The sequence below is a fragment of the Streptomyces luteogriseus genome, from assembly GCF_014205055.1.
In the GTDB taxonomy this organism is placed as follows: Bacteria; Actinomycetota; Actinomycetes; order Streptomycetales; family Streptomycetaceae; genus Streptomyces; species Streptomyces luteogriseus.
In genome coordinates this window covers 2,108,764-2,166,434 of the sequence record NZ_JACHMS010000001.1, presented here as the reverse complement: position 1 = coordinate 2,166,434, position 57,671 = coordinate 2,108,764, and the positions used below count along the sequence as shown (strand labels likewise).

Sequence of the window (57,671 nt, the reverse complement as noted above, 5' to 3'; positions counted from 1 at the left end):
CGGTCGGATTGGGAGCGCATTCCAGACCCAGTGGATCCGTGCTGAGATAACGGGCCGTCGCGGGATCGTAGTGGCGAAAGACGTTGTAGTGGAGGCCGGTCTCCGGATCGTAGTACTGGCCGGGGAACCGGAGCGGGGAATAGGCAGTGCTGGCGTTCGTCCATGCGGTGGTGCCCCACAGCGTGCTCCGGGTGCGCCAGGCTATGTCACCGTTCTCGTCGACCAGTTCGGTGGGAGCGCCGACGAGGTCGGTGGCGATGGCGAAGAAGCGGCGGTCGATCTCCTTCTGCGGGGTGTCCGAGGAGAGGATACGCTCGGTCTGGGCCACCGGTGCCAAGCCGTGGTGGTCCCATGTGAGGGCCACCGGATGGAGCATGTCCTCAGACACCGTGGTCTCTTCGCACAGAGCCGCACCGTCCCAGCTGAACTGGACTTCCTCGACGACCGTTTCGCCGTCGGAGGCGAGGCGCTGCTTGGCGGTGCGGCGGCCCAGCGGGTCGTATCGGTACCGCCACCGCGTCCCGTCGGGGGTGACGACGGAGGTCAAGCGTCCCTCGATGTCCCACGTGTAGCGCCAGGTGTCCGCCTTGCGGGACAGGCGGGTCCGCCGGCGCAGCGTCACGCGACCGAGAGTGTCGTGTTCATAACGGACGTTGCCGGCGTGGGTGAGGGCAGTGCCCATGTACGTCCGGGAACCGGTGGCCTCGTGACCCGGGTGGGAAGCCGGCCAGAACGCCTCGGTCTGGTTGCCGCTCCTGTCGTAGGCGTACCGCTCGCTCCAGCCGTCAGCGGTCACGGAGATGACGCGGCCGGCCGGGTCGAGGTCGAAGGTGCGCGTGCCCGAGAGTTGATCGGCGAGCTCGAGGAGGTGGCCGTCGGCGCGGTAGGAGTACGCCCGGCTGTTGAGGGTGCGGCCGTGCGTGGTCAGGTGCTGGCCGGCCAGCCGCCCCGCCTCGTCCCAGGTGGAGTGCACCGCGAAGAAGTCACCGAAGGCGCGGGACAATTCACGGCCCGTGGCGTCGTAGACATAGGTGATGTTGTGGCCACCGGTGGTGAGGTGACCGAGGCGGCCGGCCTCGTCGTAGGCGTACGCGGTGACGTGGCCGGTGGGGGTCATGCGTTGTGACCGGCGGCCGAGCGCGTCGTACGCGTACGTGGTGGCGCGGCCGTCGACGAGTTCGGTCTTGAGTCGGCCGCAGCGGTCGTAGCGGCGTATCAGTTCAGTGTCCGGAGCGGATGCGTGAACGAGCCGACCTGCCATGTCGTAGGCGTACTCGGTGACCTGGCCTCCGACGTCCTTGCGGACCAACCGGCCCATGGGGTCGTGAGTGAGGGAGATGACGCCGCCGAGAGCGTCGACACGTGCCGTCAACTGTCCCGCCGGGTCGCGACGGTAGAGGAGAGTACGGCCGTCGAAGTCGGTTTCGGCGGTCAGGCGTCCCGCCGCGTCGTAGGTGTAGCTCCAGTGGAGGCCGTGCGGGGCGGTGACCCTGGTGAGACGCAGGGCGGCGTCGTGCTCGAACTCGTAGCGGGCGCCGTCCGGGTAGGTACGGGCAGCGAGCAGGTCGAAGTGCGTGTATTCGAAGCTTGTCACCCCGCCGACCGAGTCGGTGTGGGTGAGGCAGTTGCCCTCGCCGTCGTACGTCCACGACGTAGTGGCACCGCCCGGCTCGACACGTCGGGTGAGCCTGCCGTCAACGTCCCACACGAAGCGGGTGACTCCGCCGGCCGGGTCGGTGATCCGCACGACTCTGCCCAGGGCGTCGCGTTCCAGGTGGGCGGTGCCGCCGGCCGGATCGATGACCTCAACCGGGCGACCGGCGGCGTCGCAGCGGACCACGGTGGTTGCGCCGAGGACATCGGTGACGGAGGTCGTACGGCCGGCGCCGTCACAGGTGTAGCGGGTGGTATGTCCCACTGGATCGGTGACCGCGATCCGGTTGCCGCGCTCGTCGAACTCCTGCGTACGACGGGCACCGTCCGGCTCGCTGATCTCCACCGGCAGCCCGAGCGGACCGTATGTGACACGGACTTGGCTGCCATCGGGCCGGGTGATCACGGAGAGTCGGTCGTTGTCGTCGTAGGTGTGGGTGGTGGTGCGTCCGAGTGGGTCGGTGCGGGTGAGCAGGTTGCCGTGGGTGTCGTAGGCGTAGCGGGTGGTGTGGCCGAGGGGGTCGGTGGTGGCGATCACCCGGCAGCGCTGGTCGATGAGGTGGCGGGTGCTGTGTCCGTCGGCGGTCGTCAGGACCGTCGTGCGGTGGCCGGTTTCTGGGTCGGGTTCGGTGTAGGTCAGGGTGATCTGGACGTGGCCTGCTTCGCCGCCTTCGGCGATGACGCGGTCGTGGTCGTCGTAGATGTAGTCGTAGCGGCTGTTGTTGGAGTCGATCCAGGCGATGACGCGGCGGCGGTCGTCGTAGACGAAGGTGGTGGTGGCGCCGGAGGGTTTGGTGACGGTGGTGAGGTTGCCGTCCTGATAGCCGTAGTTCATCAGGGGCAGGTCCGCGCCGCCCTCGCCCGCGCCGGCCAGGGACAGGGCGGTGACCAGGCCGTCGGCGAGGGACAGCTTCACCTGGTGGCCGGCCGAGTGGGCCAGGGCCAGCGGCAGGCCGTCCTCGCCGCGGTCGACGGTGATGGTGTGGCCGTTGCGTTCGGTGATGCCCGACAGCCATGCGACGCCGTCGCCCCCCGGTTCGCTGCCGGGCGGGGCGGTGAAGTGGAAGGTCAGGCCACTGTCGGGGTCGGTGACGGTGTAGTCGCCGTCGGCGTCGCGGGCCAGCAGGGTGCGGGCTCTGCCCGTTGACGGAGTGGTGGGGGCGCCGGGGACCGGGTGCGGGTACGGGATCAGGAGGCCGTCGGCGGTGACGTGGACGACGCCGACCGCATCGACCTCCAGTCGTTCGTCGACGGTGGAGGTCCAGGAGGGACCCAGGAAGCGGCCGACCGCGCAGCCGGACTCGGTGCGGCGAGTGAAGACCAGGGGCAGGATGCCGGGCAGTTCGACATCGGTCTGGGGCAGGAACATCCGGCCCGAGGCGAGGTCCACCGGGTCGGTGCCGTCGGTGGTGCGCTCGCCGTCGGGGCGGTTGTGGGTACCGTCGGGGGCGTCGTCGACCAGCTTGCGCGCCCGTGCGGCGTCGGCGGCCTCCTCGGCGATGCGGATGCCCTTCACCGCGGCGCCGCCGCCACCGGTGGCGGCGGTCAGCGCCAGGTCGGGTATCAGCCTGCCGAAGCCCTCGGCCGGGTCCTTCATGAAGTCGCTGACCATCTGCTTGCCGGTGCCGACCGGGTCGTTGGCGGCGACGATCAGCCCGGCGGCCAGGCTGTTGAGGGATGTGGCGTACTCGGCCGGATGCGTGATGTTGTACGGGTCGACGGGGTTGACGCTGCGGACGAAGTTGAGGATGCCCGCCGTGCCCTTGATGATGCCGCCCCCGACATGGTCGCCCATGACCTGGAACTCCTGGAACCCACCGGCCAGTTGCTCGGCATAAGAGGGCTTCTGCGGAGCCATGTCGCGGGCGGCGCGGACCGCGGTGCGAGCCGTCTCCGCCGCCGAGTTCCGCTGCTTGCGGGCCTCGGCGAGGATGTCCTGCGCCTCCTGCATCAGCTTCTTGCCGGGGTCCTCGAACGTCGCCGCGGGCCTGGGCGGGAGCGAGGCCGGATCACGCTTGTCGGCGGGCTGGGCGTTGTAGCGGTCGACGGCGGCGTTGTAACCGTCGACCTTCTTGCGGTGGGCCTCCGCGGCGTCCTCGGAGGCCTTGACACCCTCCTTCCACTTGTCGATCGCCGTCTGCGCCTGTGCCTGCGCCCAGGTGATCGTGCCGGCGAACGCGTCGAGCGCACCGAGCGCCTTCGCACAGGCGTCGGCGGCGGCGTACCACTTCGGCGGCTGGGTGCTCACCGCGGTGCGCAGCGCTTCGGCCGTCTCGCCCTTGAGCCGGGAGGAGTCCAGGCCCTTGAGACCATCACCCGCGTCGTCGAAGGCCGTCTGAAAGGCCCGGAGCTTGTCGGCGGTGGCGGTGACCTTGCTCGGACTGCCGTAGATCAGCTTGGTCTTGTCCTCGGTCTGCCCGAGGTCCAGCTCGTCGACCTCGGCGCCCATGCGGTTGGCGACCGAACGGGACTGCTCGCGCACCCAGTCGGCACCGGACTCCCAGCCGACGTCCTGCAGCCGGTCGGCGGTCCAGTTCCCGGCGTCCTCGACCCGGTTGCCGGCCCATTCGACGCCGTCCTCGATCGCGTTCTCGACCGAGTCGGGCGTGACGTCACTGATGAAGTCGCCTATACCCACCGTCAGTTCCCCCCGGACTCACCCTGCTGCTGGGCCTGCTGGGCCTGCTGGGCGCGTTCCTCCGGCGACGGGCCGAAGGTGTTGTCCAGCGCCTGGTTCCACTGGTCCTCGGAGACCCCCGACGCGTCGATGATCGCCTGCGACCTTCGGCCGCCCTCGCCCTCGGTGAGAACCGTGCGGCCGGTGTCCTTCCACGTCTGCTCGATGTCCTGACCGGCCTTGTCGAACGACTCCGCGCTCCAGTCCGGGTTCAGGGCGTCCGGCGTGAACACATCGCCCCAGTCCTGCCGGGCGATCTCCTCCTCGGTGGCGTGCGGGTTGCCGCCCATCACGGAGTTGACGCCCACCTTCAGCGTGCCCTCGACGTACTGGTCGTGCTCCCACTGGGTGCCCGCCGCCAGCCCGAGGCGGCTCGCGAGCGCACTGGCGTCGCCCACCAAGGCCCGCACACCCCACTCCCACCGCTCGCAGAAGTCCTCGAAGTCGACCGAGAGGCCGTGGTGCCCGGCCTCCATCCCGGTCATCGCCAGCTCCGAAAAGCCCTTGCCCAGCACCGAACCGGTGGCGCCACCCAGATCACCGAGCCCGTCGATGGTCGCGCCCACGCCCTGCGTGAACTTCGCGACAGACGCCTTGTCGAACTGCAGATCGGCCCCGTCAGCGCCCATGGCCGCGCCCCTCCTCCGCCTCGCCGGAGTCGACGGCGATGCCGTCCGCAACGATGCCGACGACCGGCGGGAAGAACATCGACCCGTCCTCGGTGGCGATGTCGACGGCCAGGCCGGCGGGCTCGTCCAAAGACGGCACGACCTCGTCGACGATGCGGGCGCCCAACAGCGCCGCGTAGTCCATGGGCTGATCACCGGATCCGTGCAGCAGAGCGAACCGGGCCAGTGCGGCCTCGTCGGTGAACCCGCAGATCCACCGCACACCGCCCGACCACGCCGACCAGAGGCCCCCACCGGCCGTCGGCACCAGAAGGACCGAGCGCCGCATCTCACCGACCAGCGCACGAGGGTCACCGACTCCCCTTCTCCGCTCGGCAATTCGCTCGGCGAGCGCTGTCCTTGTCTGCTGCACGGCCTCTCCCCGTCCTAGGTCACTGAAGGCACCGTAGATCAAGACGCGCGCGAACATGTCGGCGGTTCTTCTGAAGGCTCGTCATGGCCTTGCAGGTCAACCTCAGTTCGAGACCGCTGTGGAAACAGGGCCAGCCCTCGCGGTGCAGATTCGCGCCAGGAGCCGCCTGTGCAGCTTCGGCATGTCCGTCACGCGGCCGCCCGGGTGCGGGACAGGGTCGGAGTGTGGTATGCCGATCCGTCCGGCCCGGTCACGCCCCTCTCACCGCCCCATTTCGGGTTGTCGATCGACTGTGCCGTGCCCCATTCCGTCTAGCGGATGTCATTCCCCTGACTGTCGAATTCGGGAAGTCTGTAGGCGCCGTTCTTCCCGCTGTCCTCGAATGGCTTGGGGATGGACGGCCCCATGACCTGACCGGCACATGAGGAACTCTCCGTCCTCCCCGTAGAGCGAAGCTTGCGCAGCATGGCGATGCCACGCCTCGTCCAGTCCGTCGGCGGCGTGGGGGGTGGAGGCGAGGATCGCGGCGACCGGCTCCACCTCGAATCCGCTGGCCGCATAGATGGCGGCGTTCACAGGTGGGTACGCGACTCGCGCTCGCCCCTGACACTGAAGCCCCGCTCACCCCCGTTCTCCCTGATGTACGGAGTGAGCGGTAGTCCCGGATGTACGGAGCGAGCGGTGGTCCCGTCCCATCCACCGGCTCGGCTCAACCGGGCTTCTTCCGACGGTCGGGAAGCCTGGCTCCGTTCAGCACGGGCCTTCGTGAGCCGAGTGCGCTGCAGCACTGTCCAATGCGCACAACGCCGGAAACGATCCGCACTCCAGGCCGGAACCGGCGTGCAAGCCGGGGGGAGTTACTCGGACTCCTCCTGCGGAAGAGAGCGGTTGTTGATCGCGTCGGCGATTACGTAGGCGGTGCGGACGAAGGATTCCGCCTGCTGCGCCGACAGGTTCAGCGCGGAGGTCTCCTCCAGGGCCCGCCACATGGCTGCCAGGGGCTCTCGCATGGCACGGCCCTTGTCCGTGAGGTGGACGACCATGACGCGCCGGTCGTGTTCGGCCGGCTCACGGACGAGCAGGCCGGCGTCCTGCATGCGGCGCAGGGACTTCGAGACCGTGGAGTGGTCCAGGCCGACGCTTTCGAGTAGCTCGGACTGGGTCTGGCCGTCCCGGTCCAGCAGTTGCATCAGCAGCAGTTCCTGTCCGGGATGCAGGTCCATCTCGCGGAGCATGGCGGCGGCGCGGGCGCGGTGAGCGCGGGCGAGCTGGAAGATCGCGTAGCTCATCGGCCCCTCGTCGGCCGTGCTGGGGATGCGGGGTGTGGGGACGGACATGCGGTTCCTCAGGCGGTGTAGGTGGGGTAGTCGGTGTAGCCGGCCACTCCGCCGCCGTAGAAGGTCGCCGGGTCGGGGGTGTTCAGCGGCGCGTCAGAGCGTAGCCGCTCGACGAGGTCCGGGTTGGCCAGCGCGAGGGCGCCGACGGAGACGAGGTCGGCCGTGCCGTGGTCGACGTCCCGGGCGCGGGTGGGCAGGTCGGCGCCGGCCCGGTTGAGGATCAGCGTGGTCGGCCACAGCTCACGCAGGGTGCCCAGCAATTCCTCGTCGCCCGCGTGCATCACGTGGAGGTAGGCCAGATCGAGCGGGCTGAGGGCGCGCAGGAGCGCCGGATACAGCTCGGCGGTGTCGGACTCGGCCATGTCGTTGTACGGATTGCCGGGGGAGATGCGCAGGCCGGTGCGTTCGGCGCCGATCTCGTCGGCCACGGCAGCGGCTACCTCGACGGCGAAGCGGATGCGGCCCTCGAGGGAACCGCCGTAGCGGTCGGTGCGCTGGTTGGTGCTGTCGGACAGGAACTGGTGCACCAGATAGCCGTTGGCGCCGTGGATCTCCACGCCGTCGGCGCCTGCGGCGACCGCGGCCGCTGCGGCGCGGCGGAAGTCGTCGACGGTCGCCCCGACCTCCTGCGTCGAGAGAGCCTGGGGCGTCGGCATCTCCTGGGGCCCGGACGCGGTGAACATCGCGCCCTGCGGCCGGATCGCCGAAGGGGCGACCGGCTGGCGCCCGTGGGGGGTGTTGTCGGGGTGCGAGATGCGTCCGGTGTGCATCAGCTGGACGAATATCCGGCCGTCGGCCGCGTGCACGGCGTCCGTGACCTTGCGCCACCCGGCGATCTGCTCGTCATTGTGGATGCCGGGAGTGAGGAGATAGCCCTGGCCATCGGCAGAGGGCTGGGTGCCCTCGGTGATGATGAGCGCGTGCGAGGCCCGCTGGGCGTAGTACTCGGCGTTCAGCTCGGTCGGTACGCCTTCCGGGGTGGAGCGGTCACGGGTCATGGGGGCCATGACCAGGCGGTGCGGGAGGGAGATGTCACCGACGGTGGTCGGTGTCCACAGGGCGTTCAGCATGGGCGGTCCTTCGGTGCGGTGACGAACAGGTGGTCATCGGGATAAGCGGCGGATGTGGTGGGTGCAGCGGCGGGCGTGATCAGTCGACGGTGAGGACGAGCTTGCCCCGGACATGCCCGGCGTCGCTGACCTGCTGGGCTGTGGCGGCCTGGTCGAGCGGGTAGGCGGTGACGGTGGTGACGAGCTTGCCGGTCGCGGCGTCCTGCGCCAGGGTGGCGAGGCGGGCGGCCGAGCGTTCCTGGGGACCGTTGGCGAAGGTGATGCCGAGTTGGTGCGCGCGGAAGTCGGCGATGGTGACGATGCGCTCGGTGCCGCCGCGCAGGGTGACGGAGTCCTCGAGGGCTCCCTTCCCGGCCAGATCGAACACCGCGTCCACGCCGTCGGGGGCGAGCGCCCGGACCCGCTCGACCAGGCCCTCGCCGTAAACGGCCGCGGTGGCGCCGAGCGAGGCGAGGTAGCCCTGGTTGGCGGGGCCGGCAGTGCCGATGACACGCGCTCCGCGGGCCGTGGCCAGCTGGACCGCCAGGGTTCCGACCGCTCCGGCCGCGCCGTGCATCAGCACGGTCTCCCCGGCGGTGACGCCCAGCAGGTTCAGGACCCGCTCGGCCGTCTCGCCCGCCACCGGCAGCGCGACCGCGTGCTGCCAGTCGAGGCCGGCGGGCTTGGGGGCCACGGTGGTGGCCAGCGCGTACTCGGCGTACGAGCCGGTGTCCGACCAGCCCAGCACCTCGTCACCCACCTGCACGTCCTGCACGCCCTCACCCAGGGCGTCCACCACGCCGGCGAGCTCGTGACCGGGGACGGAGGGGAGCGGCGTGGGGAACACGGCCTCCAGTGCCCCGGAGCGGATCTTGCCGTCCAGCGCGTTCAGCCCGGCCGCCTTGACGCGGACGCGGAGCTGCCCGGGGCCGGGCTGCGGGACCTCGATGTCCGCCTTGTGCAGCACTTCCGTGCCTCCGAAACGGTCGAACAGGATGGCTCTCATGACGACTCCTCTCGTGACCCCACCCATTTAGGTGGCTGGACACATAATTACCGTAACAGCAAACATGTGGCTAGCCAAGTATTTGCTGTCGCTTCGGCCGCGCAAGATCGGCCGAGGGGCGGCGGGCATCCGGGCAGGATCGGGCGCACCTCCCGCACAGCGCCGACGGCGCTCGGGCACTGCTGTACACCGAGTGGCCCAGCGGCGAGGCGCACCAGGAGGCCGCGGAGGCCGGCCACCACGACAGGGGGCACGAGATCTTCGCCGGCCCCATCGGGCGCACGGCTGACCCACCGAAGGCGGTACTGCCTTGACCCCTCCCTGTCCGGCCGTCGGCGTCATCGGATCGTCCCGGAAACCCGTTGTGGTGCCCCGACCCTGTCGGGAGGAAGAGATCGCACAGGTAGTGGATCACCCTGTCCGCTCACCGGGTACCGTCAGGGTATGAGTCATCCGCACCCCGAGCTGAAAGCCGCACCGCCCCTTCCCGAAGGAGGGCTGCGGGTCATCGCCCTGGGCGGCCTGGGTGAGATCGGCCGCAACATGACCGTCTTCGAACACGCGGGCAAGCTGCTCATCGTCGACTGCGGTGTGCTGTTCCCCGAGGAGACCCAGCCCGGCGTGGACGTGATCCTGCCGGACTTCACCTCGATCCGGGACCGGCTGGACGACATCGTGGCCGTGGTCCTCACCCACGGCCACGAGGACCACATCGGCGGCGTGCCGTACCTGCTGCGCGAACGGTCCGACATCCCCGTCGTCGGCTCCAAGCTGACGCTGGCGTTCCTGGAGGCCAAGCTCAAGGAGCACGGCATCCGGCCGCGCACGGTGCGGGTGCGGGAGGGCGACCGGCGTGGCTTCGGGCCCTACGACTGCGAGTTCGTGGCGGTCAACCACTCCATCCCCGACAGCCTCGCGGTCGCGATCCGCACCCGGGCCGGGATGGTGCTGCACACCGGCGACTTCAAGATGGACCAGTTCCCTCTGGACGACCGGATCACCGATCTGCGCGCCTTCGCCCGCCTCGGCGAGGAGGGCGTGGACCTGTTCCTCACCGACTCCACCAATGCCGAAGTTCCCGGCTTCACCACCTCCGAGCGCGAGCTGAACCCGGCGATCGAGCAGGTGATGCGCACGGCGCCGCGGCGGGTGATCGTCTCCAGCTTCGCCAGCCATGTGCACCGCATCCAGCAGGTTCTGGACGCCGCTCACGCGCACGGCCGCAAGGTGGCCTTCGTCGGCCGGTCGATGGTCCGCAACATGGGCATCGCACGCGACCTGGGCTATCTGAAGGTCCCATCCGGTCTGGTCGTGAGCACCAAGGAGCTGGAGAAGCTCCCCGACCACAAGATCACCCTGGTGTGCACCGGATCCCAGGGCGAACCGATGGCCGCCCTGTCCCGGATGGCCAACCGCGACCACCAGATCCGCATCGGCAAGGGCGACACCGTCCTGCTCGCCAGCTCCCTCATCCCCGGCAACGAGAACGCCATCTACCGCGTGATCAACGGACTCACCCGGTGGGGCGCCCACGTGGTCCACAAGGGCAACGCCAAGGTGCACGTCTCCGGGCATGCCAGCGCCGGCGAACTCGTCTACTGCTACAACATCGTCAAACCCCGCAACGTCATGCCCGTGCACGGCGAATGGCGCCACCTGCGGGCCAACGCCGACCTCGCCATCCGTACCGGCGTCGACCCCGAGCGGGTCGTCATCGCCGAGGACGGCGTCGTCGTCGACCTGGTCGACGGGCGCGCATCCATCACCGGCAAGGTCCCCGCCGGCAACGTCTACGTGGATGGCATGGAGGTCGGCGGCGCCACCGAAGCGTCCCTCAAGGACCGCCTCGCCCTCGCCGCCGAAGGCGTTGTCACGGTGGTGGCGATCGTCGACGCGGACACCGGCGCCCTCGCCGAGGCCCCCGACTTCCTGGCCCGGGGCTTCGTCCACGACGACGCCACCTTCGAGCCGGTCGTCCCCGTCATCGAGATGACCCTGGCCACCGCCGCCGAGGAAGGCGTCGGGGACGCACACCAACTCGAACAACTCGTCGCCCGCGCCGTGGCGAACTGGGCATTCCGCACCCACCGCCGCAAGCCCCTCATCATCCCCGTCATCATCGACGCCTGAGCCACACCGGGAGGGCGTCCGGGGGCGGACGCCGATGTGCACGAGGTGAAACTCGGCGACGAGTCGGTCCTGATGTCCAGCCTCGTCACCGGCCCACCGTGTCGGCCCGTACGAACCGCGCCCGGGTTTCGCCCGGACCCGTCCGGGGCGGCCCGGTGGCGAGCGCTGCGCCGGGCATCCCGCAGCGCCTCCAGCGGCTGACCAGCCGCCCGAGCAGCGACATGACGGCCACGGGAACCAGAAACGCGGACAGCCACCCGGTGTACCGGGTGGTGTCGCACCTGGCGTGGGCGGATCCCCGCTGCGCAGCCACGTGACGCGGTACTGCCGATACGTCCTTCGCCTGACAGTTCGGGGCTGGGGGGTGATCGGGGAGATCAGCATGAACACACGGACCGTCGGGCGGCAGGCGCTGAACCAACTGGTCGTGCGGCGGACCAGTACGGCGCGGGAACGGTTCCCTTCCTGCTGGAAGGGCTGGACGCTGGTGAGCCCGCAGCCGTCGCCGCTCCGCCTGGAGCCGATCCACGAGGGGCTGGGCGAGCAAGCGGCGAAGTGCGCCTCATTGACATGACCCGGGGCGGACGCAACCTCGGCCGCATCATCCCCAGCGTGCTGCGCCAGTTCGCCGACCCGCAGCCGAGCGAATGCCGGGTCCGCATCATCGGCGAGCCGATCTGGCAGGGCCGTTGCGCCGTCGAGTACCCGGGCGTGCGTTCAGCACGAGGCGCTGATCAACGCCGCTTTCACCGGGCGCGCGGTGACCATCCTGTGCCCCTGCGACGCCGGGCAGATGGAGAAGCAAATCCTCAGCGACGCCCTGGCGACCCACCCGGTCGTCATCGACGCCGATGGCCAGTCCCGTGTGGGCACCCCCGTTGGTGAGGGCGGGGCCTGGAACGTGCTGGGCCTGGAGCTCCGGTCGGACGAGGCCGGCCAGTCCGCATCGGTGAACGCGGCAGGCACCTGACCGTAGGTGCCGATGTGCCGGCCACAGCCGGCGTTGCGGATCTCTTCCGTGCCGCCGGGCACCTCAGCCGCGGCGGACGTCGCGGTGCCCAGGACGCCACTCGGCGTGGCACACACAGCGGACGCTGCGACAGCCGCACGGTGCCACCGCCGGTGGCTCGGGGAGGCCGCAGCCATACCGGCGGTCACCACTCTGTCAGCTCGGAGCGGGCCCTTTGCCGGGGGCGTCGACGGTGCGGGCGTCAAGCTGGGGGATGAATCGGGTCGCCCGCGCCTTCTCGCGGCGGCACGCTTGGGTGATGGCACGCGCCTCGATGCCTGCCTGTCGAAGGACACCCGTGAGGGGATTGGTGTATCCGGCGAAGTAGAGACGCGGGGCTGCGGGGTGGTTCCGTGCCCCTACGGCGAGGGGTTGCCCGTCCTCGTCGAGTACGCCCAGGGACCCGACCAGGTCGTGAAGGTTGGGCCGGTACCCCGTGGCGGCGATGACGGTGTCGGGTCGCAGGCGTGTGCCGTCGGCCAGTACCACGTCGGGGCCGTCGAACGCCTGGACGGCCGGGACCGGCTCGATCTGCCCGGACCGGACGGCGTCCACGAAGCCGTGGTCGAGCACGGGGTTGGCCCCTTCGCGGGCATTGCGCGTGTACAGGCCGGTGCGGGGCCGGGGCAGTCCCCGCGAGGTGAGGTCGGGCACCGCGAGACGTTGCGTGAGCAGGGAGGTGCGGTCGCGCCACGCGAGTGGGAGGGCCTCCGTCAGCCGGCCGGCCGCATGCCATCGGGCGCTGGAGCGGGGCAGGATGTTGGGTGGGGTACGGACCGCGATCCGTACCCGTTCGGCTCCGGCTCCGGCCAGGACGCTCGCGATCTCGGTACCGCTGTTACCGGCGCCGACCACCAGGACGTGCTGCCCGCGGTAGGGGGCCGGGGAGCGGTAGTGGGCCGAGTGCAGCAGCGTGCCGGTGAAAGTCGAACGCCCGGGCCAGTCGGGGACGTTCGGGGTGTGGCAGCGGCCGGTGGCCACCACGACCGCGCCAGTGGCCACCGGGCCGTCCGGGGTATGGACCAGCCACTGTGCATTCGAATCTGGCTCGGCCCGCTCGACGCGCTGCACCGGGGTGGCCACCCGGACGTCGAGTCGGTGATGGACGACGTAACCCTCCAGGTAGCGCACGTAGTCGTCCCGGCTCACCCATCGGCCTGCCTGGCGCGGCACCGACAGGCCGGGGAGTTTCGACGTGCTGGGAGTGGTGTGCAGACGCAGGTGGTCATAGCGCTGCGCCCAGCTCGCTCCCACGCGGTCCGATCTTTCCAGGATCACGGCCGGCTCTCCGGAGCGGTTCAGCAACGCGGCGGCCGCCAGGCCGTAGGGGCCGGCTCCGATCACGATCGTGGGAGCATCGAAGTCTCGTTGTGGCGTCGGGGGCATCGCCTCCTACAACGGCAGACCGCGGCTGACGTCACGCCCAACCGGCGGGTGTGGAAGAGCGGACGGCCGCCGTTACACCGGCGGTACGGAGTCGTTGGACACCGGGCAACAGACCTTGCGGGGGAATCGGTCCGTCCCAGGGTCGGGCCGTCCGGGCAGGGGCTGAGCGGTCATGAGCCTGGCAGGCCGGGCGACATGAGCCTGCGCGGCCCCGGACTCTGGGCGGGCTCTTCCTACGGGTCGGCTCGCTCCCCCTGTCCGATCCTTCGAGGGGCTCAATTGCGGGCAGTGATGACGGGCCACCGGTCACACCGGCCACGGCTGCGGATCAGCGGAGTCTGCAAGGGGTACGGCGGCAGGCAGGTCCTACGCGACGTGGATCTTGATGTGTCTGCCGGGACGCTGGTCGGAGTCGTCGGCGAGAACGGCGCGGGCAAGAGCACGCTGCTGCAGATCGCCGTGGGACAACTGGCACCTGACCGCGGAACGGTGACACGGACCGGGGTGGTGGGCTACTGCCCGCAACGGGCGGTACTGAACGACGCTTTCACGGTCGAACAGCATCTGCGGTTGTTCCAGATGGCCTACCGGCTGCCAACACTGGAGCGCGCCGGCGAGCTGATGGAACTGCTGGCGCTGACCGGCTGCCGGCGACAGCAGGCCGGCGAACTCAGCGGCGGAACGCGACAGAAGCTGAACCTGCTGATCGCTCTCATGCACGATCCGCAGTTGCTGGTCCTGGACGAGCCCTACCAGGGCTTCGACTGGGACACCCATCAGCGATTCTGGACTCTGGCCGCCGACCTGCGTGATCAGGGCCGGTCGATCATCGTGGTCTCTCACCTGCTGCACGACCTGCACCACTTCGACGCGATCGCTCACCTGCGCCAGGGGCGTCTGCACTTCGAGGAGACCGACCGTTGAGGATGTCCTGGACGGCATTCACCGAACTGCTGCGCTGCACTCTGCTGGGCCACCTGCGCAACCGGCTGGCTCTGGTTCTGGCGATCGCGTTCATCCCCGTCTGGATCGCCGTGGCACGCCTGTGCACCTCCGGGCAAGTGGTGCGCATCCGGTTGGACGCCATCAGCACCCCCGTCTCCGCCCCGGCCGGCCAGGTCGGCCAGGTGGCCAGCGCGCTGGGTGCAATCACCATGGTCGCCGGCTTCATCGCCTTCACCGAGACCTTCCAATCGCGGGAGATGGACCGCCGTCTGCTGCTGGCGGGCTACCCCCGGCTGGCGATACTGCTGGCCAAACTTGCTGCCGTCGGCCTCACCGCCGTCCTGCTGGCCTTCTACACCACGATCCTGCTGTGGAGCTCCCTGCCGGTACGCCACACGGCACCCCTGGCGCTGGCCCTGGCGGGCGCCGGCCTCGTCTACGGCGGCATCGGTCTTCTGCTCGGCTCCCTGGTCCGCGGCGAGTTGGAGGGATTCTTCCTCATCATCATGCTCAGCCTGGTCGACACCGGCCTGCAGAACCCCGTCTTCAACACACTCATGGATGTGGCGGGCGTGTCCGCGCTTCCTCTGTACGGCGTGAACCAGCTGGCGCTGAGCTCAGCCCTGACCCCGCACATTCCCTGGTCCCACGGCCTGCTCTCCCTCACCTGGTCCGCAGCGACCGGCGCCCTGGCACTGCTCGTCCTCCACACCCAACGCCCTTCCCGCTCCCCGTGGTCCCGCAGAACGAGAGTCCGGACAGGACGATCACGGTGAGGACGGTCCTCCTCCCCGCCCTCGGTGCCGGCCCAGAGGCTGTCCCATCATCGGTGTGCGTAAGGCTGTTGATCTGCCCCACACGCGGGTCAGGCGGGCCCTACAGAGGGGGTGTGCGCAGCGCGATCATGGCGACGTCGTCATCGTTGTCGCTGGGGCGGACCTGGTCCAGCAGCAAGTCGCAGAAGGAGTCAAGGGGGCGGTGGGCGAGGGAGGCCGCGTGTCGGCGCAGCCGGTCAAGCCCGTGATCGATGGAGTGGTGCGGCGATTCCACCAGCCCGTCGGTGTAGAGCAGGAGCGTGGCCTGGGGTGGAAGGACGGTGACGGCGTCGGGGCGAGGTCTGGTGACTCCGGTTCCGAGGAGTATGCCGTGAGCCTCGTCGAGGTAGCGGGTCTGACCGTCGTGGGTGACGAGCAGGGGCGGCGGGTGGCCGGCGTTCGTCCAGCGTAGGCGCCACAGTGTGTCGTCGCCGAGGGTGAGCCTGGCGAGGATCATGGTGGCCATGGGTACCTCGGCTATGTGCATCACGGCATCGTCGAGCCGTGTGACGACGACGCTGGGTGCGGCCTCGGGCTGGGACCAGGCGAAGGCGCGCAGCATGTTGCGGACCTGCGCCATGCCGGCTGCGGCGTCGAGATCGTGCCCGACGACGTCGCCGATGGCCAGTGCGTGGACGTGTGCGGCCAGAGCGAAGGCGTCGTACCAGTCACCGCCCACGGATGAGGCGTCCGGAGCGGGTACGTAGCGCGCGGTCATCTTCAGGCCGGGCAGGACGGGCAGCTGGGGCAGCAGGTGCCGTTGCATGGTCTCGGCGACTTTGCGCTGGCGCTGGTACAGGCGCGCGTTGTCCAGCGCCAGGCCCGCTCGGCGGGTGAGGTCCTCCAGCAGCGGCAGGTCGGCAGGGGTGAAGGCGTCATGTCGCTGGGCGCGGCCCAGGGTCAGGGCGCCGAGTACGTCGCGCAGCCCGCGAATGGGTGCGATGACGGCGGAGTGCATACCTGTCGCGGTGAACAGGCGCTGCTGCTCGACCGCGATGCCGGAGTCGGGCGGACCCTGGTAGGTGGCGGGGCCGGCGAGGGAAGAGGCGGCGCCGCGCAGGGCCCGTGACAGGGGCATCGGCGACTCCGCCGGCACCGGAGGCATCGGGCCCTGCAGGTCGTTCCGCTCGACCAGAATGCCGTCCTTGTGCTCCATGACGAGAACACGTCGTACTTCGTCACGTTCGGTGAGCAGGTCGAACACTGCCCAGTCCGCGAGCCGGGGCACGGTCAGGGCCGCCAGCCGGTGCAGCGCCTCGTCCACGTCAAGGGTGGATGTGAGCTGCGTGGTCGTCTCGGCCAGCAGGGCCAGCCGGTCCAGTTCCGTCAGCGGCGCTGAGTGCCCACCGTCGCTGTGGCGAACGTCCGGCTGCTCGGCCTCGTACAGCATCGCCAGCGCACCCGTCCCGCCCGGGCCGGGTGCGTAGGGCGTGACCAGCCAGGACAACTGGACGAGAGTGCCGTCCCCGCGGGCGAACCACTCGGCCTCACCATGCCTGGTGTCCCCCGTGAGGAGCGCCTTCCTCATCCGGCAGCGCGTGCGCGGCACCGAGTGCCCGTATCTGTCCCTGTGCAGCAGGTCGTGGAAGTCCTGACCGACGAGTTCTGAGGCTTCCCTGCCCAGCAGGCTTTGGGCCGCGTTGTTGACCGCGACGATGAGGCCATCGTCATCGACCGCGAGGGCGGACGCCCGCAGGTTTTCCAGCGTTCCGTCGGGCAGGGCGCCAGAACGCGCCTGATGCCCGGGCAGGGGAACACTTCCCCGGCCGGGAGCGGCGACGTCGTCCATGTCCCTCCTTTGTTCAAGCCCGAATCGAGCCGAGTACCCCAACGGGACTCCGCCATGCACCGGAGCTCGTCTTCCCTGCTGCGACTGCTCGAGCACATCCTGGTGGCGCAGGAGGAAGCCGCCCTTGAAGTCCCGAGTGCCGGTCGCTGGGCCGCGCGGCGGGCGGTCCCGGCGTTGCCCGGCGACTTGGTGGCGACGCTCACGATGTCGGAGGGCTCGCGGTTCTCGGAGCTGGAGCGGTTGCACCAGCCGCCGACGCGGATGACGGGCACCGCCTCGCCCGCGCGCTGGAGCGCGCGGATGAGATCAGTGCGTATCGGCCCGGCCGGCTGAAGCTGTCTCAGTTCCCACCTGACCGCAACGGCGGTGCCGGCTCGGTACGGCGGAACGACGAGTCGGCCGCTGACCGACGGGGCGCGCCAGGGGCTGTCAGGCGGTCACCCTGCCGAAGAGGTGGTTGGCAGGAGCATCCGGGTCGTTGCCGTAGAAGAACTCGGTGAGGGCCTGGTGGAATTCGGCGCGGTCCAGCCCACCGGAGCCGTCCCTGTCCAGAGCGGCGAAGACCGTGGCGCAGTCCTCGCCGGGCACACCGGCGACCGAGTCGAACATCTGCTGGAACTCGGCCTGGTCGATCTTGCCGTCTGCGTTGAGGTCGACGAGGTCGAAGAAACAGTTGGTGACCGGCGCGATCTGCTGCGGATAGAGGGCGGGGTCGGTCAGGACGCTCCTGAAGCCTTCGGTCATCTCCCGCAGATCGACCTTCCCGTCACCGTCCCGGTCCATCGGGGCGATCACATTCGTCCAGAACCCGTCCATTCCCTCGATGAGCCGGCGGGCGGTCGAGGAGTCCGGCGCGGTGTCTCGGGCGGCGATGTAGCGCTCGCTCATCGCGCGGACGTCTTGCTGGGTGATGAACCCGTCGCCGTCGACGTCGGCGCCCCTGAACCACTGGCCGTACTTGAGGTCTTGAAGTGCAGTCACGACTGCGCACAGTATTCATCTGATTACGCAATTGCAAAACGGGGGCCTCTGACAGCCGGGGCGGCCCGCTGCGCGCTCGACGAGGGCGAACTCGAAGGACCTGCCCGAAGAGCAGGCAGCTTGCGTGTCAGTGTTCGAGGTGTGGTGGTGCGAAGGCGAGCACATCCGGAAGGGGGCCGTCGTATGGCTCGACGTCGACGAGCGCACTGTGGGCGCTCGGTCCCTGGGACAGTCGCGAGCACCCTCGGTCGGCCGTGAGGGTGTTCGGATTGCCGTGGCGGTCCAAGGTGCCGCTCTGGCCTGGCTGGGCCGGGTCCCACCATGCTCCGGTGGACAGTTGGATGACGCCCGGCATGACGTCGTCCGACAGGACTGCGCCCGCCAGGCAGCTGCCGCGGTCGTTGTGGACGCGTACGATCATGCCGTTCTCGATGCCACGGGACGCGGCGTCCAGCGGATTGATCGTCACGGGCTCACGACCACGGATCTTCGACTTGAGGCTGTGGCCGCCGTTGTCGTACTGGCTGTGCAGGCGTGAGGCGGGCTGATTCGAGATCAAGTGCAGCGGGAATCGGTCCGATAGGCCGGCACGGAGCCACTCCACCGGTTCGAACCACGCCGGATGCCCGGTGCAGTCGTCGTAGCCGAACGAGTTGATCTCCTCGGAGAAGATCTCGATGCGGCCCGACGGGGTCGTCAGGGGGAAACGCTGCGGATCTGCGCGGAGCGCCTCGAAGCTACCGGGGAACGGGCCGCTCAGCGCCGGCAGCTCAGCCGTGGAGTTTCGCCAGAAGTCGTCGAAGCTCGGCAAGGCCCCGTCGTCGCCGAGGTCGGCCCTCGTCTGCTCGTAGAGGTGCCGGACCCATTCGATCTCGGAGCGTGACTGCGTGAACTCGCCCTCGTATCCGAGCCGGGAGGCCAGGGTGGTGAAGATGTGGTGGTCGGTGCGTGACTCGCCCGCCGGCTCACGGACTTTCGGCATCGCGACGAGGTGGGGGTCGGAGAATCCGGCGGCGAAGTCGTCGCGCTCCAGGCTGGTGGCGACGGGCAGGACGATGTCGGCGAACTTGGCCGTGGTGTTCCACCAGGCTTCGTGAACCACCACCGTGTCAGGGGTCTGCCAGGCGCGGGTCAAGCGGTGGAGATCTTGGTGGTGGTGGAACGGGTTCCCTCCGCACCAGTAGATCAGGCGGAGGTCGGGCAAGGTCAGGCGCCGGCCGTCATAGTCGATGGTCTTGCCCGGATGCAGCAGGGTGTCGGCGATCCGTGCGACAGGGATGAAATCCGCGACAGGGTTGGGAACCCGGGGAATCGACGCCACGGAGGGCCGGCCGGGGGCGACGCCGGTCGCGTCCATCGTCGCGTAGCCCGCGCCCCAGCCGCAGCCGTGCCGGCCCATCGAGCCCGCCATGGCAGCCAGCACGACCGACATCCAGATCGGCTGTTCGCCGTGGTCCGCCCGCTGTATCGCGTAGTTGACCATGATGAGCGAACGGTGCGTGGACAGGCGGCGAGCCAGTTCGGTGATCGTGTCCCGGCTCATGCCCGTGATCCTCGCTGCCCAGGCAGCATCCTTGGCAACGCCGTCGAATTCGCCGGTCAAGTAGGAGGCGAAGCGGTCGAACCCGACGCAGCAATGGCGAAGGAAGTCCTCGTCGTGCCAGCCGTTGACCAGCATGGTGTGTGCAATGCCGAGCATCGCGGCGGTGTCGGTGTTGGGGATGACGGGTAGCCACTCGGCGTCGAGGAAGCCGGCGGTGTCGCTGCGGATAGGGCTGATGTTCACGAACCGCACCCCGGCCGCACGGCACTTTCGCTGAAGGTCCTGCGTCTGGTGTCTGGCCAGTCCGCCGGGGTTGATCTGGCTGTTCTTGAGGGCCAGCCCTCCGAATGCCACCACAAGCTCACAGTTGTCGGCGATCTCGTCCCACATCGGCATCCGGGACTGGTAGCTCCACGGAGCTCCGCCGATCACATGGGGGAGGATGACCTCCAAAGCTGCGGTGCTGTACGTGTTGCGAGAGTCGGTGTATCCCCCGCCCAACGCCAGGAACCGGTGGAGTTGCCCCTGCGCGTTGTGGAACGCGCCCGCACTCGCCCAGCCGTAGGAGCCGCCGAACACGGCGCTGTCTCCGTGCTGTGAACGCACTCGGCGCAGTTCCTCGCTCACCAGGGTGATCGCGTCGTCCCAGCTCACCTCCATGAAGGCGTCCGTGCCCCTGGCCGTGTCGTGGGCGCGCGGCAGGCCGTTCAGCCAGCCCTTGCGCACCGCGGGGCGCAACACGCGGGCGCTGTCGTCGGCGGCTGTCACCATTCCGGGTCCGATAGGCGACGGCGCGGGGTCATCGCCCCTCGGCTCGATTCGCACCAGCCGACCGGAATCAACCACCGCGACATAGCTGCCCCAGTGCGTCGCAACCGACATGCGTCGTTCCACGATGCAATCAACTCCGTCTCTGAAGTTCCCCGGCTCTCGGCGCAGCGGCCACTCATGTCACAGGGGCTCCACGTCAGTTGACGGGCCGCAGGACACAGGCTCCCCCTGCGGCCCGCTGCCCAACCCTGTAGGTGCACGAGCCTTCCCAACGGCCGCACAGGTGTCCCTTCTCGTTCGATCTTGCCTCCGCGTAACGCGCTGACCTGCAGAGAGACAAGGCGCGGTGAGACGCCGGCGCCCCGTCGTCCCACCTGACGTTGTCGGCCGGCTGCGGTTCCGCGCGCGATGGCCGTCGTTCGGCAGCGCACCGCTGTACACCGTGAGCTGCGGATCGCTGGTCAGGGCCATGCGCCCGCAGGCGGTGCCGCTTGAGCGGCGAGTGGCACGTTACGGGGAACCGGGCTGCCGGTGCCGAGGGCCGTGCCGTCGCGGTCCCGACCCGTGCCGGTCGATGGGGATACCTGAGTCGTCACCGTCCGGACTCTGTCGGTCCGTTCCATCGGTGAGGCTGCGCCACCGGGGGCAGCGGACCGGTTCCTGCCAGTGGCGGACGACGCAGGCTGAGCCAGGTGACCGCTCTGCCGTGACGCTCGTTCCGACGGAGCGTCAGGTGGGTGACACCGGTCTGGCGATGCGTGGGATCGAGGGGTGCGTGTCAGAGCGTCAGCAACGGTACGACGGTGAGGCAGGTCGCCACCGGGCGCCGACCGGCGCCGGCCCGACGCGGCTTTGCGGCCTGCACCCACTTCGGCGCGATCGCTCAACTGCGCCAGGGCGTGTGCTCTTCGAGGAGACCGACCGTTGAGACTGTCCTGGAGGGCATTCACAAAACTGCTGCGCTGCGCCCCGGCCTCGCCCGGGTCGGCAGGTGGCCGGCGCGCTGGGCGCCGTTGACCTGGTCGCCGGCTCCATCGGTGCCGAGCACGTCGAACGCGGTCAGCAGGCTCGGTATCACGTCTTCGTCGGGCAAGCCGGGGGTGACCACCAGTGTGCCGCCGGCCGGCGGGACGCGCAGCCGCTCCGAGCGGTCACCCGTCTCACCGTGGAGCTCTCGCCCGCTGTCCCGGGTCGGAGCAGCCGACCTTCTGCCGTCGGGACGGCCTCCGCCCGCCACAGGGCATGATCCACTGGCTGTCTCCAAGGCGGCGGCCTGTCGCGGTCAGCCGGCCGGAGAGGAGGCCGGAAGATCCTGGTCGGCGGCCCAGGAGGCGAGGATGCGCAGCCGCTCGTGGGTGGGGGAGCCCGGGGCGGCGGTCCAGACGGTCAGGTGCTGGTCGGGATCGGTGTTGGCGGTGAGCGTGTCCCAGTCCAGGACGAGTTCCCCGACGACCGGATGGTCGAGGGTCTTCGTGCCCACGGTGCGGGCGGCGACGTGGTGATCCCCCCACCAGCGGGCGAACTGCTTGTCGCGCAGGGATAGTTCGCCGACCAGTTCGATGAGGCGGGGGTCCTCCGGATACTTCGCGGCTTCCATCCGAAGCTGGGCCACGGAGATCTGCGCGGAGGTCTCCCAGTCGGCGTACAGGGTGCGCATCGCCGGATCCGTGAAGATGATCCGCGGGTAGTTGCGTTGCCTTTCCGGGACGCGGGAGAAGTCGGTGACCAGCGCGGCGGCCAGCGCGTTCCAGGCCAGGATGTCCCCGCCCCGGCCCTGCACGATGGCCGGGGTGGCGGTGAGGTCGTCCAGGACTCGCTGCAGCTGCGGCTGGACCTTCTGGCGACTACGGCGCCGTGTGCGGGTGGTGGTCTTGCCCGCGAGCTGGAAGAGGTAACCACGCTCGTCGTCATCCAGATGAAGTACGCGGGCGAGGACGTCCAACACGGGCGCCGATGCCTGCATGCGGCCCTGTTCGAGGCGGGTGTAGTAGTCGGTGCTGATGCTGGCCAGCTGGGCGACCTCCTCGCGGCGCAGCCCGGCCACCCGGCGGGGCCTGTCGGTCTCGGGCAGTCCGACCGTTCGAGGGCTCAGCTCCGAACGGCGCTTCTTGAGGAATTCTCCCAGCTCATTGAGGGGGATGTTGGCGGTCATGCTTCCCAGCATGACACCGATTCCACCCGGGAAAGGGGGGAGAAATTCCTCCCAGGATGTTCCCCTCCCGGGATGAATTTCTCCGCTTTTCGTGCCTGCTCCCGCGTGTGAGGCTCGATATCGAGCAGCCGATCCCGACTCCGGCTGCGGGCTCACCGATCCTCGCCCAGAAGGAAGCACCCCATGCGCGGAGCAGTCATCTACGCCCCCGGAGACGTGCGCTTCGAGAACCTCGATGACCCGAAAATCATCAATCCGACCGACGCGATCATTCGCACGGTCGCCACCTGTGTGTGCGGCTCGGACCTGTGGCCCTACCGCGGTGCGGAACCCATCGGCGATCCGCACCCGATGGGGCACGAGTACGTCGGCGTCGTCGAGGAGGTGGGCAGCGAGGTCGCCAACGTCAGGCCGGGCCAGTTCGTGGTCGGCTCGTTCGCCACCTCGGACAACAGCTGCGCCAACTGCCTCAACGGCTGGCAGTCCTCCTGCCTGCATCGCGAGTTCATGAGCACCTGTCAGGCCGACTACGTGCGCATCCCCAACGCCCACGGCACCCTGGTCGCCACCGACGAGCACCCCGACGCCGAGCTGGTGCCGAGCCTGCTCGCCGTCTCGGACGTGATGGGCACCGGCTGGTACGCCGCCGTGGCCGCCGAGGTGAAGCCCGGCTCGACCGCAGTGGTCGTCGGTGACGGGGCGGTCGGCCTGTGCGGTGTCATCGCCGCGAAGGAACTCGGCGCGGAGCGGATCATCACCATGAGCCGTCACGAGTCCCGGCAGAAGCTCGCCAGGGAGTTCGGCGCCACCGACATCATCGCCGAGCGCGGCGATGCAGGCGTCGCCCGCGTCAAGGACCTCACCGGCGGAATCGGCGCCGACTCCGTACTGGAGTGCGTCGGCACCTCCGAGGCCATGCGGCAGGCCCTGCACTCCGCCCGGCCCGGCGGCAACGTCGGCTTCGTCGGCGTCCCGCACGAGGTGGCCATCGACGGCGAGGAGCTGTTCTTCTCCCACGTCGGTCTGCGCGGCGGTCCCGCCCCCGTGCGTCGCCACCTGCCCGACCTGATCGATCGCGTGCTGACCGGCCGCATCAACCCGGGCAAGGTCTTCGACCTCACCCTGCCCCTGGACCAGGTCGCCGAGGGTTACCGGGCGATGGACGAGCGCCGCGCCGTCAAGGCCCTGCTCAAGCCATGAGCGCAGACGCGTCCATACCCGGGGCGCACCGGGGCGGTGCGGCCCCGGGCCGGCGACCACCCCCGCTCACACAAGGAACTGACCATGACGACCTTCGCCCTCATCGGCGCCGGCCCCGGTCTCGGGCTGGCCACTGCCCGCCGCTTCGGAGTCGCCGGCCATACCGTCGCCCTCATCGCCCGCGACGCGGAGAAGCTGGACGGCCTGGCAGCCGACCTCGCCCGTGACGGCGTCCAGGCGCGCGGCTACACGGCCGACGTCCTCGACATCGAGTCCCTGACCGCGGCCCTGTACGCCGCCGCGGCCGACCTGGGGCCCGTCGAGATCCTCCAGTACAGTCCCGTGCCCCGCGCCGACTTCATGATGCCGGTCCTCGATACCAGCGCCGACGCCCTCGACGCGCCGCTCGCCTTCTCCGTCAAGGGCCCGGTCACCGCGGTGAACGCAGTCCTGCCCGGCATGCGCGAACTCGGCCGCGGCACCCTGCTGTTCGTCAACGGCTCCAGCGCCGTACGCCCCAACCCGAACGTCGCCGGTACCTCCATCGCCTTCGCCGCCGAGAGCGCCTACGCCCGCATGCTCCACGACGCGCTCGCCCCGGAGAACATCCATGCCGCCCAGCTGATCATCCCCGGAGCCATCCGGCCCGACGCCGAGCACAGCAGCCCCGACGTGCTGGCCCAGCGCCTGTACGACATCCACACCGAGCGGGACGGCTACCGCCAGTACTCCGAGCCTCTGCCCGACTAGCCACAGGACGCCCCCCCCGTGAACCCCGCCCCCTTTCGCGCTCTCGCCCGCGTGGTCCCGGCCACCGCCCTGCTGCTGGTCATGACCGCCTGCACCGACGATTCCCCGCCTGCCTCCGCCTCCTCGTCCTCCTCCGAGCCCGCGTCGCCGCAGACATCGACAGCCCCGGCAGCCACCACACCGACCGGCAGGACAACCGCGATGAACATCCGGCTCACTCTCGACGGCCACCCCGTCGCCGCCACCCTGAACGACGGCCCCACCGCCCGCGACTTCGCCGCCCAGCTCCCCCTGACCCTCTCCCTGCGCGACCTCAACCAGGCCGAGAAGATCGCCGATCTGCCTCGGAAGCTGTCCACCTCCGGCGCCACGGAAGGCGCCGACCCCGAGGTCGGTGACCTGGCGTACTACGCCCCCTGGAACCAGCTCGCCACCTACTACCGCGATGCCCCGTACGCGACCGGCCTGGTCATCCTCGGGCACATGGCCGACGGCGGCGCCGAGCGGCTCGCCACCGCCGACGAGATCACCATTGAAGCCGCGCCCTGACCCGCCCCACCGTTCGCCCCTACGAAGGGGGAGGAGATTCTCCCCTGCTCGTCCGGTTCGCTGCATGGGACCGTCGAAGACGTGACCGTGCCGTCCACTGTCCGCCGCGACGGCCTCGGCCGCCACCCTGATCCCTCGATTTCCACGCAAGGAGAGACCTCGCGTATGCCTTCCGCATCCGGGACCACCCCCGGCAAGCTCCCGTTCGTCGTCTGGGTGCTCGCCGCCGGCACGTTCCTGATGGGGACCACCGAGTTCGTCGTCGCCGGCCTGCTGCCGGAGCTGGCTGGTGACCTCGGAGTCAGCGTCTCCCACGCCGGTCTGCTGATCACCGCGTTCGCCATCGGCATGATCATCGGCGCGCCGGTGATGGCTACGGCGACCCTGCGCCTGCCCCAGCGCCAGACGCTGATCCTGGCCCTGTCCGTGTTCTGCCTCGGGCACCTCGTCGCCGCTCTCAGCACGTCCTTCCCGGTCGTCCTCATCGCCCGCGTCGTCACGGCCCTGGCCACCGGAGCGTTCTGGTCCGTCGGCTTCGTCGTCGCCACCACCGCCGCCGGGCCGCGCAACGCCACCCGCGCCACGGGCGTCATGATCGGCGGGCTGACCCTGGCCAACGTCATCGGCGTGCCGGTCGGCTCCTTCGCCGGTCAGTTCACCGGCTGGCGCGGCCCCTTCTGGGCCCTGGCCGTCCTCTCCGGGCTTGCCGCCGTCTTCATCGACCGCTTCATACCGGCCCATGAGCAGCGCGTCGAGGTGTCCCTCCGGGCCGAGGTCCGTGCGCTGCGGCAGGGCCGGCTGTGGCTGGCGCTCGGCGCCGCGATGCTGATCATGGGCGGTGTCCTGGCGACATACACCTACGTCACGCCGCTGCTGACCGACCGCGCGGGGATCCCCGCAGGCGCCGTACCGCTCGTCCTGATCGCCTTCGGTGTCGGCGCCCTGGGCGGCACGACCACGGGAGGCCGTCTGGGCGACCGGCGTCCGATGGGCACCACCATCACCGCCGCCGCGGCCACCGCCCTGGTCCTGCTCCTGATGATCCCGCTGTCCGGCAATCCGGTGACGGCCACCCTCCTGGTCTTCCTCATGGGCCTGACCGGGTTCACCGTCAACCCGGTCGTCACCGCGCTCGCCATGCGCTTCGCGGGCGACGCCCCCACCCTCACCTCGTCGCTGACCACCTCCGCCTTCAACACCGGCATCGCCGCCGGATCGGCGATCGCCGGTACGGCCCTGGACTCCTCCCTCGGCCTGACCGGCCCGCCCCTGGTCGGCACCGCCATCGCCGCCCTCACGCTGGTGCCCCTGATCGCCCTCGCCGTCCACGGCCCATCCGGCAAGGGCCGGACCGTGGCCAGGAGCGGCACTTCCGCGCAGGTGCGGCGCGACGAGGCCGCGCAGGTGTCGTCGCAGCACTGACTCAGCCTGGATCCGCGTACGGCCGACGACGTACCAGCAAGCGAGAGGACTCCGCACGCCCCGGTCGTCGACGGCGGCCAAACCGTCTGACGGCGTCGCGGCAAGGCGTCATGCCGCCGCAGCTCATCCAGGCACCCCTGACATCAGTCGTGCCGCCACATCTCCTCACCTGAAGGGGCACCACCCCGTGAATCCCACCTACGACTTCACCGGCCAAGTCGCTCTTGTCACCGGGGCCGGCGCCGGTATGGGCCTGGCCACCGCCCGCGCGTTCGCCGCGTCCGGAGCCGCCGTCGCCCTCACCGACATCGATGAAGCGGCCCTGAACGCTGCCGCGAAGGAACTCACCGACGCCGGCCACCAAGCCCTCGCCCTCACCTGCGACGTCAGCGACGAGGACCAGGTAGCCGCCGCCGTCGACCGCACGGTCGAGACCTTCGGCCGCCTCGACATGGCCTACAACAACGCCGGCATCCAGATCCCGCCCAGCGACGCCGCCGACGAGCCTGCCGAACGGTTCGACCGCGTCAACGCCATCAACCTGCGCGGCGTGTGGGCCTGCATGAAGCACGAGCTGCGGCACATGCGTGCACAGGGCAGCGGCGCGATCGTCAACTGCTCCTCCCTGGGCGGCCTGGTCGGCCTTCCCGGCCGTGCCTCCTACCACGCCTCCAAGCACGGCGTCATCGGCCTGACGAGCAGCGCGGCACTCGAATACGCCCCCCGAGGCGTCCGCATCAACGCCGTCTGCCCCGGCACCATCGACACCCCCATGGTCAGCGACATGATCGCCAAGGGAGAACTCGACCGCGCCGAGGCCGAGGCCGACCAGCCCCTCAACCGGCTCGGCACCGCCGAGGAGATCGCCCAGGCGGTCCTGTGGCTGTGCAGCCCCGGAGCGGGTTTCGTAGTCGGCGTCGCCCTCCCCGTGGACGGTGGCTACGTCGCCCGCTGAAGACAGCCCACGCAGGAAGGAGAGCTGAGAGACACCATGGAATTCATCAAGCAGCAGCCCAGCAGCAAGGCCCCGGCGGACTGGTTCACCGGCGACGTCTGGTGGGACGTCATCGTGGCCGGCCAGGAGCCGTCGAGGATGCGCGCCAACCTGGTCCGCTTCTCGCCGGGCGCCCGCACCAACTGGCACGCCCACGCCCTGGGCCAGACCTTGCACGTCGTTTCCGGTATCGCCCTGATCGGCACCCGGGACGGCACCGTCTTCGAGGCTCACCCCGGCGAGACGGTCGCGTGCCCGCCGAACGAGGAACACTGGCACGGCGCCGTCCCCGACCGCTTCATGGAGCACATCGCCCTGTGGGAGGGCACAGGCGATGACACTCCCGAGACCAGGTGGGCCGAGCCGGTCTCCGAACAGCAATACAACGGCCGCCGCACCCGCGAGCAGTAGCCCCGGCCCATCCCACGCGCATCCGGGGCTCGCTCAGGACGTCATGGCGTCCCGGGGACTGCCGCCTGCCGTGCAGCGCGCGCACGTGCCCCCGATGACGTCGGTCAGTCACTCCTGATGGTGCTGAAGGGGGGGAGGAAAGTCTCCCTGCCACGAGCGTTGCCGGTGGTGCAAGACTCCCCAGGTGACCGGTAGCCGCTGCCAGAGCGCGCGGTTGCCGGCTTCCCCGCGGTGACGACGCCCCACTCCCGCGTCCCGCTGATGTGTACGGCCGACCCGTCCGCGATACGAAGGCGTACGTATGTCCACTGAACTCCCCGAACCTGCCGCTCCACCCCCCACCGCAGCCGGCGAGTCCTCCCCGGCGCCCACCCGGCGCACCTTCATCGCCACCGGTACCGCGGTCGTCGCGGGGAGCGTCGTAGGAGGGACCTCCCTCATTGGCGCGGAAGAGGCGACGGCCGCCGAGCGGCCGCCGTCCAGCCGTGTCTCTTTGACGGTCAACGGCACCCGCCGGACGGTGACGGTCGACAACCGCACCTCGCTGCTGGACCTGCTGCGCGAGCATCTCGGTCTGACGGGCTCGAAGAAGGGCTGCAACGCCGGGGCCTGCGGTGCGTGCACGGTGCTGGTCGACGGCCACCGGGTCAACGCCTGCCTGACGCTCGCCGTACGTCTGGAAGGCGCCGAGGTCATCACGATCGAGGGCCTGGCCAAGGGCGGCGAACTCCACCCTTTGCAGCAGGCGTTCATCGACGAGGACGCCTTCCAGTGCGGTTACTGCACCCCGGGTCAGATCGTCTCCGGGGTGGGTTGCATCAAGGAGGGGCACACCGGTTCGCCGGAGGAGATCCGGGAGTGGATGAGCGGCAACATCTGCCGCTGCGGCTGCTACGTCAAGATCGTGCGCGCGGTCGAGCAGACCGCCGGCCGGAAGTGAGGGCCTGGTGTATCCCTTTGCCTTCACCAAGGCGTCCGACACCCGTGAGGCCCTCAACGCCGGTCGCCGCGGCGGCCGTTACATCGCCGGTGGGACCACCCTGGTCGACCTGATGCGCGAGACCGTCGAGCGTCCCGACAGCCTGGTCGACATCAGCGGCCTGCCCTTGCGCGAGGTCACGGTGACCGAGCGCGGGGGCCTGCGGATCGGCACCCTGGTGACCATGTCCGAGGCCGCCGCCCACGCCAAGGTGCGTGCCCTGTATCCCGTCGTCTCCGAGGCGCTGGAACTGAGCGCCTCGGCCCAGTTGCGGAACATGGCGACCATCGGCGGCAACATCATGCAGCGCACCCGCTGCACCTACTTCCGGGACGTGACCGCCGACTGCAACAAACGTGAGCCCGGCTCCGGTTGCGCCGCCCTGCACGGCCACAACCGCACGCACGCCATCCTCGGAACCTCCGACGCCTGCGTGGCCACGCACCCGTCCGATGCCGCCGTGGCCTTCGCCGCCCTGGAGGCCCGGGTGCACCTGCTGGGCCCGGACGGGGCACGTCAGGTTTCCCTCGCCGACTTCCTGTTGCGGCCGGGCAGCACTCCGCAACGCGAACAGGCCCTGAGTGAAGGTGAGTTGATCACCGCGGTGGAGATTCCCGCTCTTCCGCGCCCGCTCAGGTCCGGCTATCTGAAGGTGCGTGACCGGCAGTCCTACGAGTTCGCCCTGACGTCGGCCGCCGTCGCGCTGCACGTACGCGGCGGGGTGATCCGCGAGGCCAGGGTCGCCGCCGGAGGAGTGGGCACGGTGCCCTGGAAGCTGCCCGCTGTCGAACAGCACCTCGTCGGTGAACGCCCCTCGGGGGCCCTCTGGGCGGCCGCTGCCGCGAAGGCGGCGGACGGCGCCCGTCCCCTGCAGCACAACCGCTTCAAGGCCGAGCTGCTCGAGCGCACTGTCGAACGCCAGCTGCGCGTCGTAGGAGGTACCGAGTGAGCCCCCAGCCGCAGGCAGCCGTGGGTGCGCCGCTGTCCCGGGTGGACGGCCGGCTCAAGGTCACCGGACAGGCGCTGTACGCGGCCGAGCACGACGTCGAGGGGTCCGTTCACGCCGTCATCGTCGACGCGGCCATCGGCCGCGGCCGCATCACGTCGATCGACAGCGGCGCCGCCGAGGCCCTTCCGGGCGTACTGAAGGTGATGCACCACCGCAACGCGCCAAAGCTGCCGTACCGCGACAACTCCGGTTCGAACAACCCGCCCGGCCGGCGACTGCGCGTTTTCCAGGACGACCGTGTCCGCTTCCACGGCCAGCCGGTCGCCGTCGTGGTGGCCACCACCCTGGAGGCCGCACAGCACGCCGCGAGTCTGGTCAAGGTCGGCTACGACGCCGAACGGCCCTCGACCGACCTGACCGAGGCCGAGCCCGACGAGCCGACCCGTTACGCGCGTGGCGATGCCGAGGCCGCCCTGCGCTCAGTGACCGTACGACTGGACCTGACGTACCGCACGGCGCGCAACCACCACAACCCGATGGAGCCACACGCCACCATCGCCCGCTGGAACGGCGACGAATTGACCGTGTGGGACAAGACCCAGTGGGTGGTGGGCACGCAGGCCGAACTCGCCGCGGTGTTCGGCCTGGAGACGAACGCGGTGCGCGTGATCTCGCCGTTCGTCGGCGGCGGTTTCGGCACGGTGCTGCGCTGCTGGCCGCACGTGGTCGTCGCCGCGCTGGCCGCCCGCGAGACGAAGCGCCCGGTCAAGCTGGTGCTCAGCCGCAAGCAGATGTACCTGGGCACCGGTTACCGGCCCTCGTACGAGTACCGCCTGCGGCTGGGCAGTGACCGGCGCGGCCGTCTGAGCGCCGCGGTGCACGAGCTGGACGCCGAGACATCGTCGTACGAGACGTTCACCGAGTCCATCCTGGCGGCCGGGCAGATGCTCTACAGCATGCCCAACGTGGCACAGCGGTACCGGACGGTGCCGCTGGATCTGCCCACGCCGCTGTACATGCGGGGGCCCGGCTTCCAGACGGCGTCCTTCGTCATCGAGTCGGCCATGGACGAACTCGCCCACCGACTCGGCGTCGACCCGATCGAGCTGCGCCGACGCAACGAGCCGAACGAGGACGAGTCGTCCGGGCTGCCGTTCTCCACCCGTTGGCTGCGCGAGTGCTACGCCGTCGGCGCCCGCGAGTTCGGCTGGCACCGCCGCGACCCGAAGCCCCGCTCGACGCGTGAGGGGGACTGGCTCATCGGCAGGGGCATGGCCGCCGGCGTCTACGACACCGCCCGCATGCCCGCCCAGGCCCGGGCCCGTCTGGACGCCGACGGCACCGCGCTGGTCGAGGCCGCCGCCACCGACATGGGCCCGGGTACCTACACCTCCCAGACTCAGGTCGCCGCCGACGCACTCGGGTTGACCGTGCGCACGGTGACCTTCCGGCTGGGGGACTCCCTTTACCCGCCGACCCCGCCGCACGGCGGCTCGATGACCATGGCCAGCGTCGGCTCCGCCACCCTCGACGCCTGCAACAAGGTCCGCCGTCGGGCGATCGAACTGGCCGTCCGGGACCGCGAGTCGCCGCTGTACGGGGTGGCGGCAGACGAGGTCGTGGTGCGGGGCGGCCGACTGCACGTGAAGAACGATCCCACGCGCGGGGAGACCTACCGGCGGCTGCTCGCCCGCAACGACCGTACCCACCTGGAAGCGGACGGCTCCTTCGCCCCGCCGTCCGGCCCGGAGCGGCACTCCTTCTACGGCTACAACGCCACCTTCGCCGAAGTGGCCGTGGACGCGACGCTGGGCCTGGTGCGGGTACGGCGCGTACTCGGCGTGTACGACGCGGGCCGCATCATCAGCCCCGAACTCGCCGACAGCCAGGCGCTCGGCGGCATGGTCGGCGGCATCGGCACGGCCCTGCTGGAGCACACGATCACCGACCACCGCGACGGACGCATCGTCAACGCCAACCTCGCCGACTACCTCGTCCCCGTCAACGCCGACATCCCCGACCTCAAGGCGATCTACCTGGACGGAGAGGACCGCGAGGCCGACCCACTCGGCGTCAAGGGACTCGGAGAGCTCGTGATGATCGGCGTCGCGCCCGCCATCGCCAACGCGGTCTTCAACGCCACCGGCCGCCGCATCCGCGAACTGCCCATCACCGCAGAGGCGCTGCTCTGATCCATGTCCTCGGGCCGGCGGAGCAGCGCGCACCGCTCGTCCGGCTGCCTGCCCCATCCCGCTGACGGAGGCTGCCGGACTCATCAGGGCCGCCGCCGCGTGACGTTTCCCCGGCGTCGTGGCGGCGGCCCACTCACTCGCTTCGGCCCTCAGCCAGGCCGGCCGCTTCCTGGGCTACCACGTCACCGTCTGCGACGCCCGCGTCTTCGCCACTCCCGCCCGCTTCCCGCACGCGGACGAAGTGGTGGTCGACTGGCCCCACCGCTGCCTGGAACGCACCGAGGTGGACGAGCGTACCGCCGTATGCGTCCTCACCCACGACGCCAAGTACGGAGCGGCGCGGCACGCGGAGTTGTCGGCCAGAACGGCCGCTCCGTTCCCGAGCGCTTCGAAATCGCCAAATCCGGACCGGAAGTCGTCTGGACCACTTCCGAGTCTTGAACACACCTGTCCGGGTCTGCTTGGGTGGCGGATCAATGGCCGCCACACCGGCGGCGTATCGGGGGGAATGGTTTCTGTGCTGGGCCGGCAGCGGGGCATGAACACGCCGTACGACGGGCGACCTCACCGGCCCCTTCCGTCCGCCTGGGCCCCGTACCGCCACTGAGCGGGCGGGCAGGCGGTTCCGGTCTCACGCCATTCACACCCTTCATGCAGACCAGAGGAAGGTGCATGAGGTACTTCCGTCTGCTCGTCCTGGGCAACGGCATCTCGGCGTACGGCAGCTATCTGAACATGGTGGCGCTGAACGTCTTCGTCTACGACGCCACCGGCAGCGCGCTGGCCGCCGGCCTCTTCATGGCCGTACGCCTGGCGACCAGCGTCGTCTCGGGCTGGGTCAGCGGCCGGCTCGTCTCGGCCTACGACCGCAAGCGCCTGATGGTCGGCGCCGACCTGTGCCAGGCCCTGGCCCTGCTGTCGCTGCTGCTCGCCCCCGACGGGATACGTCCCGGACTGCTGTACGTCCTGGCCGTGGTCACGGGCGGCTGCTCGACGCTCTCCCAGGTCGCCCTGCGCAGCAGCATCCCAGAGATCGTCGGGGCGGAGCACCGGGTCCGGGCCAACGGGCTGCTCGTGACCGGACGTTCGCTCGCCATGATCGCCGGCTTCGCCTCGTCGGGCGTGGTCGTGGCGCAACTCGGCTACTCCGCGGCGTTCGCGCTGGACGCGGCGACCTTCCTGGTCTCCGCGACCATGCTCTTCCTGCTGCCCGTCCGCACCAGGTCGGCCGCCGCCCCCGCGGGAGCCGGCTCCGCGAAGGACTCCGGCGCCGCGCGCTGGACGGCCCGGATGCTGCTCGGCACCGCACCGGTACTCATGGCGATGGTCGCCATCCGGGCGGTCGACGGGCTGGGCTCCTCGTCCCACAACGTGGCCCTCCCCATCTACTCCAGCAGCATGGACCCCGACCATCCGGCCACGTTCATCAGCCAGTTCTGGGCCACCTGGGCCATCGGCAACATCGTCGCCCAGCAGGTGATCGGCCGGGTCACCAAGAAGTCCGGACGGACACCGGGGGAGCGGGCGTTCGCGCTCGGCGCCTGTGTGATGTCGGCCGGGTTCATCGTGGTCTTCAGCGGGCTGCCGACCGCGCCCGCCGTCATCGCCGCGCTCGTCGCCGGAGCCGCCGACGGATTCACCGAGATCGTCTACGTGTCGAGGCTGCAGACCGCCCCCGACGAGCAGCGCGGCCGCCTCTTCGGACTCACCGCCTCGGTGGAGAACTTCGGGTTCGGGCTCGGCATGCTCGTGAGCGGCGCGTTTCTGGAGGCCTTCTCGCCGCTCCAGGTGGTGGGCGCCTTCCACGGCCTTGCGATCGTCCTGTGCCTGATCCTGCTCGGCTGGCTGCTGCGCCGGGGGAGGGCAGCACCCGACCCGCCCGCGGAGGAACCGGCCGACCGGGACCAGCCGACGGTGACGGAGGGACGCGGCTGATGAGCACCAGCGAACCCGACCCCCGGATGGCCGTCATCGGCATGGCCTTCCGGCTGCCCGGCGCCGACACGCCCGAGGACTTCTGGCGGATCATCCGGGACGGCACGGACTGCATCACCCGCTTCACCGACGAGGAGCTCGCCGCCGCCGGTGTGCCTGCCGAGGAGTACGAGGCGGAGGACTTCGTCGGCGCCTCCGGTCTCCTCGACGGCATCGCCGGCTTCGACGCCCAGCACTTCGCGATGAGCCCCCGCGAGGCCCAACTCACCGACCCGCAGCACCGCATGTTCCTGGAATGCGCCCAGCACGCCCTGGAGGACGCCGGCTACCCGGACGAACGGGACGGCACCCGGGTCGGCGTCTACGCCAGCACCGGTTACCACCTGTACACCATGCAGAACTACCTGTTCAACAACGTCCTGCCCAGCGTGCCGGTTCCCGACTGGACGTCGGGCATGCAGATCACGGTCGGCAACTACGCCGACTTCACGGCCACCCGGGTCGCCTACCGGCTGGGCCTCACCGGCCCCGCCGTCAATGTCCAGACGGGCTGCTCCAGTTCCCTGGTCGGCCTCCAGTCGGCCGCGCAGTCGCTGCTCATGGGGGACTGCGACATCGCCCTCGTCGGCGCCACCGCCATCCACGTGCCGCAGGTCCTGGGCTACCGCTACGTCAAGGGCTCGATCCTGTCCCGATCCGGTCGCCTACGGGCCTTCGACGCCGGCGCCGACGGCACCGTGGGAGGCACGGGCGTCCTGGCCGTGGTCCTGAAGCGGCTGGCGCGGGCGGTCGCCGACGGCGACACCATCCACGGCGTCGTCCGCGGCTGGGGCATCAGCAACGACGGCGCGGACAAGAAGGCGTTCACCGCCCCGAGCGCCCGGGGCCAGCGCGCGGCCGTCCGCCAGGCCCTGCGACGCGCAGGCGTGGGCGCCGACACCATCGGCTACCTCGAGACCCACGGCACCGGCACCCTCAAGGGCGATCCGATCGAGTTCGACGGCGCGGCCTGCGCCTACCGCGAGGACACCGACCGCGAGGGCTACTGCGCCCTGGGCTCGACCAAGGCCAACATCGGCCACCTCGACGCCGCCTCCGGACTGGCCGGCCTCGTCAAGGCCCTGCTGGTCCTGCGCCACGGTGTCATCCCGCCGATGGCGAACTTCAGCGAACCCAACCCCCTCATCGACTTCGACCACAGCCCTTTCTACATCCCCCGGACCGCACGGCCCTGGCCGAAGAGCGACGTTCCCCGCCGCGCCGGCCTCACCTCACTCGGCGTAGGCGGCACCAACGTCCATCTGATCCTGGAACAGGCCCCCGAGCCGGCGCCCAGGACGCACGACACCGCGGCCGCGGATGTGCTGCTGGTCTCGGGGAGCAGCCGGGAGGCCCTCGCGGCCAACGCCCGCGCCTTCCGCGACCGGTTACGCCTGCCGCCCGCACCGCACCTGGCGGACCTCGTCACCACCGCCGCCCTGGGCCGCGCCCACAACCGTCACCGCCTCGCGGTCCGCGGCGCCACCCCGGCGGCCCTGGCCGAGGCCCTCGACGCCTGGCTCGCCGGAACCGCCCCCGCGGCGGTCACCACGGGGACGGCAGCCGGGGACGGAACCCCGCGCGTGGCCTTCCAGTTCACCGGGCAGGGCAGCCAGTACCCCGGAATGGCCGACGCGCTCTACGCGCGTTTCCCCGCCGCACGCCAGGTGCTCGACACCTGCGAACGGCACTACCGCGACCTCACCGGCGACTCCCTGCTCGACGCACCGCGCACGGCGGACCCGGCGGCCGCACCGGGGGAGGGGCCGCTCGGGGACACGGACACCGCGCAGCCCGCGCTCTTCGCCCTGCAGTGCGCCCTGGTCCGGCTGTGGCGTGACGCCGGCGTCGAACCGTACGCCGTGACCGGGCACAGCGTCGGGGAGTACGCCGCGCTGTACGCGGCCGGAGCCCTGTCCCTGGAGGACGGTCTCCGCCTCACCACCGAACGAGGCCGGCTGATGCGGGCGCGCTGCGCACCGGGCGCGATGGTCGCGGCGCCGATCGACCGGACCGCCGCCCTCGCCCTGGCCGACGCGGTTCCCGGACTGGAGCCGGCCGTGACCAACGGCGACCGGAACCAGGTGCTCGCCGGGCCCGTCGCCGCCATCGACCGAGTGTGCGCGCTGCTGGACGAACGCGGCACACCGGGGCACCGGCTGCCGGTGACCCGCGCCTTTCACACCGCCCTGATGGAACCGATGCTGGCCGAGTTCGAGAAGGTCCTCGGTGACGTGGACCTCCGGCCGGTGCGCATCCCCTTCGTAAGCGCCCTGGACGGTGCGACCCGGCCGCCCGGCTGGATCCCCGACCCCGACTACTTCGTACGGCACACCCGCGAACCCGTCCGCTACGACGAGGCGTTGCGTGGCATCGGCACCCACTCGCCCGGCGCGCTGCTCGAGATCGGGCCGCACACCACCCTCAGCGGACTGGCCCGCCGGGCCCTGCCCGGCGTACCGGCGCTGCCGTCCCTGCGGCGCGGCACCGGACTCGGCGCCCTCTGGGGTGCGGCGGCGGGACTGCACTGCGCCGGAGCGGACGTCGGTTGGGACGTGCTCCTGGCGGGCGGCGGCGGCAGACGCATCCCGCTGCCCGGATACCGGTTCCAGCACAAGGACCACTGGACGGGGCACCGGTCGACGCCCCTGAGTACGAGAACAGCAGCGAGAAAGGGAACCGAAGTGGTGCAGCAAGAGGCAGCGGTCGCACGGGTACTCCAGAGCGTCGTAGAGGCGACCGCCCGGCACCTCGGCGGGGATCCGTCGGCGATCGTCGGCGACGCCAACTTCTTCGACCTCGGCGCCGACTCGCTGCAGATGATCAGTGTGCTGCGGGAGCTGGAGCAAGCGCATCACGTCAAGGTGACGATGAGACAGCTGCTCGAGGAGACGGGCACGCCGCGCCGGCTGGCGGAGTTCATCGTCGCCCACATGCCGGACGACGCCGGTACAGCGCCGACCGGATCCCCGGTGCAGAGGGCCGAGCCGACGCGGCCCGTCGCACCGGCACCCATTCCGGAGCCTGTCGCACCGGCACCCGCTCCGGAGCCTGTCACGCCGGCACCGGCCCCAGAGCCCGTTCCACCGGCGCCGACTCCGGAACCCGCCCCCGCCGGCACCCCCTCCGCTCCCGAGTACGCGACCCGCGAGGAACTGGAGGACCTCGCCGACAAGATCCAGCAGATGTCCCGGATACAGCTGCAGATGATGTCCCAGCTCTCCCAGCTCCTCGCCCTCCAGACCGCCTCGGTGACGGACCGGCTCAACGGCAAGGTGGCCAAGTGACCGGGCTGAACGGCGTATCCGCGGCGCTGGACCAGGACCTGGCGGCGATGACCGAACTGTCGCAGCGCATCGCCGAGCAGATGGCCGGGACCGCCGCTCCGGCGCCGCGGCCGCCGCAGACGCACGGGCCCCGGGTGACGGTCGCGAAGACCTCCGGCATGGTCCAGGACGTTTCGCCGCACACCCAGCAGGAGCACCTGACCGACCTCGTGCGCCGCTACACCGCCAGAACGCCGACCTCCAAGCGGGTCGCCCAGCGCTACCGCCGTGTCCTGGCGGACAGCCGCGCGGTCGTCGGCTTCCGCAGTGGCACGAAGGAGATGCTGTACCCCATCGTCGGCCGCCGGGCGAGCGGCGCACGCCTCGAGGACGTCGACGGCAACGAGTACGTCGACATCACCATGGGCTTCGGCGTCCTGCTCTTCGGCCACGAGCCCGACTTCGTCACCGAGGCCGTGCGCGAGCACCTGTCCCGGGGCATCCAGCTCGGCCCCCGCACCATCGAGACCGGCGAGGCGGCGGAGCTCCTTGCCGACCTCACCGGCCTGGAGCGGGTGGCCTTCGCCAACTCCGGCACGGAGGCGAACTCGGCGGCCATCCGCCTCGCCCGCGCCGCCACCGGCCGCGACAAGATCGTCTCGTTCCTGGGCGCGTACCACGGCCACGCCGACAACGTTCTGGGCCGGGCCTCGAACAGCGGCGGCGACCAGATCACCGTGCCCGTCTCCCGGGGCATCCCGCAGGCCGCCGTCTCCGATCTCCTGGTCCTCGACTACGGCAGCGACGCCGCCCTGGAGACGATCGCCCGGAACGCCGGCGACATCGCCGCGGTCGTCGTGGAGCCGGTGCAGAGCAGACATCCCCAGCTCCAGCCGGTGGAGTTCGTGCGCAGGCTGCGGGAGCTGACCCGACGCCACGGCATCGTGCTGCTCTTCGACGAGATGCTGACCGGCTTCCGCCCCGCCCCGCGCGGCGCGCAGGAACTGTACGGCGTGACCCCGGACCTCGCCACCTACGGCAAGCTCCTCGGCGGCGGCTTCCCGATCGGCGCCATCGCCGGCCGCGCCGACATCATGGACGGCGTCGACGGCGGCCACTGGTCCTACGGCGACGACAGCTACCCACCCGCCGACACCACCTTCTTCGGCGGTACCTACATCCAGCACCCGGTGTCGATGGTCGCCGCCCGCGCCGTGCTGACCCACCTCAAGGAGCACAGCCCGCGCCTCCAGGAGCGCCTCAACGCGCGTACCGCCGAACTGGCTGCGACGCTGAACGGCTTCTTCGAGGCCGAGGAGTACCCGCTGCGGATGAGCCACTTCGGCTCCCAGTTCCGCTTCGAGCACCGTGCCGACATGGAGCTGCTCTACCACCACCTGATGCTGCGCGGCGTGCACGTGTGGGAGTGGCGCAACTTCTTCCTGTCCACCGCCCACTCGGACGGCGACATCGAGTTCGTCGCCGACGCCGTACGGGACTCCCTGCGTGAACTGCGGTCGGCGGGCTTCTTCCCGGGCGCGCGGCCCCCGGTACCGGTGACAGCACCGCCGAAGCCGGCGCAGGCCGTGCCCGCCCCACCACAGACGGCGCAGGCCGTGCCCGCCCCACCACAGACGGCGCCGCCCGCCCCCGTGGCATCCATGGCCTGGAACGCCGCGGCCGCCACCGCACCCCGCAACGAACCCGCCGAGGAAGCCGTACCCCGCACACCCGACTTCAGCGTCTACTTCTTCGGCGACTACCCGCAGGACACCTCGGCGCCCCGCCAAGGCCAGTACGAACTCCTCATGGACGTCGCCCGGTTCGCCGACCGGCACGGCTTCCACTCGCTGTGGATGCCCGAGCGGCACTTCCACTCCTTCGGCGGCCTCTTCCCCAACCCGGCGGTGCTCGCCGCCGCGCTGTCCCGCGAGACCGAACGCATCCGGCTCAACGCGGGCTCCGTCGTCCTGCCCCTCCACGACCCCATCCGGGTCGCCGAGGAGTGGTCCATGGTCGACAACCTCTCCGGAGGACGCGTCGGCATCGGTGTCGCCAGCGGCTGGAGCGCCAACGACTTCGTCTTCTTCCCCGACCGATTCGGCCGGCACAAGGAGCTGATGTACGAACAGCTCGAAGAGGTACGGACGTTCTGGCGAGGCGACGCCATGCACCGGACCAGTGGGGACGGCGAGGCCGAGGTGCGGCTCTTCCCCCGGCCGGTGCAGGACGCCCCGCCCATGTACACCGCGGTGGTGGGCAACCCCGCGTCGTACGAACTCGCCGCCCGCCACGACCTGGGCATCGTCACCAACCTGATGACCCAGACCGTCGAACAGCTCCGGGACAACATCGCCCTCTACCGGCGTACCCGGGCCTCGCACGGCCTGGACCCGGACGCCGGGCGCGTGGCCGTCCTGTTGCACACCTACCTCGCCGATGACCACGACACCGCGCGGACCGAGGCCTACGAACCGCTGTCCCGCTACATGCGCGCGTCCCTGTCCGTGTTCAGCGGCGTCACCAACAGCCTCGGGCACAGCATCGACCTGGCCGACCTGAGCGAGGACGACCTGGACGCCGTGTTCCGCCGCGCCTACGGCCGCTACTGCGACCAGCGCGCCCTGATCGGCACGGCGGACAGTGTGCGGCCGGTGGTGGACGCGGTGACCGCGGCCGGCGCCGACGAGATCGTCGCCCTCGTCGACTTCGGCGTCGCGGAGGACGCGTTGCGCGGGGGACTGCCCCGCCTGGACACCCTGCGCCGACGGCACAGCCGGCCGGCTCCCGCCCGCATCACCTCTTCAGCCACCGGACCCACCCACGCCGACGCCCCCTTGTCGCCCGGCCAGGAACGGATCTGGTTCCTGGAGCGCCTGCTCCCGGGACGCACCGCCTACAACGAGATCAAGGCGATCCGCCTCGACGGTCCCCTCGACGTACCCGCCCTGCGTGCGGCGCTGCGCGGTCTCATCGCCCGGCACGAGGGGCTGCGCACCGTCTTCGGCGAAACCGGAGGGGAGCCCCGGCAGATCGTACGGGCGTCCGCCGAGCCCGACTTCGAGATCGTGCACGGCGGGCTCCAGGACGTCCTCGCGGCCGAGAGCGCACGCCGCTTCGACCTGGCGAACGGCCCGCTGTTCGTCACCCGGCTGGTCAGGCTCGCCGAGGCGGAGCACGTCCTCGTGCTGTCCCTGCACCACATCGTGGTCGACGCGGCCTCCGCCACCGTCCTCGCCCGTGACCTGTCCGCCCTCTACCGGGCCGAACGCGAGGCCACCACCCCTGATCTCCCGGCCCTCACCTGGAGCTACGCCGACCACGCCCGGGAACTGGCGGCGTCCGCGAACAGCCCCGAGGCCGAGGAGGACCTGGCCTACTGGCGCCGCACCCTCGGCGGTGAGCTGCCCGTCCTCACCCTGCCCACCGACCGGCCGCGCCCCGCGACGATGACCTCCAACGGCCGAGCGGTCTTCCACACCCTCGACCCGGAACTCTCCCGCCGCCTGCGCGAGTTGAGCCGCACGCGCCGCAGCACCCTGTTCATGACCCTGCTCGCGGGATACGCGACGATGCTGCACCGGATCACCGGACAGACCGACATCGTCGTCGGCACCCCGATCTCGGACCGTCCTGAGCGGGCCGAGCACCTGCTCGGCTTCTTCGTGAACACCCTCGCGCTGCGCCTCGACCTGTCCGGGGACCCCGCGTTCTCCGCGCTGCTGGAGCGCGTGCGCACGATCGCCCTCGACGCCTACGACCACGCGCGGGTGCCGTTCGAGACGGTGGTGCGCGAACTCGCCCCGGCCAGGGCGGTAGACCGGACACCGGTGTTCCAGGCCTTCGCCGAGTTCCAGCGCGCCGAACCGTTCCGCTTCGACCTGCCCGGCATCGAGGCCACCCCCCTGGACGCCGGCCCGGACAAGTCCCTCACGGACCTCACCGTCTATTTCACCGACCAGCCGCACGGCATCCGCTGCCATCTGGAGTACAACACCGACCTGTTCGACCAGCACACCGTCGACCGGTTCTTCGCCACCTTCCAGGACCTGCTCGCGGCGGCCGTCGACACCCCCGAGGCGCCCCTGTCCCAGCTCGCCCCCGCTGCCGTCGACACGGCGGTCGAGGGCGACCCCGTTCCGGAGTCCTGGCAGCACGGCCCTGCCCGCCCGTCGGCAGACACCACCGTCCACGCCCTCTTCGCCCGGCAGGCAGCCGCCCGGCCGAACAGCACGGCGGTGATCAGCGGGAACTCCCGGCTGACCTACCGCGAACTGGACGACCGGGCCGAGCGATTGGCCTCCGCCCTGCGAGCGCAGCACACGACGGGCGGCGACACGGCGGGAACGGTGGCCCTGTGGCTGCCGCGTTCCGCCGACCTCGTCGTCGCCATGCTCGCCGTGCTGAAGACGGGTCGCGCCTATGTCCCGCTCGACCCCTCCCTGGGCCGGGCACGCGCCGAGCAGGTCATCGCCGAGTGCGGGGCCCGGACGCTGGTGTCGACGCGCGGGGAAGCGGCGGCCCTGAAGCTGCCCGGGCAGGTGACCGTCGTATCGCCGGACGCGACCGCACCACTCGGGCAAGGCGTCGCGTCCCTCCCCGACGACCACTCCCCGTGCTGCGTCCTCTACACCTCCGGCAGCACCGGCACGCCCAAGGGCGTCGTCGTGGCACACCGCGGCGTCGTCGACCTGTGCGCATGGCAGCACCGGCGCTTCGCCTTCACCCAGGCCGACCGCAGCGCCGTCGTGTGCAGCCAGAGCTTCGACGCCTCGCTCCTGGAGATCTGGCCGGCGCTGACCGCGGGAGCGTCGGTCGTCATCGCCGACGAGGAACTGCGAAGGGATCCGCGGTCCCTGGCCCGGTGGTACGCCGAGCAGGGCATCACCTTCTCGATCCTGCCCACCGCCCTCGGCGAACGAGTGCTTCGCCTGCCCCCGGCCGACCAGCCGCCCCTGCGCCACCTGCTGCTCGGCGGCGACGTGCTGCGCACCCGGCCGCGGCCCGAGGCGCCGTACGAGACGGTGAACGTGTACGGACCCACCGAGGTCACCGTGCTGTGCACCACGCACACCGTACCCGCGCAGGGCGAGGACGCCGCCGCGATCGCGCTCGGGCGCCCGGTCGACAACGTACGGCTGAGGGTGCTCGACGCGTCCGGCACCCCGGTCCCCGTCGGCACGGTGGGGGAGTTGTACGTCGGCGGCCCCGGCGTGGCCCTCGGCTATCTGCACCGCACCCAACTCACGGAGGAGCGCTTCCTGCCCGACCCGCTCGGCGGCCCGGACGCCCGCCGGTACCGCACCGGCGACCTGGTCCGCTGGAGGGGTGACGGGACGCTGGAGTTCCGCGGCAGGGCCGACGACCAGGTGAAGATCCGGGGCTTCCGGGTCGAGCCGGAAGAGGTCTCCCGCGTGCTCAACGCCCTGGACGGGGTGCGCGAGGCGGCCGTGCTGGCCCGCCGCAACGACCGCGGCGAGGCCTACCTCGCGGCCTACGCCGTCCCCGCCGACCCGATCGGTACAGCGGCCGACGACAGGCAGGCGTACGCCGACCTCGTGGCCGAGGAACTGGCGGCCCGGCTGCCGGAGTACCTGGTACCGCGTGCCTGGCGGGTCCTGTCGGCCCTTCCCGTGACGGGCAACGGCAAGCTGGACCGCTCCGTGCTGCCGGCGCCCGACCTCGTCACCACGGCCCCGAGCCCCACCAGACCGGGCACCACCATCGACGAAGGGCCCCGGGCCGGTCACCGTACGGACGTCGAGCGACGCGTACGGCAGCTGTGGGCGGACGAGTTCGGCGTCGACGCGGACGGCATCGCGGCCGACGTCTCGTTCTTCGACCTGGGCGGCCACTCGATCACCGCGATGCGGCTGGTCAACCAGGTCCGGGAGGAGTTCGGCACCGACTACCCGATGCTGAGCTTCTACCAGGAGCCGACACTGCGGGCCATGACGGCCCAACTGGCCCTGGCGGCGGGCGAGATGTCGTCGGGCCCGGGATCCGGGTCCGGCGAAGGGCCCGGCTCGGTGGAACGCCGGGCACCCGCCACCGCTCAGCAGTCCCGTTTCGCCAAGGTGCACGCCGAACACCTCCTGCCCCAGGTCTTCAACGTCGCCCTGCGGATCACCCTCTCGGGAGAGCTGGACGTGACGGCCCTGCGCACGGCCCTGACCGGCCTCGTCGAGCGGCACGAGGGACTGCGGACCCGTCTGGTCCCCAGCGGGGACGGCTGGGAGCAGCAGGTGCTCCGGCCCGGTGCGGTGGAACTGCCGGTCGAGGACATCACCGCACGGCCTGCCGGAGAGCGGCAGACGGCCTTGGACAAGGCCGGCACGGAGGCCACCGAAACACCGATCGACCCCACCCACGACACGCCGATGGCCGTGCGCCTCCTGCGCACCGGCGAGAGCACCTGGGTCCTGCTCCTCGTCCTGCACCACTCCGCCTGCGACGGCTGGTCCGTCAGCCTGCTGCTGAAGGAGCTGGCCGCGCTCTACGGCGCCGCCGTGCGGGGCGAGCCCCACACCCTGCCGCCCGTGCCGTGCCAACCCGCGGAGTACGCCCGCTGGCAGCAGGGCCAGGCGGACAAGGCCGCCGACGCCCGCAAGCTGCGGTTCTGGCTGCGCGAACTCGACGGAGTGCCGTTCAACGTCGGCCTGCCCCTGGACCGGCCCCGGCCCGAGAAGGCGAGCGGCCGGGGCGGTGCCGTGATGTTCACCGTGCCGGGCGAGGTGCGGACCGCCGTGGAGCGGCTGGCGCGGCAGCGGGGCACAACGCCCTTCGTGGTCACGGCGGCGGCCCTGGGCCGGCTCCTCGCGCGGAAGTCGGGGCAGACCGACGTCGTGTTCAACGTCTCCTACGCCAACCGTGAACGCCGCGCCTTCGAGTCCCTGCTGGCCTGCACGATCACCGGCTTCGCGCTGCCCGTGCGAGACGGAGTCGCCGGTTCCTTCGCCGGCCTGACGGACCGTGTCGCCCGCACGGCGGTGGAGTGCATGGATCAGGCCATGCCGGTCCGCCTGATCGCCCCCGCGCTGCAGGAACGCACGGGCGTGGCCGTGCCGGACCGGCTGGACGTCGGCTTCGCGTACCAGAACTCTCTGGACGCCGAGATCGAACTGCCCGGGCTGACCACGGCCGTCGAGGACCTCGCCCCCGCCGCGTCCCGCACGGAACTCACCTTCGGCCTCGTCCCGGCCGGGGACCAGCTCCAGGGATTCGTGGAGTACTCGGCCGACCTCTGGGACCGGACCACGATCGAGGGCTGGACCCGTGACTACGTCGCCCTGCTGCGCGACGAGACCGGCGGCGCGCTCGGGGACTGACCCCGGTCCGTGTCGCCACCCCGAGGTGCGCCCCGCTCCGGCGCGCCTCGCGGGCGGCGACACGGACAAGCCCGCCGACCACGCGCGGGACCAGCCCGTTCGTCTCGACGCCCCCGGCGGTGTCACCCTGCCCACCCACGTCACCAGGTCGCTGCGGTCGGTCAACTACCCCGACCAGTACGCCGTGGTGCGCGCCGACAGCTCCTTCACGGTGGTCAGCCCCAGGGCCTGACCCGTCCGCGGCACGAGACCGGGCGAACGGGGCCGCCCGTGTCCCGGCGGGAGACGGGTGCGCCGAAGCGCCGGGCCGGCCCCTCGGAGGGAAGGGGCCGGTCCGGCGCCTCGGCGCGTCACCGCTCAGGGCGTCTGCCAGCTGTGCGGGGCGTGGAAGGGGTGGGGGCGCCAGGAGGTGGTGCCGGGGGTGGACGCCTGCGCGTCGACGCCGGCTCGGGCGGCACGGCTGAGCAGCAGGGCCGCGAGGGCGGCCAGTTCCTCGTCCGTGGCTTGGCCCTTCTCGATGCGGATGGGGGGCGGGGGAGTGAGCATGGGACCTCCGTCACTGTGGGGCGGCCGTGCCGTCACTGAGGGGGGTTGCCGTGCTTGCGGGCGGGGTGGTCGGCGTGCTTGGTGCGCAGCATCGCCAGTGAGCGGATGAGGACCTCGCGGGTGTCGGCGGGGTCGATGACGTCGTCGACCAGGCCCCGCTCGGCCGCGTAGTAGGGGTGCATCAGTTCCGCCTTGTACTCCTTGACCAGCTCGGCCCGCATGGCTTCGGGGTCCTCGGCCTCGGCGATCCGGCGGCGGAAGATGACGTTGGCCGCGCCCTCGGCGCCCATGACGGCGATCTCGTTCGTCGGCCAGGCGTAGGTGAGGTCGGCGCCGATGGACTGGCTGTCCATGACGATGTAGGCGCCGCCGTAGGCCTTGCGCAGGATCAGGGAGATCCGCGGCACCGTGGCGTTGCAGTACGCGTACAGCAGTTTGGCGCCGTGGCGGATGATGCCGCCGTGCTCCTGGTCGACGCCGGGCAGGAACCCGGGGACGTCCAGGAGGGTGACGATCGGGATGCTGAAGGCGTCGCACATCTGCACGAAGCGGGCGGCCTTCTCGCTGGCCTCGATGTCCAGGACACCGGCGAGCACCCGGGGCTGGTTGGCGACGACGCCCACCACCTGCCCGCCGAGACGGGCCAGCGCGCAGATGATGTTGCGCGCCCAGCGCTCGTGGACCTCCAGGTACTCGCCGTCGTCGACGATCTCCTCGAGGACCTCCACCATGTCGTAGGGCCGGTTGCCGTCCGCCGGGACCAGGTCGGCGAGGGTGTCGCAGCGACGGTCGTGCGGGTCGTCGCACGGCACCGCGGGCGGGTTCTCCCGGTTGTTCTGCGGGAGCAGGGACAGGAGGTAGCGGACCTCGGCGATGCAGGTCTCTTCGTCGTCGTAGGCGAAGTGGCAGACGCCGCTGGTCTCGGCATGCACGTCCGCGCCGCCGAGGCCGTTCTGGGTGATCTCCTCACCGGTGACCGCCTTGACGACGTCCGGTCCGGTGATGAACATCTGCGACGTCTCGCGGACCATGAAGACGAAGTCGGTGAGTGCGGGGGAGTAGGCGGCACCTCCGGCGCACGGGCCGAGCATCACCGAGATCTGCGGGATGACGCCGGACGCCCGGGTGTTGCGCTGGAAGATGCCGCCGTAGCCGGCGAGCGCGGTGACGCCCTCCTGGATGCGGGCGCCGGCGCCGTCGTTGAGGGAGACCAGCGGTGCGCCCGCCGCGATGGCCATGTCCATGATCTTGTGGATCTTGGTGGCGTGGGCCTCGCCCAGCGCACCGCCGAAGATCCGGAAGTCATGGGCGTAGACGAACACCGTGCGGCCCTCCACCGTGCCCCAGCCGGTGATCACACCGTCCGTGTACGGCTTCCTGGCCTCCAGGCCGAATCCGGTCGCCCGGTGCCGGCGCAGCTGCTCGACCTCGCGGAACGAGCCCTCGTCCAACAGCAGGCCGATGCGCTCGCGCGCGGTCAGCTTGCCCTTGGCGTGCTGCGCCCGCGTCGCCTTCTCACTCGGGCCGGCCAGCACCTGGCGGCGTATCCCGGCCAGCTCCGCGACGTGGGACCTCATGTCTCCCCCTGATGGGACGGGATGTCAGTTGCCGAGCCGGCGCAGACCGTTCATCTGGAGCACGGCGAAGGCCGCGACGACGGCCGCTTGGAGCGGGGTCCACACCGTGCCGACGGTGTTCGGGTCCAGCCAGCCGAAGACCACGGCGGCCACGCTCGCGACCGCCCACAGCAGGTTCGCCTCGATGACCACCTTGGTGGCCGTGGTGGACGGCACCGGACGGCTGGCCAGCACGGCGACCAGTGCGCCGTAGACGGTGAGGAACACGCCGATGCCGCGGAGGAAGCCGGTGTCGAGGCCGAGCAGGTCCCCCACCGGACCGGCGGCGAACAGGTAGATGAGGCCGTTGCCGCCGGTCACGACGGCGTCGAGGCCGAGGAAGAGGCGTAACGGACGCGCGGCCTCCGCGCGTCCCTGGGTCGTCACGGCGCGGGCCGGCGACTGGCTCGTGGTCATGTGGTTCTCCAAAGGTCGGGGGGCGGTTTCCACTTCCGATCCGGATCGTTCCAGGCAGTGCTGACCAGCGGCTGACGTGCCGCTTACGCGGCGCAGGGACCGGTGGCGTCAGGTGAGCTGGAGCAGGGGAGTGCGCACGTCACCGGACAGGGCCGGGTCGTGGGACAGGATGGCGCTCTCGACCTGCCGCAGCGCGGGGGAGGGCTCGATGCCGAGTTCGTCGGCGAGGTGGCGGCGCATACGGCGGAACACGTCCAGGGCGTCGGCCTGGCGGCCCGCGCAGTACAGGGCGATCATCAGCTGCTCGCAGAAGCGTTCTCTGAGCGGGTGGCTCGTGTGGGTCTCGGCGAGTTCGGCCAGGACGGCGGCGTGCCGGCCGAGCCGCAGCTCGGCGTCGAAGCGGAGCTCCATGGCCCGCATGCGGTACTCCTCGTAGCGGGCGCCGGCGAGCTGGCACAGGGTCCCGCCGGTGAAGCCGCCGAAGACCGGCCCCCGCCACATGGCCAGGGCTTGTCTCAGTAACCGGGCCGCCTCCTCAGGTGAGCCCGAGCCGAGGGTCTCGGCCTGCCGGACCGTCCTGACGAACTCGGCGGCGTCCAGCTCTCCCTCGTTGACCGTCAGGCGGTAGCCCGAGGGGTGGATGGTGACGCGCGAGGTGGTGCGGTCGGGCTCGAGGCCGCGCAGCTTACGGCGCAGCCGGCTGACATGGGCCTGCAGGGCGTTGGACTGGTTGTCCGGGGCGCCCTCGCCCCACATCTCCTCGACCAGCGCTTCACCGGAGACCGACTGGCCCTCGCTGACCAGCAGCGTCTGGACCAGGGTCCGTTGCAGATCGCCGGAGATCTCGGCCGGTCCCGACGCGGTGCGGATCTGCAGTGCCCCGAGGATCGAGAACCTCAGCATGTTTCCCCCTTGGCGATCAGTGCGGCAGAGAGTGGTCGGGGGGGTCGGTCGCGGCGGGCCGTCTCTGCGGCCGAGGCCGCGTGGCGTCTCCCGGCCGGCTTCCGTCCCGGGGTTTCCTCCCGACTACATCCTGGCACAGAATCATTCGTTTGAGAAGGTATTTTTTTTCTGAACGAGTCCGAGTCGTGCCGACATGGGCGCTGACCTGTGCGGTTGCCGGACAACAGAGGTCAAGCGGAAGGGGGTGGTGGTGGATGCGGACGTGTCTGCGCCCCGGCGCACCGCCCAGTGTCGGGCGGTGCGCCGGGGCGCGTGTGTCCGCCGGCGCGGGGGATCACCGACGGTGCGTGCGGCACCGGGGCGGCGCGGCCGGTGGGGCGGGGCCGTGCCGGAAGGCGGGTGCCGGAGCGTATATGACGAGCGGAGAGGGCAGGATTCGAACCTGCGTGGGCTTTGTGGGCCCGACCGTGAGATCGCTCTCTGGTCCCCGTTGAGCCGCTCCGGGCACCTCTCCTTGCGCGGCCGTTGGTGCGTGGCCGTTTTCGCGGAGAGGGCAGGATTCGAACCTGCGTGGGCTTTGTGGGCCCGACCGTGAGATCGCTCTCTGGTCCCCGTTGAGCCGCTCCGGGCACCTCTCCTCGTTCCCGGCTTCCGGTCTCCCGTGCCGTTCACGAGAACAACATTGGCAGGGAAGTCTGACAAAGCGCTGACATTTCTCTGACTCGATCCGAGAATTCCCGTCCGGTCTTTTCCCGCACCTGCCCTCGATGCTCTACTCGGGGCGACGGAAAACGCTCCCGAAAGGGGAAAACAATGACCGTGACCGCCATGGAAAACCCGGTTCTCGAGGCGATACGCACTCATACGTCAAGCGAGAACCCAAGCGCGTTCCTGGCCCTCAACAGCGGAAATGACGTCTTCACACTGCCCGGTGCCGACGGCGTCGTCGTGTACCGCCGCACGGGCCGGTTCGCCGTCCAGTTCGGCGGCCCCTTCACCGCCCCCGACGACTACGACCCTCTCCTGGAGGCTTTCCGCCGGCACGTCCGCGACGAGGGCCGCACCCTGGTCGGCATCCAGCTCCAGCGTGCCGACGCCGAGCACTACGCCCGCCGCGGCTTCACCGTCAACCAGGTCGGCGCCTCCTGGGCCGTCGGCCTGCCGGACTTCACTCTGCGCGGCACCCGCTTCATGCAGCTGCGCAACAAGATCTCCCGGGCCCGCCGCAACGGCCTGGTCGTCCAGGAGGTCCCCGCCGACGACCGGCAGGACGCGATCGCCGCCATCGACCGGGCCTGGCTCGGCTCCAAGGGCGGCGCCCAGCAACTGGAGTTCCTGGTCGGCCAGATCGGCGGACCGGCCCAGGCGCACCGCCGGCTGTTCACCGGCACCATCGACGGCAGCCCCGTGGCGTACATCTCCTACTCGCCGGTGTACGGCGGCCGGGCCGGTTGGATGCACGACCTGAGCCGACGCGTCCCGGATGGCTCCCCGGGACTGATGGAGGCCATCAACGCGACCGCCGTCGAGGTGTTCCGTTCGGAGGGCGTCGAGTGGCTGCACTTCGGCTTCACCCCGTTCACCGGTCTCGACGCCGACCACGAGATCGACGGCCACAGCCCGGCGTTCCAGTGGCTGATGCACGCCCTGTGGGCCGAGGGGGCCGCGCTGTACCCGGCGCAGACCCAGCTGTCGTACAAGCAGAAGTGGGCTCCGGACGTGGTCATCCCGGAGTACGTCGCCTTCGACGGCCCGCAGGCCTCGCTGGCGTCCTTCGCCCACGTCTTCCGTGCCTGCAAGGCGTTCTGACGAATCGTCAGCCACCACGCCCGCAGCGGGACACTCCGGACCGACCGTGCCCGCAGCGGGGTGCGACGTCGCGGCGCCCCGCGGGTCACCCTCCCCGCACCGCCCTCACGCACCACACGTCTTACGGAACAGGAGAACCAGCGATGAGTGACAACAACCCCGACACCAGCACCGAAACACTCCAGCACACCGTGGTCGAGCGGCTGATGGCCGTCATCGGCGCGCCCGACGACGAGGACGTGGCGCGCGACGCCGACGCCGCCGTCCTGGCGCTCGACGAACGGCTGCGCGCCGAGTCCGCCGCCTGACGGCCGCCGCCGATCAGACCGGCATCAGTGGCACATCAGCGCGGCGCAGCACGCTGGACACGTGTTCGTCCGGTGGTCCCCGGCGGAGTACCGCACTGTGCTCCGGCGTTCCCGGACCGCCGGGCGGGCACGCCCGCGCGTTCCCGACCGCCCGCGGGAGCACTGTCGACTCGCGGCGCCCGCAGGTCCGCGGGGCAGCGGCGCCGCCGCCCGAACCGGGCACTTCTCCCAAGGAGAGCAACGCATGCAGCGTCCGCACACACAAGAAGCCGGGGCAGCAGCCGCCTCCGCGGCCGGCCCGCGCACCGGTGCCTCGGCGACGTTCGCCGAGCTCCTCAAACGCGTCAAAGCGGAAGGTCTCCTCGACCTCGACCCGCGCTACTACGTGGGCCGACTCGCGATCAACACCACCCTGCTGCTGATCGGATTCGCCGCGTTCTTCGCCCTGGGCGACTCCTGGTGGCAGCTGCTGACGGCCCTGTGGATGGGGCTGTGCGGCGGCCAGTCGGCGTTCATGTGGCACGACGCCGGACACAAGGCCATGTTCCGCAGCAAGAAGGCCGCCTCCGCCGTCGGCTACATCCACGCCAACCTCGTCAACGGGGTCAGCTACGGCTGGTGGGTCAACCACCACAACCGGCACCACAGCAACCCCAACCACCTGGACAAGGACCCGGACATCGGTCGGCGCACCGTCATCTTCGACGTCAAGCAGTACCCCAGCCGGCGGGGCACGCAGAAGTTCGTCGTGCGCCACCAGAGCGTGCTGTTCTTCGTGCTGCTCGTCCTGGAGGGCTTCAAGATGCTCCGGACGGCCGTGGTGTCCATCGCGCAGGGCAAGACCAAGCGGCCGGTGCTGGAGTCGTTCCTGATCGTGCTGCGCGCCGCGGTCTACTGCGCCCTGGTCTTCACGGTGCTCTCGCCGGTCCTCGCCGTGGCGTTCATCCTCGTGCAGCACGCCGCCCTGGGCGTCTACTTCGGCATGATCTTCGCCCCGAACCACAAGGGCATGGACGTCCGCGACGGCGAGGAGGAGACCCTGGACTGGCTGGAGCGCCAGGTCCTCACCTCCCGCAACATCCGCCCGAACCCGGTGGTCGACTTCCTCTACGGCGGCCTCAACTACCAGGTCGAGCACCATCTGTTCCCGGCCATGCCGCAGAAGCACCTGGCGCGCGCCCGGGAACTGACCCGCGCCTACTGCGCCGAGCGCGGGGTGCCGTACCACGAGGTCGGCTTCTGGGCGTCCTACCGGGAGGTCGCCTCCTACCTGCACGAGGTCAGTGAGCCGGTGCGGGCCGGGACCGTGGAGGAGGAGATCAGGCGCCGGGCAGCCCAGGCGGCCTGACCCGGCCCGCGCCCCTCGGTCGCCGCCGGTCCGGGACCCCATACGCTTCGGTCCCGCACGGCCCCCGCACCCCCACGCGTCCACAGCCCCGGCCCCCGGGCCGCACGCCCGGGCCCGCCGTCGGCCCGGGCGGTTCCCTCACCGGAGCCCCTGAGAACCAGGAGTCCAAGGAGAGCCTCCCCATGTCCCAGACCACCACGGTGGCGGGCGGTGTCACCGCTCCCGCCGCGATCGGGGTCCGCCTGGACCGCATGCCGATCACCCCGATGCACCGAAGACTCACCATGGTCATCGGCATCGGCCTGCTCTTCGACACGTTCGAGAACAACCTCTCGGGCACCATCGCCAAAGTGCTCCAGAGCGACTTCGCCTTCGGGGCGACCGAGCTCAAACTCGTCCTGGCCTCGGTGTTCATCGGCCAGTTCATCGGCTCGCTGGTGCTCGGCCGGATCGCCGACCGGTTCGGCCGGCGCCGGGCCTTCCTGATCAACCTCGCCATCTACTCGGGCTTCTCCCTGCTGGGCGCCTTCTCGCCGAACGCCGCCTGGCTGATCGTCACCCGCTTCATGGCCGGCATCGGCATCGGTGCCGAACAGGTGCTGTCCGACTGCTACCTGGCCGACGTGCTGCCCGCCAAGCGGCGCGGCCGGTACATCGCCTGGGCCTACACCGTCGCCTTCTGCGGGGTGCCCGCCGTCGGCTTCGCCGCGCTGTGGCTGGTGCCCCTGTCCCCGCTGGGCATCGACGGCTGGCGCTGGCTGTTCGTGATCGGGGCGCTGGGCTCCGCCGTGGTGTGGGTGCTGCGCCGCCGGCTGATCGAGTCGCCGAGGTGGCTGGCCGCCCAGGGCCGCACCGCGGAGGCCGAGCTGCTGGTGGCCGAGATGGAGAAGGAGGCCTACCCGGACCGTCCCGCGCTGGTGCGCCCGGTGGCCGCGGACACCGCCGGACCGGTGGAACCGGCCGCGGTGCGCCACCGTGTGCGCGACGTGTTCGGCCGCGGCATGCGGCGCCGCACGGTGGTGCTGTGGATCTTCTGCGTGCTGTCCGTGGTCGGCTACTACGGTTTCGGCACGCTGGCCCCCCAGATCGTCGCGGCCAAGGGCTACGGCATCGTCGCGGGCATCGGCTTCACCGCGCTGTCCTTCCTGGGCTACCCGGTCGGTTCCGCGCTGGCCCTGCCGATCGTCGACCGGTTCGAGCGCCGGACGCTGGTCGCGGCGTCCGCGGCGGCGATGATGGTCGCCGGCCTCGGCTTCGCCTACGCCGGATCCCCCGCGCTCATCGTGGCGTTCGGCTTCGTCTACACCCTGTTCAGCAACGTCTTCTCCAGCGTCTCGCACGTGTACCTCTCCGAGCAGTATCCGACCGCGATCCGCGCCACCGCGTCCGGTGCCGCCTACTCGCTGTCCAAACTCAGCGCTGCCGCACTGCCGTTCGTCCTGCTGCCGGTCCTGGACGCGCACGGCCCCGGTGCCCTGTTCGGGGTCATCGCCGCGGCGATGGCGGCCCTGGCGGCGACCGTCCTGCTGCTGGGCGAGCGAACCACCGGGGCTCCGGTCGACGGCGTCCCCGGCCCCCCGACCACCCCCGTGACGAAGAGGAGCTGACGATGGCCTACGTCATCGCGCTGCCCTGCGTCGACGTCAAGGACCGCTCCTGCGTCGACGAGTGCCCCGTGGACTGCATCTACGAGGGCCGCCGGGCCCTGTACATCCACCCCGACGAATGCGTCGACTGCGGAGCCTGCGAACCGGTATGCCCCGTCGAGGCGATTTGCTTCGAGGACGACGTGCCCGCCGAGTGGGGCGACCACACCGCCTCCAACGCCGACTTCTTCGCCGCCGTGGGCTCGCCCGGCGGCGCCGCCGCACTCGGCGCCCTCGGCCACGACTCCCCGCTGGTGCGGGCCCTGCCCGAGGCGGTGAACCGGACATGAGCGGACTCCTCGCCGGCAAGCGGATCCTGGTGACCGGGGTCGTCACGGACGCGTCCATCGCCTTCCACACGGCCCGCATCGCCCAGGAGGAGGGTGCCGAGGTCATCCTCACCGGCTTCGGGCGCCTCTCCCTGATCGAGCGCGTCGCCGGACGGCTGCCGAAGCCGGCCCCGGTGCTCGAACTCGACGTCACCGACCAGCGGCAACTGGACGGCCTCGGCGACCGGATCCGCGAGCACACCGACACCCTGGACGGACTGGTGCACTCCATCGCCTACGGGCCGCGGGGCGCCTTCTCCTTCCTGGACGGCGACTGGAACGACGTGTCGACCGCCGTGCACGTGTCGGCGTACTCCCTGAAGTCGCTGACCACGGCCTGCCTGCCGCTGATGGAGCGGCGCGGCGGCTCGGTGGTCGGGCTGACCTTCGACGCCGCGGTCGCCTGGCCGCGCTACGACTGGATGGGCGTCGCCAAGGCCGCCCTGGAGTCGACCAGCCGCTACCTCGCCCGGGACCTGGGAGGCCGCGGCGTCCGCTGCAACCTCGTCGCGGCGGGACCGCTGCGCTCCATGGCGGCCAAGTCCATCCCCGGGTTCGCCGACCTCGCCGGGGTCTGGGAGCACCGGGCCCCGGCGGGCTGGGACCCCACCGACCCGGACCCGGCGGCCCGCGGGGTCGTCGCCCTGCTGTCGGACTTCTTCCCGCGCACCACGGGGGAGATCGTGCACGTCGACGGAGGGGTGCACATGATGGGCGCCTGAGCCCCGGGCCGGGCGCGGCGAAAGGGGCGGGAGCGGGTCGCGGACCCGGCTCCCGCCCCTTAGGGGTCCTTTCACTATGCCCGTCCGGGTCGCGCGGCCTGGCACCGCACCTCGCCGCGTTGCCGAAACGCCCACGTGGCTCCGCCACGAGGGCGCCCCGGCGCCTTGCGATGCACGGCACCAGACCACGCGACCTGATCGGACGCTCATAGTGAAAGGACCCCTTACGCGGTGGCGCCCGCCGGCGCCTACGCGGTGTCCCCGCCCGGCAGGATCCGGCGGAAGCCGGTGTACGGGACGAGGGCCTCGGGCAGCACCACCGAGCCGTCCTCCCGCACGCCCTGCTCCAGCAGCGCGGCGACCGTGCGGCCGATCGGCAGCGCCGAGCCGTTCAGCGTGGCCGCAGGCGTCCTGGTTCCGTCGGGCCGCTTGACGCGGATGTCCGCGCGACGCGCCTGGAAGGTGCCGCAGTCGGAGACCGAGGAGATCTCCCGGTAGGAGCCGCTGCCCGGCAGCCACACCTCGACGTCGTAGGTCATCCGGGCGGAGAACCCGAGGTCGCCGGCCGGCAGCAGCACCACGCGGTGCGCCAGTTCCAGGCGCTTCAGGCACTCCTCGGCGTGGTTCACCATGAGTTCGAGCTGCGCCGGGGCGTCCTCGGGGGCGCAGACGCGCACCAGCTCCACCTTCTCGAACTGGTGCAGCCGCAGGATGCCGCGGGTGTCCCGGCCGTACGCCCCGGCCTCCGCCCGGAAGCACGGCGTGCAGGCGGTGAAGGCCAGCGGCAACGAGCGGGAGTCCAGGAGCCGGCCGGCCACCAGGTTGGTCAGCGGGACCTCGGCGGTGGGGATCAGGAACAGCTCCCGCTCACCGACCTGGGTGCGGAACAGGTCGTCCTCGAACTTGGGCAGCTGCCCGGTACCGGTCATGGTGTCGCGGTCGACCAGGAACGGCACCGACTGCTCGGTGTAGCCGTGCTCACGGGTGTGCAGGTCGAGGAGGAAGTCGCGCAGGGCCCGCTCCAGTCGTGCCCCGGCCCCGCGGGCGACGGCGAAGCGGGCACCGGACAGCCGGGCCGCGGCCGGGCCGTCGAGGATGCCGAGGGACTCCCCGATGTCGGCGTGGTGGCGGGCGCCGTCCGCCGGACGAGGAGCGGGACCGCCCCGGCGTATCTCCACGGCCTCCTTCTCCGAGTCGCCGTCCGGGACCGCGTCCAGGGGGATGTTGGGGACGGAGAGCAGCAGCTCGGTCAGGTGTGCCGCGGCCGTGCGGGCGGCGGCCTCGGCCCGCTGCACCTCGGCCCGCAGCGCCCGGGCGGACGCCTTCTCCTCCTCGGTCGGCGGGCCGGAGCGGCGGGCCCTGGCCGTGCGGTTCAGCTCGGTGCGCAGCCGGGTCACCTCCGCCTGCGCGCCGTTGCGCTCGCGCAGGGCGTCGGCCAGCGCGGCCGGGTCGAGGTCGTGGCGGCGGCGGGCCAGCCGCCGTACGGCCTGCGGCCCGTCCTTCAGCAGTTCTTGGGGATCGTGCACGGTGGACTCCTGACGTGGGGCGGGGTGGGGTGGCCCGCGGACCGGCGGGGTGGGCGCCGTGCGGCCGGGTGCCGCACGGGAACAGCCGCCCGGCGGAGGTGCTCCGCGGGCGGCTGCCGGTACGTGGCCGGGCCGTTCAGGCCGGGGCGATGGCCAGGGCCGTGTTCTGGCCGCCGAAGCCCAGGGAGTTGCTCAGGGCGAGGTCGATGGGCATGTAGGTGGCGGTCTGCGCGAGTTTGATGTCGATCCTGGAGTCGGGCATGACGAGGTTGGCGGTGGGGGGCACGAGTTCGTGCTCGACGCTCAGCACGGTGAAGGCGGCCTCGACCGCCCCGGCCGCGCCGAGCAGGTGTCCGGTGACTCCCTTCGTGGATGTGACCAGCGGGTCCCCGCGCAGCGTCCGGCCGATCATGCGGGCTTCCGCCAGGTCGTTCAGCGGTGTCGACGTGCCGTGGGCGTTGACGTGCTGGACGTCGTCCGGGTCCGCGCCCGCGTCGGCGAGCGCGGCGCGGACGGCGGCCTCGATGCCCGCGCCGTCGGGGTGCGGCGACGTCATGTGGTGGGCGTCGGCGGTGGCGCCGTAGCCGATGATCCGGCCGTGCACATGGGCGCCGCGGGCGCGGGCGTCCGCCACCCGTTCCATGACGAGGATGCCGGCGCCCTCCCCGGCGACGAAGCCGTCCCGGTCGGCGTCGAACGGCCGGGACGCGGAGGCCGGGTCGTCGTGCCGTTTCGACAGCGCCCCCATCTGGGCGAAGCCGGCCATGACCAGTGGGGTGACCATGGCCTCGCTGCCGCCCGCGAGGACGATGTCGCAGCGGCCGAGGGCGAGCAGGTCCCGGGCCGTGCCGATGGCGGTCGCGCCCGAGGCGCAGGCGGTGGCCACCACCAGGTTGGGTCCGGTCGCCCCGAACTCGATGGCCGTCTGCCCGGCCAGCATGTTCGGCAGCTGCATGGGCAGCAGCAGCGGCGAGACGCGGTCGGCGCCCTGCTCGCGCAGCACGTGGTGCTGTTCCTCGACGGTGCCCGGGCCGCCATCCGCGCAGCCCAGCACCACACCCACCCGCGCCCCGTCCCACGTCTGCGGATCGAGGCCCGCGTCGGCCACCGCCTCGTGCGCGGCGACCAGCGCGAACTGGACGAACCGGTCCAGGCGGTGGGCCCGCCGCGCGCTCAGCAGGCGCTCGGGGTCGAAGCCGGGCACCCGGCAGGAGATACGTACGGGGTTATCCGTCAGCAGCGGATCGAGGGCGGCGGCCGGCCTGCCGTCGCAGACCGCCGCCCAGCTCGGCCCGACCCCGATACCACCCGGGGTGACCAGGCCGAGCCCGGTGACGGCGATGTCCATGCCGGCCATCAGACCTTCGCACTCCGCTCCTCCATCAGCCGGACCATGTCGGCCACGGTTTCCGCCTCCAGCAGGTCGTCGTCGCTGACGTCCAGGCCGAGCTCGGACTTCAGCAGCAACGACAGCTCCACCACGGCCAGCGAGTCCAGCTCGATGTCCTCCCGGGTGGCCTCCGGGGTGATGGCCTCGGGCGACACCTTGAGCTTGTTGGACAGGATTTCCTTGAGCTGCTCCAGCATGTCGGTTCCTTTCGACAGTTCTCTCGAAGGCGCAAGCGCCCGTTCTCCGCTGTGTCGGACAGCGCTTGTGGGAGGGGCCGCCCGGGCCCCGCTTGTGACGGGACGTCAGACGGTCTGCACCTCGGGCCAGACCAGCGTGGTCGCGCCCCAGGACAGCCCGCCGCCGAACGCGGTCAGCAGCAGCCGGTGCCCCGCGGTGAGCCGTCCGTCCGCCGCGCTCTCGGCCAGCAGCAGCGGCAGTGAGGCGGCGCCGGTGTTGCCGACCCGTGCGATGTTGCTCAGCCGCCGTTCGCCGGGGATGCCGAGCCGCTCCGAGACCGCCTCCAGGATGCGGGCGTTGGCCTGGTGCGCGGCGAACCGGTCGACGTCGCACGGCCGCCAGCCGGCCCGCTCGGCCGCCTCGGTGGAGGTGGCGGTCATCCGCTCCACCGCGTGCCGGTAGGTGTCGCGGCCCACCATCCGGAAGAAACGGTCCTCCGGTGCGGGCTCCCGGCCGGACGACCGCTGCCGCGACCCTCCGGCCGGCACCTCGATCAGATGGCTCAGCCCGCCGTCGCTGCCCAGCACGAGCGGGCCCACCGCGCCCGGCTCCTCGGGGGAGCCGGCCCGCAGCAGC

The 57,671-nt window shown here is 71.0% G+C and carries 44 protein-coding genes and 5 pseudogenes (2 of these 49 only partly in view); 27 read left to right on the top strand and 22 right to left on the bottom strand.

Going from position 1 to position 57,671, the window contains the following annotated elements; translation table 11 throughout:
* The 6 genes from BJ965_RS09445 to BJ965_RS09420 form a co-directional block, all read right to left on the bottom strand.
* Positions 1–4,291, bottom strand: partial view of a putative T7SS-secreted protein gene (locus BJ965_RS09445; RefSeq protein ID WP_184908260.1) — the 5' portion only. 431 nt of this gene lie to the left of the window's left edge; the window shows 4,291 of its 4,722 coding nt (coding positions 1–4,291); its start codon is at positions 4,289–4,291; its stop codon lies off the left edge, out of view.
* Positions 4,292–4,293: 2 nt separating this feature from the next.
* Complete coding sequence (locus BJ965_RS09440) at positions 4,294–4,959, bottom strand: hypothetical protein (RefSeq protein WP_184908259.1); 666 nt, start codon at positions 4,957–4,959, stop codon at positions 4,294–4,296.
* A complete protein-coding gene (locus tag BJ965_RS09435) occupies positions 4,949–5,371 on the bottom strand; it encodes a hypothetical protein (protein ID WP_184908258.1) in 423 nt (140 codons plus the stop codon). The genes BJ965_RS09440 and BJ965_RS09435 overlap by 11 nt, the downstream gene beginning before the upstream one ends.
* An 857-nt stretch (positions 5,372–6,228) precedes the next feature.
* Positions 6,229–6,708, bottom strand: coding sequence for a MarR family winged helix-turn-helix transcriptional regulator (locus tag BJ965_RS09430; protein WP_184908257.1), 480 nt, complete (start codon positions 6,706–6,708; stop codon positions 6,229–6,231).
* Positions 6,709–6,716: 8 nt separating this feature from the next.
* A complete protein-coding gene (locus BJ965_RS09425; protein WP_184908256.1) occupies positions 6,717–7,778 on the bottom strand; it encodes an alkene reductase in 1,062 nt (353 codons plus the stop codon).
* Positions 7,779–7,857: 79 nt separating this feature from the next.
* Positions 7,858–8,763 carry an NADP-dependent oxidoreductase gene (locus BJ965_RS09420; RefSeq protein ID WP_184908255.1) on the bottom strand — a complete coding sequence of 302 codons (906 nt, stop codon included), beginning with the start codon at positions 8,761–8,763 and terminating at the stop codon, positions 7,858–7,860.
* A gap of 444 nt (positions 8,764–9,207) precedes the next feature.
* Between BJ965_RS09420 and BJ965_RS09415 the strand changes: the two genes are divergently transcribed.
* From BJ965_RS09415 to BJ965_RS40400, 4 genes and pseudogenes are all read left to right on the top strand, one after another.
* Entirely contained in the window at positions 9,208–10,893 is a 1,686-nt protein-coding gene (locus tag BJ965_RS09415; RefSeq protein ID WP_184908254.1) for a ribonuclease J, read from the top strand.
* Between the two features lie 382 nt (positions 10,894–11,275).
* The gene (locus BJ965_RS40410) at positions 11,276–11,467 is read left to right on the top strand and encodes a hypothetical protein (protein WP_376777911.1); all 192 of its coding nucleotides are present in this window, start codon (positions 11,276–11,278) and stop codon (positions 11,465–11,467) included.
* A 156-nt stretch (positions 11,468–11,623) separates the two neighbouring features.
* Positions 11,624–11,668, top strand: a pseudogene (locus BJ965_RS40405) (hypothetical protein); the annotation flags it as partial.
* Between the two features lie 18 nt (positions 11,669–11,686).
* Positions 11,687–11,863 (top strand): hypothetical protein, encoded by a 177-nt coding sequence (locus BJ965_RS40400; protein WP_376777910.1) that lies wholly within the window; start codon positions 11,687–11,689, stop codon positions 11,861–11,863.
* Positions 11,864–12,058: 195 nt separating this feature from the next.
* Here BJ965_RS40400 and BJ965_RS09405 read toward each other — a convergent pair whose 3' ends face one another.
* Entirely contained in the window at positions 12,059–13,288 is a 1,230-nt protein-coding gene (locus BJ965_RS09405) for a flavin-containing monooxygenase (RefSeq protein WP_221513076.1), read from the bottom strand.
* Between the two features lie 291 nt (positions 13,289–13,579).
* On the opposite strand from BJ965_RS09405, the gene BJ965_RS09400 reads away from it, so the two are divergent.
* Complete coding sequence (locus tag BJ965_RS09400; RefSeq protein ID WP_184916992.1) at positions 13,580–14,212, top strand: ABC transporter ATP-binding protein; 633 nt, start codon at positions 13,580–13,582, stop codon at positions 14,210–14,212.
* A 2-nt stretch (positions 14,213–14,214) separates the two neighbouring features.
* Complete coding sequence (locus BJ965_RS09395; RefSeq protein ID WP_246545873.1) at positions 14,215–15,009, top strand: hypothetical protein; 795 nt, start codon at positions 14,215–14,217, stop codon at positions 15,007–15,009.
* 100 nt (positions 15,010–15,109) lie between these two features.
* Here BJ965_RS09395 and BJ965_RS09390 read toward each other — a convergent pair whose 3' ends face one another.
* The gene (locus BJ965_RS09390) at positions 15,110–16,837 is read right to left on the bottom strand and encodes a SpoIIE family protein phosphatase (protein WP_184908251.1); all 1,728 of its coding nucleotides are present in this window, start codon (positions 16,835–16,837) and stop codon (positions 15,110–15,112) included.
* 150 nt (positions 16,838–16,987) lie between these two features.
* On the opposite strand from BJ965_RS09390, the pseudogene BJ965_RS09385 reads away from it, so the two are divergent.
* Positions 16,988–17,196, top strand: a pseudogene (locus tag BJ965_RS09385) (hypothetical protein); the annotation flags it as partial.
* A gap of 70 nt (positions 17,197–17,266) precedes the next feature.
* Here BJ965_RS09385 and BJ965_RS40110 read toward each other — a convergent pair.
* The 4 genes from BJ965_RS40110 to BJ965_RS09365 all read right to left on the bottom strand — a co-directional run bounded on the left by BJ965_RS40110 (position 17,267) and on the right by BJ965_RS09365 (position 22,296).
* On the bottom strand, positions 17,267–17,818 hold the full coding sequence (locus BJ965_RS40110) for an EF-hand domain-containing protein (protein WP_184908249.1): 552 nt from the start codon (positions 17,816–17,818) through the stop codon (positions 17,267–17,269).
* A 127-nt stretch (positions 17,819–17,945) separates the two neighbouring features.
* Entirely contained in the window at positions 17,946–20,255 is a 2,310-nt protein-coding gene (locus BJ965_RS09375; protein WP_184908248.1) for a molybdopterin-dependent oxidoreductase, read from the bottom strand.
* 823 nt (positions 20,256–21,078) lie between these two features.
* Positions 21,079–21,225, bottom strand: coding sequence for a hypothetical protein (locus BJ965_RS40395; RefSeq protein ID WP_376777909.1), 147 nt, complete (start codon positions 21,223–21,225; stop codon positions 21,079–21,081).
* A gap of 189 nt (positions 21,226–21,414) precedes the next feature.
* Positions 21,415–22,296, bottom strand: a complete 882-nt coding sequence (locus BJ965_RS09365) for a helix-turn-helix domain-containing protein (RefSeq protein ID WP_184908247.1) — start codon at positions 22,294–22,296, stop codon at positions 21,415–21,417.
* A 171-nt stretch (positions 22,297–22,467) separates the two neighbouring features.
* Here BJ965_RS09365 and BJ965_RS09360 point away from each other — a divergent pair, with 171 nt between their 5' ends.
* The 14 genes and pseudogenes from BJ965_RS09360 (at position 22,468) to BJ965_RS09295 (ending at position 44,530) form a co-directional block, all read left to right on the top strand.
* Entirely contained in the window at positions 22,468–23,484 is a 1,017-nt protein-coding gene (locus tag BJ965_RS09360; protein WP_184908246.1) for a zinc-dependent alcohol dehydrogenase family protein, read from the top strand.
* A gap of 84 nt (positions 23,485–23,568) precedes the next feature.
* The gene (locus BJ965_RS09355; RefSeq protein ID WP_184908245.1) at positions 23,569–24,234 is read left to right on the top strand and encodes an SDR family NAD(P)-dependent oxidoreductase; all 666 of its coding nucleotides are present in this window, start codon (positions 23,569–23,571) and stop codon (positions 24,232–24,234) included.
* An 18-nt stretch (positions 24,235–24,252) separates the two neighbouring features.
* A complete protein-coding gene (locus BJ965_RS09350) occupies positions 24,253–24,783 on the top strand; it encodes a cyclophilin-like fold protein (RefSeq protein ID WP_313666770.1) in 531 nt (176 codons plus the stop codon).
* 165 nt (positions 24,784–24,948) lie between these two features.
* Positions 24,949–26,205, top strand: coding sequence for an MFS transporter (locus BJ965_RS09345; RefSeq protein ID WP_184908244.1), 1,257 nt, complete (start codon positions 24,949–24,951; stop codon positions 26,203–26,205).
* Positions 26,206–26,392: 187 nt separating this feature from the next.
* The gene (locus BJ965_RS09340) at positions 26,393–27,160 is read left to right on the top strand and encodes a glucose 1-dehydrogenase (protein ID WP_184908243.1); all 768 of its coding nucleotides are present in this window, start codon (positions 26,393–26,395) and stop codon (positions 27,158–27,160) included.
* Positions 27,161–27,196: 36 nt separating this feature from the next.
* Positions 27,197–27,610 carry a (R)-mandelonitrile lyase gene (locus BJ965_RS09335; RefSeq protein WP_184908242.1) on the top strand — a complete coding sequence of 138 codons (414 nt, stop codon included), beginning with the start codon at positions 27,197–27,199 and terminating at the stop codon, positions 27,608–27,610.
* A gap of 301 nt (positions 27,611–27,911) precedes the next feature.
* Positions 27,912–28,550 carry a (2Fe-2S)-binding protein gene (locus BJ965_RS09330; protein WP_184908241.1) on the top strand — a complete coding sequence of 213 codons (639 nt, stop codon included), beginning with the start codon at positions 27,912–27,914 and terminating at the stop codon, positions 28,548–28,550.
* Positions 28,551–28,557: 7 nt separating this feature from the next.
* Complete coding sequence (locus BJ965_RS09325; protein ID WP_184908240.1) at positions 28,558–29,538, top strand: FAD binding domain-containing protein; 981 nt, start codon at positions 28,558–28,560, stop codon at positions 29,536–29,538.
* Positions 29,535–31,730 carry a xanthine dehydrogenase family protein molybdopterin-binding subunit gene (locus tag BJ965_RS09320; RefSeq protein ID WP_184908239.1) on the top strand — a complete coding sequence of 732 codons (2,196 nt, stop codon included), beginning with the start codon at positions 29,535–29,537 and terminating at the stop codon, positions 31,728–31,730. Before BJ965_RS09325 ends, BJ965_RS09320 begins: the two co-directional genes overlap by 4 nt.
* A 136-nt stretch (positions 31,731–31,866) precedes the next feature.
* Positions 31,867–32,061, top strand: a pseudogene (locus tag BJ965_RS40390) (XdhC family protein); the annotation flags it as partial.
* A 341-nt stretch (positions 32,062–32,402) separates the two neighbouring features.
* Complete coding sequence (locus BJ965_RS09310) at positions 32,403–33,665, top strand: MFS transporter (RefSeq protein ID WP_184908238.1); 1,263 nt, start codon at positions 32,403–32,405, stop codon at positions 33,663–33,665.
* Positions 33,665–36,991: a type I polyketide synthase gene (locus BJ965_RS09305; protein ID WP_184908237.1), complete on the top strand. Its 3,327-nt coding sequence runs from the start codon at positions 33,665–33,667 to the stop codon at positions 36,989–36,991. Before BJ965_RS09310 ends, BJ965_RS09305 begins: the two co-directional genes overlap by 1 nt.
* Positions 36,992–37,038: 47 nt before the next feature.
* Entirely contained in the window at positions 37,039–44,298 is a 7,260-nt protein-coding gene (locus tag BJ965_RS09300) for a non-ribosomal peptide synthetase (RefSeq protein WP_184916986.1), read from the top strand.
* Between the two features lie 25 nt (positions 44,299–44,323).
* Positions 44,324–44,530 (top strand): hypothetical protein, encoded by a 207-nt coding sequence (locus BJ965_RS09295; protein ID WP_184918060.1) that lies wholly within the window; start codon positions 44,324–44,326, stop codon positions 44,528–44,530.
* A 125-nt stretch (positions 44,531–44,655) separates the two neighbouring features.
* Here the strand turns inward: BJ965_RS09295 and BJ965_RS09290 are convergent, their stop codons facing one another.
* The 6 genes and pseudogenes from BJ965_RS09290 to BJ965_RS09265 all read right to left on the bottom strand — a co-directional run bounded on the left by BJ965_RS09290 (position 44,656) and on the right by BJ965_RS09265 (position 48,418).
* Positions 44,656–44,844: an acyl-CoA carboxylase epsilon subunit gene (locus BJ965_RS09290; RefSeq protein WP_030234973.1), complete on the bottom strand. Its 189-nt coding sequence runs from the start codon at positions 44,842–44,844 to the stop codon at positions 44,656–44,658.
* Between the two features lie 32 nt (positions 44,845–44,876).
* Complete coding sequence (locus BJ965_RS09285) at positions 44,877–46,421, bottom strand: acyl-CoA carboxylase subunit beta (protein ID WP_184908236.1); 1,545 nt, start codon at positions 46,419–46,421, stop codon at positions 44,877–44,879.
* A 24-nt stretch (positions 46,422–46,445) separates the two neighbouring features.
* Positions 46,446–46,877, bottom strand: a complete 432-nt coding sequence (locus tag BJ965_RS09280) for a hypothetical protein (RefSeq protein ID WP_184908235.1) — start codon at positions 46,875–46,877, stop codon at positions 46,446–46,448.
* A gap of 108 nt (positions 46,878–46,985) precedes the next feature.
* Positions 46,986–47,780, bottom strand: coding sequence for an AfsR/SARP family transcriptional regulator (locus BJ965_RS09275; RefSeq protein WP_184908234.1), 795 nt, complete (start codon positions 47,778–47,780; stop codon positions 46,986–46,988).
* A 421-nt stretch (positions 47,781–48,201) separates the two neighbouring features.
* Positions 48,202–48,294 (bottom strand): annotated as a pseudogene (locus BJ965_RS09270).
* A 31-nt stretch (positions 48,295–48,325) separates the two neighbouring features.
* A pseudogene (locus tag BJ965_RS09265) lies at positions 48,326–48,418 on the bottom strand.
* A 175-nt stretch (positions 48,419–48,593) separates the two neighbouring features.
* On the opposite strand from BJ965_RS09265, the gene BJ965_RS09260 reads away from it, so the two are divergent.
* The 6 genes from BJ965_RS09260 to fabI all read left to right on the top strand — a co-directional run bounded on the left by BJ965_RS09260 (position 48,594) and on the right by fabI (position 53,942).
* Positions 48,594–49,589, top strand: coding sequence for a DUF2156 domain-containing protein (locus BJ965_RS09260; RefSeq protein WP_184908233.1), 996 nt, complete (start codon positions 48,594–48,596; stop codon positions 49,587–49,589).
* Positions 49,590–49,732: 143 nt separating this feature from the next.
* Complete coding sequence (locus tag BJ965_RS09255; protein ID WP_184908232.1) at positions 49,733–49,897, top strand: hypothetical protein; 165 nt, start codon at positions 49,733–49,735, stop codon at positions 49,895–49,897.
* Between the two features lie 244 nt (positions 49,898–50,141).
* The gene (locus BJ965_RS09250; RefSeq protein WP_030854067.1) at positions 50,142–51,245 is read left to right on the top strand and encodes a fatty acid desaturase family protein; all 1,104 of its coding nucleotides are present in this window, start codon (positions 50,142–50,144) and stop codon (positions 51,243–51,245) included.
* 182 nt (positions 51,246–51,427) lie between these two features.
* Entirely contained in the window at positions 51,428–52,852 is a 1,425-nt protein-coding gene (locus tag BJ965_RS09245) for an MFS transporter (protein ID WP_184908231.1), read from the top strand.
* A gap of 2 nt (positions 52,853–52,854) precedes the next feature.
* Entirely contained in the window at positions 52,855–53,181 is a 327-nt protein-coding gene (gene fdxA, locus BJ965_RS09240) for a ferredoxin (protein WP_184908230.1), read from the top strand.
* A complete protein-coding gene (fabI, locus tag BJ965_RS09235) occupies positions 53,178–53,942 on the top strand; it encodes an enoyl-ACP reductase FabI (RefSeq protein WP_184908229.1) in 765 nt (254 codons plus the stop codon). Before fdxA ends, fabI begins: the two co-directional genes overlap by 4 nt.
* 248 nt (positions 53,943–54,190) lie before the next feature.
* On the opposite strand, the gene serS is transcribed toward fabI, so the two are convergent.
* From serS to BJ965_RS09215, 4 genes are all read right to left on the bottom strand, one after another.
* Entirely contained in the window at positions 54,191–55,468 is a 1,278-nt protein-coding gene (serS, locus tag BJ965_RS09230) for a serine--tRNA ligase (protein WP_184908228.1), read from the bottom strand.
* A gap of 136 nt (positions 55,469–55,604) precedes the next feature.
* A complete protein-coding gene (locus BJ965_RS09225) occupies positions 55,605–56,825 on the bottom strand; it encodes a beta-ketoacyl-[acyl-carrier-protein] synthase family protein (protein ID WP_030234941.1) in 1,221 nt (406 codons plus the stop codon).
* Complete coding sequence (locus BJ965_RS09220) at positions 56,825–57,055, bottom strand: acyl carrier protein (protein ID WP_018888444.1); 231 nt, start codon at positions 57,053–57,055, stop codon at positions 56,825–56,827. The genes BJ965_RS09225 and BJ965_RS09220 overlap by 1 nt, the downstream gene beginning before the upstream one ends.
* 105 nt (positions 57,056–57,160) lie before the next feature.
* A protein-coding gene (locus BJ965_RS09215; protein ID WP_184908227.1) for a beta-ketoacyl-ACP synthase III crosses the window boundary here: on the bottom strand, positions 57,161–57,671 show its 3' portion. The gene runs 497 nt beyond the window's last position; 511 of the gene's 1,008 nt are visible here — the last part of the coding sequence; the start codon falls outside the window, past its right edge; it ends in the stop codon at positions 57,161–57,163.

Excerpts from the sequence above, each read along its gene's own strand:
- BJ965_RS09335 (WP_184908242.1), top strand. The coding sequence starts at position 27,197 with ATGGAATTCATCAAGCAGCAGCCCAGCAGCAAGGCCCCGGCGGACTGG.
- fabI (WP_184908229.1), top strand. The coding sequence starts at position 53,178 with ATGAGCGGACTCCTCGCCGGCAAGCGGATCCTGGTGACCGGGGTCGTC.
- BJ965_RS09310 (WP_184908238.1), top strand. The coding sequence starts at position 32,403 with ATGAGGTACTTCCGTCTGCTCGTCCTGGGCAACGGCATCTCGGCGTAC.
- BJ965_RS09415 (WP_184908254.1), top strand. The coding sequence starts at position 9,208 with ATGAGTCATCCGCACCCCGAGCTGAAAGCCGCACCGCCCCTTCCCGAA.
- BJ965_RS09430 (WP_184908257.1), bottom strand. The coding sequence starts at position 6,708 with ATGTCCGTCCCCACACCCCGCATCCCCAGCACGGCCGACGAGGGGCCG.
- BJ965_RS09250 (WP_030854067.1), top strand. The coding sequence starts at position 50,142 with ATGCAGCGTCCGCACACACAAGAAGCCGGGGCAGCAGCCGCCTCCGCG.
- BJ965_RS09245 (WP_184908231.1), top strand. The coding sequence starts at position 51,428 with ATGTCCCAGACCACCACGGTGGCGGGCGGTGTCACCGCTCCCGCCGCG.
- BJ965_RS09225 (WP_030234941.1), bottom strand. The coding sequence starts at position 56,825 with ATGGCCGGCATGGACATCGCCGTCACCGGGCTCGGCCTGGTCACCCCG.
- BJ965_RS09285 (WP_184908236.1), bottom strand. The coding sequence starts at position 46,421 with ATGAGGTCCCACGTCGCGGAGCTGGCCGGGATACGCCGCCAGGTGCTG.
- BJ965_RS09440 (WP_184908259.1), bottom strand. The coding sequence starts at position 4,959 with ATGGGCGCTGACGGGGCCGATCTGCAGTTCGACAAGGCGTCTGTCGCG.
- BJ965_RS09425 (WP_184908256.1), bottom strand. The coding sequence starts at position 7,778 with ATGCTGAACGCCCTGTGGACACCGACCACCGTCGGTGACATCTCCCTC.
- BJ965_RS09400 (WP_184916992.1), top strand. The coding sequence starts at position 13,580 with ATGACGGGCCACCGGTCACACCGGCCACGGCTGCGGATCAGCGGAGTC.
- BJ965_RS09365 (WP_184908247.1), bottom strand. The coding sequence starts at position 22,296 with ATGCTGGGAAGCATGACCGCCAACATCCCCCTCAATGAGCTGGGAGAA.
- BJ965_RS09345 (WP_184908244.1), top strand. The coding sequence starts at position 24,949 with ATGCCTTCCGCATCCGGGACCACCCCCGGCAAGCTCCCGTTCGTCGTC.
- BJ965_RS09300 (WP_184916986.1), top strand. The coding sequence starts at position 37,039 with ATGACCGAACTGTCGCAGCGCATCGCCGAGCAGATGGCCGGGACCGCC.
- BJ965_RS09390 (WP_184908251.1), bottom strand. The coding sequence starts at position 16,837 with ATGGACGACGTCGCCGCTCCCGGCCGGGGAAGTGTTCCCCTGCCCGGG.
- BJ965_RS09360 (WP_184908246.1), top strand. The coding sequence starts at position 22,468 with ATGCGCGGAGCAGTCATCTACGCCCCCGGAGACGTGCGCTTCGAGAAC.
- BJ965_RS09220 (WP_018888444.1), bottom strand. The coding sequence starts at position 57,055 with ATGCTGGAGCAGCTCAAGGAAATCCTGTCCAACAAGCTCAAGGTGTCG.
- BJ965_RS09355 (WP_184908245.1), top strand. The coding sequence starts at position 23,569 with ATGACGACCTTCGCCCTCATCGGCGCCGGCCCCGGTCTCGGGCTGGCC.
- BJ965_RS09275 (WP_184908234.1), bottom strand. The coding sequence starts at position 47,780 with ATGCTGAGGTTCTCGATCCTCGGGGCACTGCAGATCCGCACCGCGTCG.
- BJ965_RS40400 (WP_376777910.1), top strand. The coding sequence starts at position 11,687 with ATGGAGAAGCAAATCCTCAGCGACGCCCTGGCGACCCACCCGGTCGTC.
- BJ965_RS09305 (WP_184908237.1), top strand. The coding sequence starts at position 33,665 with ATGAGCACCAGCGAACCCGACCCCCGGATGGCCGTCATCGGCATGGCC.
- BJ965_RS09395 (WP_246545873.1), top strand. The coding sequence starts at position 14,215 with ATGTCCTGGACGGCATTCACCGAACTGCTGCGCTGCACTCTGCTGGGC.
- BJ965_RS09420 (WP_184908255.1), bottom strand. The coding sequence starts at position 8,763 with ATGAGAGCCATCCTGTTCGACCGTTTCGGAGGCACGGAAGTGCTGCAC.
- BJ965_RS09260 (WP_184908233.1), top strand. The coding sequence starts at position 48,594 with ATGACCGTGACCGCCATGGAAAACCCGGTTCTCGAGGCGATACGCACT.
- fdxA (WP_184908230.1), top strand. The coding sequence starts at position 52,855 with ATGGCCTACGTCATCGCGCTGCCCTGCGTCGACGTCAAGGACCGCTCC.
- BJ965_RS09280 (WP_184908235.1), bottom strand. The coding sequence starts at position 46,877 with ATGACCACGAGCCAGTCGCCGGCCCGCGCCGTGACGACCCAGGGACGC.
- BJ965_RS09405 (WP_221513076.1), bottom strand. The coding sequence starts at position 13,288 with ATGCCCCCGACGCCACAACGAGACTTCGATGCTCCCACGATCGTGATC.
- BJ965_RS09255 (WP_184908232.1), top strand. The coding sequence starts at position 49,733 with ATGAGTGACAACAACCCCGACACCAGCACCGAAACACTCCAGCACACC.
- BJ965_RS09330 (WP_184908241.1), top strand. The coding sequence starts at position 27,912 with ATGTCCACTGAACTCCCCGAACCTGCCGCTCCACCCCCCACCGCAGCC.
- BJ965_RS09290 (WP_030234973.1), bottom strand. The coding sequence starts at position 44,844 with ATGCTCACTCCCCCGCCCCCCATCCGCATCGAGAAGGGCCAAGCCACG.
- BJ965_RS40410 (WP_376777911.1), top strand. The coding sequence starts at position 11,276 with ATGAACACACGGACCGTCGGGCGGCAGGCGCTGAACCAACTGGTCGTG.